Source organism: Amycolatopsis sp. NPDC059657 (assembly GCF_042734395.1).
In the GTDB taxonomy this organism is placed as follows: domain Bacteria; phylum Actinomycetota; class Actinomycetes; order Mycobacteriales; family Pseudonocardiaceae; genus Amycolatopsis.
On sequence record NZ_JBHWEB010000045.1, the window covers coordinates 21,989 to 74,374 of the forward strand.

At 67.1% G+C, this 52,386-nt stretch carries 42 protein-coding genes and 2 pseudogenes; 24 read left to right on the top strand and 20 right to left on the bottom strand.

Annotated elements, in window-relative coordinates:
- Nucleotides 1-90: 90 nt before the first annotated feature.
- Both ACFV15_RS24155 and ACFV15_RS24160 read right to left on the bottom strand, forming a co-directional pair.
- Entirely contained in the window at nt 91-2,712 is a 2,622-nt protein-coding gene (locus ACFV15_RS24155; protein WP_378352847.1) for an RICIN domain-containing protein, read from the bottom strand.
- 108 nt (nt 2,713-2,820) lie between these two features.
- Entirely contained in the window at nt 2,821-5,433 is a 2,613-nt protein-coding gene (locus tag ACFV15_RS24160; protein WP_378352848.1) for an RICIN domain-containing protein, read from the bottom strand.
- Between the two features lie 656 nt (nt 5,434-6,089).
- Here ACFV15_RS24160 and ACFV15_RS24165 point away from each other — a divergent pair.
- From ACFV15_RS24165 to ACFV15_RS24180, 4 genes are all read left to right on the top strand, one after another.
- On the top strand, nt 6,090-6,806 hold the full coding sequence (locus ACFV15_RS24165) for a hypothetical protein (protein ID WP_378352849.1): 717 nt from the start codon (nt 6,090-6,092) through the stop codon (nt 6,804-6,806).
- A gap of 129 nt (nt 6,807-6,935) precedes the next feature.
- Entirely contained in the window at nt 6,936-11,213 is a 4,278-nt protein-coding gene (locus tag ACFV15_RS24170; protein ID WP_378352850.1) for a DNA/RNA non-specific endonuclease, read from the top strand.
- A gap of 19 nt (nt 11,214-11,232) precedes the next feature.
- The gene (locus tag ACFV15_RS24175) at nt 11,233-11,793 is read left to right on the top strand and encodes an SMI1/KNR4 family protein (protein ID WP_378352851.1); all 561 of its coding nucleotides are present in this window, start codon (nt 11,233-11,235) and stop codon (nt 11,791-11,793) included.
- A 102-nt stretch (nt 11,794-11,895) separates the two neighbouring features.
- Nucleotides 11,896-12,024, top strand: coding sequence for a hypothetical protein (locus ACFV15_RS24180; protein WP_378352852.1), 129 nt, complete (start codon nt 11,896-11,898; stop codon nt 12,022-12,024).
- Between the two features lie 418 nt (nt 12,025-12,442).
- Here the strand turns inward: ACFV15_RS24180 and ACFV15_RS24185 are convergent, their stop codons facing one another.
- Nucleotides 12,443-13,006, bottom strand: a complete 564-nt coding sequence (locus ACFV15_RS24185; RefSeq protein ID WP_378352853.1) for a Swt1 family HEPN domain-containing protein — start codon at nt 13,004-13,006, stop codon at nt 12,443-12,445.
- A 17-nt stretch (nt 13,007-13,023) separates the two neighbouring features.
- Nucleotides 13,024-13,638, bottom strand: coding sequence for a DUF5343 domain-containing protein (locus ACFV15_RS24190; RefSeq protein ID WP_378352854.1), 615 nt, complete (start codon nt 13,636-13,638; stop codon nt 13,024-13,026).
- A 141-nt stretch (nt 13,639-13,779) separates the two neighbouring features.
- On the opposite strand from ACFV15_RS24190, the gene ACFV15_RS24195 reads away from it, so the two are divergent.
- The 6 genes and pseudogenes from ACFV15_RS24195 (at nt 13,780) to ACFV15_RS24220 (ending at nt 18,938) form a co-directional block, all read left to right on the top strand.
- Nucleotides 13,780-15,822 carry a hypothetical protein gene (locus tag ACFV15_RS24195; protein ID WP_378352855.1) on the top strand — a complete coding sequence of 681 codons (2,043 nt, stop codon included), beginning with the start codon at nt 13,780-13,782 and terminating at the stop codon, nt 15,820-15,822.
- Nucleotides 15,758-16,195: pseudogene (locus ACFV15_RS24200) on the top strand (hypothetical protein); the annotation flags it as partial. The gene ACFV15_RS24195 and the pseudogene ACFV15_RS24200, both read left to right, overlap by 65 nt.
- A gap of 26 nt (nt 16,196-16,221) precedes the next feature.
- A pseudogene (locus ACFV15_RS24205) lies at nt 16,222-16,377 on the top strand (hypothetical protein); the annotation flags it as partial.
- A gap of 104 nt (nt 16,378-16,481) precedes the next feature.
- Nucleotides 16,482-16,898 carry a hypothetical protein gene (locus ACFV15_RS24210; RefSeq protein ID WP_378352856.1) on the top strand — a complete coding sequence of 139 codons (417 nt, stop codon included), beginning with the start codon at nt 16,482-16,484 and terminating at the stop codon, nt 16,896-16,898.
- Nucleotides 16,899-16,918: 20 nt separating this feature from the next.
- Nucleotides 16,919-17,617 carry a hypothetical protein gene (locus ACFV15_RS24215; protein ID WP_378352857.1) on the top strand — a complete coding sequence of 233 codons (699 nt, stop codon included), beginning with the start codon at nt 16,919-16,921 and terminating at the stop codon, nt 17,615-17,617.
- A 193-nt stretch (nt 17,618-17,810) separates the two neighbouring features.
- A complete protein-coding gene (locus ACFV15_RS24220) occupies nt 17,811-18,938 on the top strand; it encodes a sensor histidine kinase (protein WP_378352858.1) in 1,128 nt (375 codons plus the stop codon).
- A 2-nt stretch (nt 18,939-18,940) separates the two neighbouring features.
- Here the strand turns inward: ACFV15_RS24220 and ACFV15_RS24225 are convergent, their stop codons facing one another.
- Together ACFV15_RS24225 and ACFV15_RS24230 are read right to left on the bottom strand one after the other, a co-directional pair.
- A complete protein-coding gene (locus tag ACFV15_RS24225; RefSeq protein WP_378352859.1) occupies nt 18,941-19,591 on the bottom strand; it encodes a response regulator in 651 nt (216 codons plus the stop codon).
- 73 nt (nt 19,592-19,664) lie between these two features.
- The gene (locus ACFV15_RS24230; RefSeq protein WP_378352860.1) at nt 19,665-20,369 is read right to left on the bottom strand and encodes a hypothetical protein; all 705 of its coding nucleotides are present in this window, start codon (nt 20,367-20,369) and stop codon (nt 19,665-19,667) included.
- A 106-nt stretch (nt 20,370-20,475) separates the two neighbouring features.
- Here ACFV15_RS24230 and ACFV15_RS24235 point away from each other — a divergent pair, with 106 nt between their 5' ends.
- Nucleotides 20,476-21,609, top strand: coding sequence for an IS701 family transposase (locus ACFV15_RS24235; protein ID WP_378352861.1), 1,134 nt, complete (start codon nt 20,476-20,478; stop codon nt 21,607-21,609).
- A 210-nt stretch (nt 21,610-21,819) separates the two neighbouring features.
- Here the strand turns inward: ACFV15_RS24235 and ACFV15_RS24240 are convergent, their stop codons facing one another.
- Nucleotides 21,820-23,094, bottom strand: a complete 1,275-nt coding sequence (locus tag ACFV15_RS24240) for a DUF418 domain-containing protein (RefSeq protein WP_378352862.1) — start codon at nt 23,092-23,094, stop codon at nt 21,820-21,822.
- Nucleotides 23,095-23,112: 18 nt separating this feature from the next.
- On the opposite strand from ACFV15_RS24240, the gene ACFV15_RS24245 reads away from it, so the two are divergent.
- The 4 genes from ACFV15_RS24245 to ACFV15_RS24260 all read left to right on the top strand — a co-directional run bounded on the left by ACFV15_RS24245 (nt 23,113) and on the right by ACFV15_RS24260 (nt 26,945).
- Nucleotides 23,113-23,781, top strand: a complete 669-nt coding sequence (locus tag ACFV15_RS24245) for a hypothetical protein (RefSeq protein ID WP_378352863.1) — start codon at nt 23,113-23,115, stop codon at nt 23,779-23,781.
- Between the two features lie 136 nt (nt 23,782-23,917).
- Entirely contained in the window at nt 23,918-24,457 is a 540-nt protein-coding gene (locus tag ACFV15_RS24250; RefSeq protein WP_378352864.1) for a DUF2076 domain-containing protein, read from the top strand.
- Between the two features lie 141 nt (nt 24,458-24,598).
- On the top strand, nt 24,599-25,753 hold the full coding sequence (locus ACFV15_RS24255) for an alpha/beta hydrolase (protein ID WP_378352865.1): 1,155 nt from the start codon (nt 24,599-24,601) through the stop codon (nt 25,751-25,753).
- 88 nt (nt 25,754-25,841) lie between these two features.
- The gene (locus tag ACFV15_RS24260; protein ID WP_378352866.1) at nt 25,842-26,945 is read left to right on the top strand and encodes a sensor histidine kinase; all 1,104 of its coding nucleotides are present in this window, start codon (nt 25,842-25,844) and stop codon (nt 26,943-26,945) included.
- On the opposite strand, the gene ACFV15_RS24265 is transcribed toward ACFV15_RS24260, so the two are convergent.
- Nucleotides 26,929-28,686 carry an ABC transporter ATP-binding protein gene (locus tag ACFV15_RS24265; protein WP_378352867.1) on the bottom strand — a complete coding sequence of 586 codons (1,758 nt, stop codon included), beginning with the start codon at nt 28,684-28,686 and terminating at the stop codon, nt 26,929-26,931. The genes ACFV15_RS24260 and ACFV15_RS24265 overlap by 17 nt on opposite strands.
- Nucleotides 28,687-29,231: 545 nt before the next feature.
- Here ACFV15_RS24265 and ACFV15_RS24270 point away from each other — a divergent pair.
- Nucleotides 29,232-29,690, top strand: a complete 459-nt coding sequence (locus tag ACFV15_RS24270) for a hypothetical protein (RefSeq protein WP_378352868.1) — start codon at nt 29,232-29,234, stop codon at nt 29,688-29,690.
- Nucleotides 29,691-30,345: 655 nt separating this feature from the next.
- Here the strand turns inward: ACFV15_RS24270 and ACFV15_RS24275 are convergent.
- Nucleotides 30,346-30,630, bottom strand: coding sequence for a hypothetical protein (locus tag ACFV15_RS24275; RefSeq protein ID WP_378352869.1), 285 nt, complete (start codon nt 30,628-30,630; stop codon nt 30,346-30,348).
- A 631-nt stretch (nt 30,631-31,261) separates the two neighbouring features.
- On the opposite strand from ACFV15_RS24275, the gene ACFV15_RS24280 reads away from it, so the two are divergent.
- From ACFV15_RS24280 to ACFV15_RS24300, 5 genes are all read left to right on the top strand, one after another.
- Nucleotides 31,262-32,314, top strand: coding sequence for a rhamnogalacturonan acetylesterase (locus ACFV15_RS24280; protein WP_378352870.1), 1,053 nt, complete (start codon nt 31,262-31,264; stop codon nt 32,312-32,314).
- Nucleotides 32,315-32,354: 40 nt separating this feature from the next.
- Nucleotides 32,355-33,683 (top strand): right-handed parallel beta-helix repeat-containing protein, encoded by a 1,329-nt coding sequence (locus tag ACFV15_RS24285; RefSeq protein ID WP_378352871.1) that lies wholly within the window; start codon nt 32,355-32,357, stop codon nt 33,681-33,683.
- A gap of 68 nt (nt 33,684-33,751) precedes the next feature.
- Nucleotides 33,752-35,245 (top strand): family 43 glycosylhydrolase, encoded by a 1,494-nt coding sequence (locus ACFV15_RS24290; protein WP_378352872.1) that lies wholly within the window; start codon nt 33,752-33,754, stop codon nt 35,243-35,245.
- 78 nt (nt 35,246-35,323) lie between these two features.
- Complete coding sequence (locus ACFV15_RS24295; RefSeq protein ID WP_378352873.1) at nt 35,324-37,552, top strand: glycoside hydrolase family 2 TIM barrel-domain containing protein; 2,229 nt, start codon at nt 35,324-35,326, stop codon at nt 37,550-37,552.
- A 164-nt stretch (nt 37,553-37,716) separates the two neighbouring features.
- Complete coding sequence (locus ACFV15_RS24300) at nt 37,717-38,934, top strand: hypothetical protein (protein ID WP_378352874.1); 1,218 nt, start codon at nt 37,717-37,719, stop codon at nt 38,932-38,934.
- On the opposite strand, the gene ACFV15_RS24305 is transcribed toward ACFV15_RS24300, so the two are convergent.
- The 4 genes from ACFV15_RS24305 to ACFV15_RS24320 all read right to left on the bottom strand — a co-directional run bounded on the left by ACFV15_RS24305 (nt 38,911) and on the right by ACFV15_RS24320 (nt 44,851).
- Entirely contained in the window at nt 38,911-39,252 is a 342-nt protein-coding gene (locus ACFV15_RS24305) for a hypothetical protein (RefSeq protein WP_378352875.1), read from the bottom strand. The two genes, ACFV15_RS24300 and ACFV15_RS24305, sit on opposite strands and share 24 nt — an antisense overlap.
- 25 nt (nt 39,253-39,277) lie before the next feature.
- A complete protein-coding gene (locus ACFV15_RS24310) occupies nt 39,278-42,241 on the bottom strand; it encodes a glycosyl hydrolase 115 family protein (RefSeq protein WP_378352876.1) in 2,964 nt (987 codons plus the stop codon).
- A gap of 843 nt (nt 42,242-43,084) precedes the next feature.
- On the bottom strand, nt 43,085-43,783 hold the full coding sequence (locus ACFV15_RS24315) for an SDR family NAD(P)-dependent oxidoreductase (RefSeq protein WP_378352877.1): 699 nt from the start codon (nt 43,781-43,783) through the stop codon (nt 43,085-43,087).
- Between the two features lie 12 nt (nt 43,784-43,795).
- Nucleotides 43,796-44,851 (bottom strand): aldo/keto reductase, encoded by a 1,056-nt coding sequence (locus ACFV15_RS24320; protein WP_378352878.1) that lies wholly within the window; start codon nt 44,849-44,851, stop codon nt 43,796-43,798.
- 161 nt (nt 44,852-45,012) lie between these two features.
- Here ACFV15_RS24320 and ACFV15_RS24325 point away from each other — a divergent pair, with 161 nt between their 5' ends.
- A complete protein-coding gene (locus ACFV15_RS24325; RefSeq protein ID WP_378352879.1) occupies nt 45,013-45,375 on the top strand; it encodes a nuclear transport factor 2 family protein in 363 nt (120 codons plus the stop codon).
- A gap of 32 nt (nt 45,376-45,407) precedes the next feature.
- Entirely contained in the window at nt 45,408-46,355 is a 948-nt protein-coding gene (locus ACFV15_RS24330) for a helix-turn-helix transcriptional regulator (RefSeq protein WP_378352880.1), read from the top strand.
- Between the two features lie 43 nt (nt 46,356-46,398).
- Here the strand turns inward: ACFV15_RS24330 and ACFV15_RS24335 are convergent, their stop codons facing one another.
- The gene (locus ACFV15_RS24335) at nt 46,399-47,229 is read right to left on the bottom strand and encodes a helix-turn-helix domain-containing protein (protein WP_378352881.1); all 831 of its coding nucleotides are present in this window, start codon (nt 47,227-47,229) and stop codon (nt 46,399-46,401) included.
- A 64-nt stretch (nt 47,230-47,293) separates the two neighbouring features.
- Nucleotides 47,294-47,632, bottom strand: coding sequence for a hypothetical protein (locus ACFV15_RS24340; protein ID WP_378352882.1), 339 nt, complete (start codon nt 47,630-47,632; stop codon nt 47,294-47,296).
- A gap of 177 nt (nt 47,633-47,809) precedes the next feature.
- Here ACFV15_RS24340 and ACFV15_RS24345 point away from each other — a divergent pair, with 177 nt between their 5' ends.
- Nucleotides 47,810-48,547 (top strand): NAD(P)H-binding protein, encoded by a 738-nt coding sequence (locus ACFV15_RS24345; RefSeq protein ID WP_378352883.1) that lies wholly within the window; start codon nt 47,810-47,812, stop codon nt 48,545-48,547.
- An 87-nt stretch (nt 48,548-48,634) separates the two neighbouring features.
- On the opposite strand, the gene ACFV15_RS24350 is transcribed toward ACFV15_RS24345, so the two are convergent.
- The 5 genes from ACFV15_RS24350 to narJ all read right to left on the bottom strand — a co-directional run bounded on the left by ACFV15_RS24350 (nt 48,635) and on the right by narJ (nt 52,298).
- A complete protein-coding gene (locus ACFV15_RS24350; RefSeq protein WP_378352884.1) occupies nt 48,635-49,864 on the bottom strand; it encodes an MFS transporter in 1,230 nt (409 codons plus the stop codon).
- A gap of 97 nt (nt 49,865-49,961) precedes the next feature.
- Nucleotides 49,962-50,324, bottom strand: coding sequence for a hypothetical protein (locus ACFV15_RS24355; protein ID WP_378352885.1), 363 nt, complete (start codon nt 50,322-50,324; stop codon nt 49,962-49,964).
- Between the two features lie 111 nt (nt 50,325-50,435).
- Nucleotides 50,436-50,864 carry a CBS domain-containing protein gene (locus ACFV15_RS24360; RefSeq protein ID WP_378352886.1) on the bottom strand — a complete coding sequence of 143 codons (429 nt, stop codon included), beginning with the start codon at nt 50,862-50,864 and terminating at the stop codon, nt 50,436-50,438.
- Nucleotides 50,857-51,603, bottom strand: a complete 747-nt coding sequence (gene narI / locus ACFV15_RS24365; RefSeq protein WP_378352887.1) for a respiratory nitrate reductase subunit gamma — start codon at nt 51,601-51,603, stop codon at nt 50,857-50,859. Before narI ends, ACFV15_RS24360 begins: the two co-directional genes overlap by 8 nt.
- The gene (gene narJ, locus ACFV15_RS24370; protein WP_378352888.1) at nt 51,600-52,298 is read right to left on the bottom strand and encodes a nitrate reductase molybdenum cofactor assembly chaperone; all 699 of its coding nucleotides are present in this window, start codon (nt 52,296-52,298) and stop codon (nt 51,600-51,602) included. The genes narI and narJ overlap by 4 nt, the downstream gene beginning before the upstream one ends.
- Between the last annotated feature and the right edge of the window lie 88 nt (nt 52,299-52,386).

Consider the following 52,386-nt stretch of genomic DNA (forward strand, 5'->3'; position numbering starts at 1 on the left):
TGTCGGGCGGGCCGAGCACGGCGTCCACGTCCTCTTTGGTGCGGTTGGGGGTGGCGTGGTCGCCTAGCCCCCCCCAACACTCACGAGGTTTTAGTGCGGGATCAGCGTCCAGCGCTGGTTGGTTTCAGCCTTGTCGGCGAAGAGCTGGACGAGGGTGGCGTTGGCGGTGCCGTGGGCCTTGGCGTCGAGCACCTTGGCCGAGTGGACGCCGCGGAGTGCGTAGGGGGCTCCTGATGGGTCGGTGGTGAACTCGAATTGCTGGTTTTGTCCGTAGTGGCAGTTGTGTTGCATGATGAAGGCCTGGTTTTCGACGCTGGCGTTGTCGACGTCGAGGCATCTTCCGGAGTTGCGGTTTTTGAGGCCGTAGATGTTGTTGCCGAGCGGGACGAGGTCCCAGATCTGCTTGACGCCGCCGACGCAATCCCAGAGTTCGATGGCGGCGCGGTCGTTGAGCGCGTCCTGGCCGACTCCGGCGACCTGGATGCACCGGCCGGATTCGACTCCTCTGATTTCGACCGCCTTCGGCGCGATCGCGGTCGCCCGGTAAGCGACGCCGCCACCGCCGTCGAGGCTCCAGTCGACCCGTCCACCCTGGAAATTGCTCCGCCTGCCCTTGGGCAGTGCCAGCTCGTCGCTGGTGGGGTAGCCGAGCCAGGACCGTTCCGCGCCCAGGTCGTTCCACTTCTGGCGGATGGAGCCGTAGACGAGCATCGAGCCGATATTGGGGTGCCAGTAGATGGCGCTGTAGTTGCGCGCGAAGGTGGAGTACACGCCGACTCCGTCCGGCAGCTTCGTCGGGTCGGAGGTCGGCCAGCTGAGCATGCCGTCCTCCGCGCCCGCTTCGACGAATTTCCGGTAGATATCCCCGTAAATGCCGTAGACGCCGCCGTTCTTGATGTCGTACACGGCGCCGCCGGAGAACTTTTGCATCTGCCCGGCGGGACTGGCGAGCGGGCCGAAGGACTCCTGGAAGGCGACCGGAAGGCCAATACCTCCGTTGTGGGCGCCCATCGCCTTGTACTTCTGGTAGATCCGTCCCGCGACCGGGTAGACGCGGACGTCGGAGCCTTCGTGCCTGAGGTAGATGGCGCCCCGTTCGTATTCCCGGTAGCCGTTCCCGGCGGAGTCGAGCACCGCTTCGGCGATGGGCTTGCCGATGGCGGCGCGGAGATCGGCGTTGGAGTTGTACAGCCGGTCGATGGGCATTGGCGGCCGGGGTGAGTCGGCGAACCAGTCCGACGGGGACGGGACGCTGTTGACCCTGAACTCGGTGAAGTCGCTCCGTGAACCCGGGACGAAGAGCCCGTAGTAGCTCGCGCGGTCGGTGAACGGGGCCAGCGTGTCATACGACGGGCACCAGGTCGCCAGCTTCCGGAACATGTCGGTGCCGTCGGTCGGCGCGACGTCGGCGTGCGCCCGGCTCATCGTGCTTTCGCTTTCCACGTAACGGAGATAGCGGCCGGGCCGGGTCACCGACTGGAACGAGAGACAGCTGGGGTCGGCGAGACCCGCCTCGACCCGCCAGGTCTGCTTGGGCTGCTCGGCGGCCGTCCACTTGGTGAGGGTGGCCGTTCCGTTGTCGTCGGTGAGATAGACGTCCTTGTCACGGGTTTCCGAGATTCCCCGGATGGTCTGGATGTCGTGCTGGTACTGGCCGACGCGCAGGAACTTCTCCCGGTCGATCGACGAGCCGGCGAGCGCGGTGTTGGCGGCGTTCACCAGGTCCGGGTGGAAGCGGCTGCCGAGCGCGGTGTCCCGGATCGCGTTGATCTGCTTGACGCGTTCCAGGTCGCGGCGGCGCAGCTCGTTGTCGATGTCGCGCTGGCGGGCGTCGGCCGCGCCGGTTTCGATGAACTTCGTGCGATCGGCGTCTTCGAGGCTCAGCACGGCTTCACGGGCGGCGAGGAACACCTCGCTGCCGGAGGGCGCGAGCTTGTAGACCGTGCGGACGAAGTCGTCGTCGTCGAGTTTGCGCATCTTGTCGTCGGCGATGATGCCGAGTGCTTGGTAGGCCGCGGCGGCCTTCTTCTCCTCGGCGATCGCGGCGGCCTTCTCGGCCTCGGTCTTGTCGTTGGCCTCGCGGATCTGCCGGGCGACGTCTTCCTTGTGAGAGGTGAAAATCTCAACGGTCAGGAAGGACCACTGCTTCTCGGGCGTGCCGCTCAACGCCTCACGGGCGGCCTTGCGGGTCTCGATGTCCTTGTGCTCGTCGGTGTTCAGGTCGAGGAAGACGATGAAGTCGTAAATGGACCGACCCAGCTCCGGGGTGTACCTGTCCTCGGTCACGCCGATGACCTTCGCGGCGTCGACCTTCGCCTTGCGTTCCTTCTCCTGCTGCTGGCGCCGCTCGTTGACGATCGCGATGTCCTCTTGGTGCGCCGCCGCCATGCCGGTCTTGATGTAGGTGGTGCACGGGGCGCAGGGCGGATCGTTCTTCACCAGCAGCGCGTCGATCGCCGCTTGCTTGACCTTCTGGTTCGCCGGATCGGCCGGCCGTGGCTTGTCCTGGTCGTCGGCGGCCCGGTACATCGCCGAAGTGAAGTCGCGATCGGACAGTTGCGTCAGCTCCGGCCCCGCCACGATCCCCAGCAACGCCGCGGCGTTGCCCTTTTCGATCTCCGTCGACGGCGGCGGGCCGTCGGCCCGCGCGGTGTCGAAACTCATCAGGCTCACTGCCGTGGCGAGCACGGCGGGAAGCACCGCACTGCGCATAACACGTCTCAGTCTCATTTTTCGGCTCTCTCAAGGAAAAACGGATAATGAGGACGCCGGCCGCTGAGGTTCCAGTGGCCGGCGTCTTCTCGTGCGGGAAGACCGGTGTTACTGGGGAATGATGGTCCAGCGCTGGTTGGCTTCACCCTTGTCCGCGAACTGCTGGAGCAGGGTGGCGTTGGCGGTGCCGTGGCCCTTGGCGTCGAGCACCTTGGCCGAGTGCACGGCACGCAGCGCGTAGTTCGCGCCGGTGTTGTCGGTCGTGAACTCCCACTGCTGGTTGAGACCGCCGTGGCAGGTGTGCTGGATGATCCCGCCCTGGTTGTCCAGTGTGTTGTTGTAGACGTCCAGGCACTTGCCCGAATTGCGGTTCTTCAGGTTGTACTTGTCGTTGCCGAGCGCGACGACGTCCCAGATCTGCTTCACACCTGCGACGCAGTCCCACAGTTCGATGGCCGCGCCGTCCCTGATGGCGTCTTGCCCGAGGCCCGCGACCTGGATGCAGCGGCCGGATTCGGCACCCTTGAGCTCGATCGCCTTCGGCGCGACCGGAACCGTCTTGTACGCGACGGTGATGCCGCCGTCGTTGCTGAAGTCGATCCGTCCACTTTGGAAGGTGTTGCGCCTGCCCTTCGGCAGGTCGAACTCGTCGCTGGTGGGGTAGCCGAGCCACGACTTCTCCGCGCCGAGTTCGTTGTACTTGCCGCGGATGGAGCCGTAGACGAGCTTCGCGCCGGTGACCTGGGTGTAGTAGATGGCGCCGGTGTTGCCGAAGAACGTGGTGTACCAGCCGATCCCGTCGGACAGGGCGACGGTGTCGGAGGTCGGGTAGCTCAGCAGGCCGTTCTCCGAACCCGTCGCGGCGTACTTCTGGTAGCTCTCGCCGTAGACGACGAACGTGCCGACGCCGGACACCGCGTACACCGCGCCGCCGGTGAACCGCTGGACGCGGCCCTTGCTGAACGCGCGCTCGTCCTCGACCGGGTAGCCGAGCACGCCGCTTTCGTAGCCGAGCGAAGCGAACTTGGCCAGCACCTCACCCGCGACGACGGACGTCGTGAGGTTGGTGGCACCCGGGCGGAAGGCCTGGTACAGACGGCCGTTCTGGTACTGGCGGTAGCCGGCCCCGTTGCCGCCGAGCACCGCGTCGGCGGTCGGCGCGCCGAGCCTGCCGCGGGCGTTCGCGTCGGTGTTGTAGCGCCGCTCGATGGGCGTCGGCGGCTTCGGCGCTTCCACCGACCACACGGCGCCACCGGACGGTGCGTTCACCGCGAGGTCGACCTTCGACTGGACGTGGCTGAAGGCGATGCCGGAACCGGACCGGCGCGCGCACCAGGTCACCGTGGGCCCGAAGGCGTTGGTGCCGTCGGCCGGGTCGACGCTGAGCCGGTTGTTGACGTAGCGCAGGTAGTGGTTCGGCCGGGTGGTCGAGGCGAACGAGTGACAGGTCGGGTCGGCGAGTCCCGGTTCGACCTTCCAGACCTGTTCCGGGTGCTGCCCGGCCGCCCACGGGTTCAGCAGTGCCTGCCCGTTGCCGTCGGCGAGGTAGAAGTCGTCGAGCGCGACCGTGCGCAGTGTCTGCGTGAGGTTCTCGTCCTTGCCGGTGAGCAGGAACCGGAGGCGGTCGGCCGTCGTGCCCGCGAGTGCCTTGTCGGCGGCGGCGACCAGCGCGGGGTGCGCGAGGCTGTTCGCCGCGCGGGTGCGCAGTTCGAAGATCTGGCGGGTGCGTGCCTCGTCCCGCTTCTTGAGCGTGTTCTCGATGTCGCGCTCGTGGGCTTCCTGCGCGCCGGTGTCGATGAAACGCTTCCACTGCACCGGATCGTGGCTGGCGAGCGCCTCTTCGGCGGCGCCGAAGACCTCGGTGTCCTGCGCGACGCGGTTGGAGATCTCGAACACGAAGGACTGGTCCGAGAGGCGGACCATGTTCTCGGGCGCGACGATGCCGAGCGCGTGCCAGGCCGCGTTCGCCTTGGCTTCACGGGCGAGCGCGGCGTCCTTATCGGCCTGGCTCTGGTCGGCCCTTTCCCTGATGAGGCGCTGGACGTCGGCGGTGTGCGCGATGCCGAGCCCGGAGCTCAGGAAGGTCCACTGCTCGTCGGGGGTGCCGGTGAGCGCGATCTGCGCCTTTTCCTTGACCAGCTGGTCCTTGTGCGCGTCCGCGTTCAGGTCGAGGTAGGCGATGAAGTCGAAGAGGGACATGGCCTTCTCCGCGTTCCCCACCGGGATGCGGAGCAGCTGACCCGCGAGCGCCTTGGCGTCCCGCTCCTTGTTCTGCTGGTCACGCCATTCGAGGTCGAGCCGGACGTCCTCCTCGTGCGCGATCTTCATCCCTGTCTTGATGAACGTGAGGCAGGCGGCGTCACCTTCCTCGAGTGCCTTGAGAGCGGCCGACTTCACGGTGCGGTTGCCCGGCTCGAGCGGGCGCGGCTTGTCCTGGTCGTCCGCGATGCGGTACATGGCCACGGTGAAATCGCGGTCGGTCAGTACCATCAGCTCGGGGCCGGGATTGACGCCGAGCAGCGCCGCGGCCGCGATCTTCTCGTCGTCGGTGGACTGGGCCGCCGCCGCGCGGGCGGCTGTGCCGGTGGTCGGGACACCGACCGGTTCCCAGTTTTTCGGTGCGGCGGCCGGGTTTCCCGGTGTGGTGGCCGCGATGGCGGGAGCGGGAGCGAACCCGGCGATCGTGGCGGCCGCGGCGCCGGCCACCACCGCGGAGCGCACGCGCCGGGGCCAGGCCCGGTTCGGTCTGCTTGCTGATACGGAGCTACTCAAAATGGATTCCTTATGATGGTGGAAAGTCCATGGGAGCACGCATAAAACCCCAGGCGCGTGCGAGCAAATCGTTGCCATGTAGGGAAAAAATGGTCAAGACCAGCCGTCGGACCGTAACAGGTTCGTGATCGCCCGAGCTGCCGGGTGTGACCTGGATCATATTCTGAAGTCCGCCGCCTGTTTTTTCTGGCAGAGTCGGCATTCTGTGTGAGAACACGGAATACCGACTAACTTGGGGGTTATCGGTGCACTGGGGATCGGCCATTACTGGCTGTGCGTTGACAGCTGCGCTCACCATTACCGGCTGTGGTCAAGTGGCGGCCGCGGAAACCTATGACACTACTGCGTTCGGCGTAGTTCGAGCGACCGGAATAGAGCAGTCGCCGTGGTATCCGAATGTTCGGCAGGCGGCGCTTTTTCACGCTCAGGCGCTGGTCAGGGCGTCCGCATGGCAGGCTTTGCGGTCGTCTGACGAGGCGGTGCTACGCGAGTTCGTGCTCCGTGGATTCGCGAAAGCCCGGCAGCGGGCCAATGAATTCAATGCGCGTAACCGGGATTTCGCTCAAAGGGTTTACGACACATATACGGCCGCCTATTCGCCACTGGTGCACGCCACCGCCGACAATGTGCTCAAAGGTAGTAGCGCTGACTGGGATTGGTTCGCCCGTACTGGTTTCGCGGAAGCCAAAGCGCGCGACAATGCGGCCAGGGAAGCCGACGAGCAGCACAAGCAGCAGATCGCGCAGGCCGACCGTGACTTCGTGCGGCTGCTGTCGACCAGCGATCCCGGCGAGCAGGTGCGGCAGGCCGCCGAGTACGCCCTGCGCAACGGCGGGCTGGACGCCGACATCCGGGAGTTCTACGCGAGCGGCTGGATGGCCGCCGCCGGACTGGACGTCGAACTCTTCCGCGTGCGTACCCAGGACGCGGGCATGTACCTCCACGCCACCATCTCCCAGCTGATCATCGACGCGCAGGAAGCCGAAAAGGCGGCACTCGCCGCGACCGGGGAAGCGGCGGTCCAGGCCCGTGCCGTCGCCGCAGGGGCGTGGGCGGACACGAAGCAGAAGGCCGACGCGGCAAGGAAAACCTGGGACGACGAGGGCAAGCTCTGCCTGGAGCAGGCCCGCTACTGGCAGACCGTGCTCGACCGGGCCAACGGGCAGGCCGATCCGGTGTGGCAGAGCATCGGCGCCGCGGCGGACAAGCAGCGCGGCACCTGGACGACCGAGTCCGCCTTCGCGGACGGCCAGGCCCGGCACTGGGGTGACGTCGGCGCCGACGCGCAGGCCGGTTACGACCGCATGACCACCGAACACTGAGCCTTTCCTCCCTCTTCCCTGTCCCTGTTCTTGTTTTCGTGAATCCGGGGTGTCCTAACCATGTCCAGATCACCGTGGCGCTCGAGGCGGAAGACGTCGATCGGATGGCGCAGAGCCGTGGTCCTCACGGTGACCGCCGCCTTCTTGGCAGGCACGATGAGCGACGGCGCCGCGGCCATGGCCGAAACGGCCGCCGCACGTGCCGCCGCTCAGCGGCCGTCGGCGAACAAGGAAAAGGCGCAGAACGCGGCCCCTGCGCAGGACGGGCTGGACCCCGAGGACCAGGCGCTGCTCGACCAGATGCAGCGTGACCTCCTCGCCGACATCGCCGCGTTCGACGAGGACGAGGAAGTCCGCGAGGCGGCCAGGGTCACCCTGAAGAAGGCGGAGGCCGGTGACAAGAAGGCCGTCGAGGACTTCTTCGACCACGGCCAGCAGGACGCGAAAAAGGCCGCGAAGGAACGGAAAGACCGCGTCGACGCGGAGAACCGCAAGCTGATCGAGGCGCTGGTGGGCACGGGCGGCCCGGCGTTCAACGCGGCTGTCACGCTGGCGCTGCAGAAGGACGCCCGCGAACGCGCGAACTTCCTGGCCTTCGGCCGCGACATCGCCGCGGAGCAGGATCGCCGCGACGGGGCCTACGAGAAGGAACTCAGGGACCGGCGGCGGGCGCACGTCGAAGCGGCGGCCGCACAGGGCACGCCGGAGGTATCCAAAGCGGCCAAGGCCGCGTTGGCCGCCGGCGACGCCGCGATCGAGGAGTACCTCAAGACCGGATACCTCGTCGCGGCGAAGAAGGACGCGGACGCCCGTGACGCGCAGCTGGCGGAGCTGGAGCGGCAGCGCAAGGAGAACGAGGCCGCGTCGGCCGAGGCACAGAAGATCGTCAGGGCGATGAAGGCCCGTCGCAACATCCTCACCGCGCACGGCGATGGGTTGAAGGCGTTGGAGCGCGCGGCGAACGACATGACCGGCGCGGCGGACGCGTCCCGCGAGGCGGCCAGGGTGCTCGCCGCGGATCAGGCGAGCGGTCAGTACCACCCCGAGCTGTACCAGCGTGCGAAGGACAGGGTGGCGCAACAGCTTCAGTACGCGATCGCCGACGCCAGGGAGGCCGAGACCGCCGCCGCCGGTGCGACCACGCAGGCCAACATCCTGGTCGAGAACGGGATGCCGCACGGCTCGCAGTGGGTGAAGGTCGTCCAGGGCATGGCCGCCGCCGCGCAGGCGGGCAAGCAGGCCACGGAATCCGCGGTGCACGCGGTGGACGCGATCGCCGCGGACGCCGCGGCGACCGACGCCGCCGACAAGGCCAAGAAGCACGAGGAAAACGCCAAGCAGTGGCTGGCCAACGCGAAGTCGCACGAAGCGAGTGCCCTGCAGATGGCCAAGGCGGCTCGGGACGAGGCCAACGCGGCGGCGGAGGCCGCGCGGCTGGCGAAGCAGGCGAGGATCGACGCCGAGGCGGCGCTGGCCAGTGCCAAGGCGCATGCCGCGAACGTCAAGCAGGCTCGTGCCGACGCGGAGAACCAGCGGACCATCGCGGCGCAGAAGCGTCAGGAGGCCGAGCAGTGGCGCGGGGTCGCGGAACAGAAGCGTAAGGAAGCCGAGGCGAAGCAGCGCGTGGCCGCCGAGGAGCGGGCCAAGGCGGTGCAGGAGGCGAACCTCGCGCGCCAGAAGCGGCAGGAAGCCGAAGCGCAGCAACGGATCGCGTCCGACAAGCGGGTGGCGGCGCAGCAGCAGGAGCAGATCGCGGCCGACGCGGCCAAGGACGCGCGGGCACAGGAACAGATCGCGGCCAACGCCGACAACAGCGCGAGTATCGAGGAGAACCGGGCCCACCAGGCGCGGGAAGAGGCCGAGCAGCTCAGGCAGTCGGCCGACACCGCCGAGAAGCGGGCGCAGGCGCTCGGCCAGCTGGCCGACCGTGCGGAAAGCTCCTCGGAGATCATCCAAGAGGACAAGGTGAAGGCGCGGAACGCGGCGAACCAGGCGCGCACCGACGCGAACACCGCTCGGGGCGCGGCGAACACCGCGCAGCAGCGTGCCAATGAAGCGGGCGCGGCCGCGGTGAACTCCCGCAAGGCCGCGACCGAGGCGCAGGGCGCCGCCGGCCGGTCTCGCGCACACGCGGACCGGGCGCAGTCGGCGGCGTCGGAAGCCCGTGCCGCGGCACGGGAGGCCGAGCACGCCGCGGGAATGTCCCGTGCGGCGGCGAACCAGGCGCAGGCCGCCGCGTCGCGGGCGAACCAGGCGGCCAACCGTGCCGAGCAAGAGGCCGCCGCGGTGCACGCCGAGGCGATGCGGGCGCGGGCGGACGCGGAGACCGCGACCGCCGCCGAGGCTCGCGCCGCGGAGAACGCGCGCAAGGCGATGGATCTGGCGCAGCGGGCGATGGTGGAGTCGGCGAAGGCACTCGAGGCCGCGGATCGTACCCGCGACGAGGCCAACGCCGCGGCCGAGGAAGCGGCGACGGCGGCCGTCCAGGCCGGGATCGCGACCCGTGCTTCGGCCGCGACCACGAAGGCCTCGGCCGGTATCGCCAACCCGGCGAACACCGCGATCACGCTCACCAACCCGTTCGCGGGCACCGACATCGACGCCGACTTCGTCCAGCTGGTCGCCAACCGCGCCAAGGACATCGGCGACACCCAGGTGAAGGCCGCCCAGCAGGCCGCGGCCGACGCCAACCAGAAGTCGATCGAAGCCGCCGAGGCGGCGAGGAACGCCGGCGACCTGGTGAAACCGGCCTACGAAGCGGCGGCCAACGCGGCCAAGTCGGCCGCCGACGCGGCAAAAGCGGCGGCGGACGCGCAGGTTTCAGCCGCCGAGGCGGCGGTCGAAGCGGCGGCGGCCCGCAGACTGGCGGCGGAGACCGAGGCAGTGGACGCCGAGGCGCAGGCCGACGCCAAGGCGGCACGTGCCGCGGCCGACCAGGCGGCGGCGGACGCCGCGCTCGCCGGCCGCGCGGCGGATGCGGCCGAGCGTGACGCGGCGGCGGCACGCCAGGCGGCGGACAGCGCCACCAAGGCGGCCAACGAGGCCAGCGCGGCGGCCACCCGGGCCCAGCAGGACGCCGACGCCGCGGCGAAGGCGGCCACCCAGGCGGAAAAGGACGCCGAGGAGGCACGGCAGGCGGCCGCCCGCGCGGACCAGTACGCCAAGGACGCCGATTCGGCGGCGAAGAACGCCGAGAAGTACGCGGACAACGTCGAGGCGAGAGCACGGAACGCGGAGGAGGACGCCAAGGCGATCCAGGCGCAGCTGGCCCAGCTGCAGGAGGAAATGCGCAGGGCCGCCGAAGAGGAAGCGCGTCGTCAGGCCGAACAGGCCATCAACGACGACAGCGAGGTCCCCGCGCTCACCCCGGAGGAAGAGGCCGACCTGCGCGCCGAGAAGGGCCAAGCCGGTGTCGACCAGTACAACCAGGCTCGGGCCGAGGCGAACAAGAGCCTGCTCGACATGATCGTCGCCGAGGGCGGGCAGATCATCCTCGACCTGATCGGGTACACCGACGCCAAGAAGTGCTTCATGGAGGGCGACTTCATCTCCTGCGTGATGACGGTCATCAACGCGTTGCCCATCCTGAAGCTCGCCAGGTTCCTCACCAAGATCCCGGACGCGATCAGCACGACCGTGCGGATCGTCAAGGGCATCCGGACCTTCAAGGATCTCAAGCTGGCCGCTCGCGGTGTCATCACCAAGCTTCGCGACCTGCTCAGGCAGCTCAAGGGCTGCAAGCAGCCGGGGATGCGCGCGGCGGCGACCTGCACGGTGGTGGACAGGCAGAAGATCCGGGAGAAGGAACTCGAAGCCCACACGGGCCAGCCGTCGGTCGCCGCGAGCCCGGGGCAGCGGCTCGCCAGCATCGCGGGGCAGCAGACGGTGAACGGATGTTTCAACACCATCGTCCCCACGGACGTGTCCTTCAACTACCCGATGCAGGACTTCACCTGGCTCGGCAATCCCGCCAAGCGCGCGACCGGCGGCATCGTGTGCGCGAAGAGCACCACCACGCGGTCCGGCGAACCTGCGGCTCCGGTGGGACACCCGGAATCACCGGCGAAACTGGGCACCGAGCCGGTGCAGAAGGGCCACCTGGTCGCGGCCAGGCTCTGGGGCTCCATGAGCGTGGAGAACATCGTGACCCAGTACCGGGCGGTCAACCTGTCGGACGTGAAAATCGTCGAGAACGCCGTCGGCGACATGCTGGACCGGCATCCGGCCAGGGACGTCTCGGTGATCTACGAGGTCCACGTGCAGTACCCCAGCGCCACGGCCGCGATGCCGGAGTGGATCTTCATCGAGGCGATCTCGTCGAACGGGGCGAACTGCTTCGCTACCATCCACAACGTGCCAGGGGGCAACGTGAAGAAGGAACGCTGCGACTCGTTCCGGACAGCCTGACAATGACCAGGAGTGAAGCATGACGCACGTGGACGAGGTGGCTCGTCTCGTCGGCTGGCGGCCCGGGGACTTCCGCCCCGAGGTGGACTGGGCCGCCGTCGAACGGGACCTGGGCATCCGGCTGCCTGGCGACTACAAGGAACTGCTGACCCGATTCCCGTCCGGCGCGTACCGGGCGAGCATCGAAGTGGAGAACCCGGCGCAGAGTGCCGATGAGCTCGTCGGCGCCAAACGTCACAACGAGGAGTTCCTGGAGATCTTCGCGGACCCGGACACCGGGTACCTCTCGGGCACGTCGTATGTGCTCTTCCCCGAGCCCGGCGGACTTTACCCTTGGGGGAGCACCGATTCGGGTGGCACGTTCTGGTGGATCACCGACTCGGCCGACCCGGACACCTGGCGGGTCGCCTACAACGACCGGGACAACTGGCACGAGCACCCGGGTCCGATGTCGAAGGTCATCCACGAGATCCTGGTGAGTACCGGCGAGGACAACATCCTGCGGTGGGACCTGTCCGCGAAGCCGGTGGAATTCACCGGCTTCATCGGCTCCCGGATGGTCTCCTACCCGGTGACATAGCCCGGGTGTGTCGGTGAAATAAACGCGGCCATCACGTGATCATGGGTGTTTGTGAAGACAACCCAAGATCGTGTGGTGGCCGCGGCTGCGAGCGTAGGCCCCATGTTGTGGCTGGCGGTGCTGGGTGAGGCGTTCGCCCGGATCGCGGGCCGGTTCCGCCGTGTGGAGGCCCGCCGCCGCGCGGTGAGATTCGTGCAAGGGCGGCCGCAGAAGCCGCGCTGGCGAACGTGAAGAGGTCAGCGGCGCTGCCTCGCGGAGGTCTACGCCAGGATCGATTCGCTCGGCGACGTCGGAGACGCTTTGGACAGCGGAAACCCTGACAGGCTAGCGGAACTCTACGGAGACCTGCATCTGGAGATGCTCTACGACAGCGTAAAAGAGGCCCTCAGTGTGAGAGTCTCTCTCCGTGCCCATCAAGTGTCCGACGGGCGACTTGCACACTAACCACACGCCTGAAGTTGCTCCGGTGACTGGTTAGCCCTTTGCGAGATCGAGCCACTGACATGGGCGTCAGCGCCGCATTCCCGGTTGGTAGAGCTGGCTCTTCGAGTCGCACCGACCACTGTCGGTGTGCCTGAACGCGCCGGTCACCGCTAGGCCGACGTCTGGTCCATCGGGCTGCTGACGCACACAGCTGCGTCCCGTGCGCCTATCCGACTTGCTTAACCCAATCTGAAAGGTACATTTTTAGTCGATCGAGTTCGCGCTCATCCAGCAGGTTGTTGTGCGCGACAATGTTTCTGGAAGCCTCAAGTTCACGAAACCGCGCTAGAACCCAATCGACGTCAGGGAATAAGTCATTGAAATCGCCCCAGTTGTTCTGGATTAACGAACTTAGGTCACCGAAGTCGGTGTAGTAGATTTCACTAGCTCCGCGCTGCATGTGCCATCGATTCTTTCCCTCCTTCTCTTGGCGACTGGCTACATTTCGTTTTAGGTTCTGGCTGGCACATCTATCCCACCAGTCCGGCCCATGCGCTTCCAGTAGTCGATCAAAAATAAGTTCTCGCGCTGAGTTTTCAAGCATGAAAAATGCAAGATACGATGGCAGTGCGCGCATACCAGACCGGCGTAGCGGTGCAGAGAAATCTTCCATCGGCATCACTCGCTGGAGTGCCTGGGGATCTGTTTCCGCACGAACAGCCGTGCCGTCTCTTTCGAGCTCGTTTAGTGCATGCTCGACAGCTAACCCTTTGAATAGCCAGGACCTCATTGCATCTAGGTTCACCACTACATCAACTCACTCTTCACGGCTTGGAAGATCGCCCGGTACACGCTGACGTCCGAGGTTGGCGGCAGATGCAAATGAACGTCGTGGTGCAGGCGTAGAAATGACGAAGTGTCCACGGTGGCAGCATTTTCGCTTTCCGCACCCCCAGAAGCCGTCTCCTCAGTGTTGTTGTTTGGAGGCCCAGGTGGACTCTGTTCAGTCCATGCGGCAGTGCTCGCCAATGATTTGAAGGTGGTCGCGATCTTTCGGGCAACCGCATCGCCAGCTCCTGACGCATTTCTTACGATTCCAAGCAGTTCGGTGCCGCTTCTTTCGTATGCTCGCTCATCACTTAGAAAGAGGGTGGCGTAAGCTTTTCTTATTCCGGTTGCCAGTGCGACTCCGGAGTTTGCACCTCTATATTGATTGTAGAGATCCGTCGGCGTACCTTCGCTCGTCAGAAACCCCATCTCTTTTAAGAGCTTTATGACGGCGCGGTCATTCGAAGAATTGAAGCCTAAATTTGCTTTTAGGAATTCGTGAGTAAACTTGGGCGGGGTCGCAGCCGAGCGAATCTTCGCAAGGATCGCCGGGAGATTCGTCACGCTCATCATGTATGGAAATTCGTTGGCCATTACGTTTCCTGTCCCGATGGCTGTCGTAGTTAGCGCCCGCATTGCCGGCGGTCCGTGCTGAAGGATCGTGGACTGGTCAGTCAACGTTACGATCCGGGAGCTGAGCGGCGGTGTCAACCTGCTCGCTAACGTCGCATCCAGGTGCTCGTCCGCTCTGTCAGAGGTCCTCGACCTGCAGGACGACGCCGTGGTGACACGTTACGGCGAAATCACTATCTGCTCCGCCTGGGCGCGTTCTTCGTCTCCGGCAAATCCTGCCAGCGCGACACCCGCGAGAGCACCACTGCTGATGTCAGCAGCCCAGGCAACAATCTGATCACGCAGGTAACTGACTGGTCGGTCGCTACGACCATCAAGAGCAAGAATTTACTCCAGGTGAAGGTGGCGATAGTCTTGACCGACCTGATGGTGGCGGCTTCCCGGGACTACTCCGCGTTCATGTCGTGTGAGGCTCGGCCTGCCTGGCTTGACGAGGCCTTGCATCAACTTGGGGAATGGTTCCGTGAGAAGTACTTCGACGTGGACCTGTCGACTGACGGGCTCTATGCCGCCGAGAACAGGACGCTCAAGCTTCAGCGCCACAGCGACGTGCACTCGCGAAGCCTGAGGGCTCAGCTGAGTGAGACCGGCACCAACTGGGGTACGTGGAATACCGAACTGCTCTTGCATGAGCGCCATGGCAGCGAGGGATGGGTGTCGATCTCGGTTCAGAACGAGCAGGGCCGCTTTGTTGACGTGCCCCGTATCGCCCGCTACCTGATGCGGACGCTGCCCTTGGGTGACGGACGGGTGCGGTTCGTTGACGGCGCTCAAGTGTTCCGGGCCGACGACGTTCCGCGATTGGTCGAGATGCTGACCGACGAGAAGCGTCACGGCCTGATCTTTGTGGCAGGGACGACGGGCGACTCGATTCCTTTCGACGCCTTTGCCTCGCACATGGGTGTGTGGACTAAGCAGGTATACGGGCTAGGTCAAGTGGTAGTGCTCGACCCGTGGGCCACGGAAGCCTTCAATGCAATCGCAGGACTCCGGTATCAGGCGCCTCCGTGGGCAGTACGGACGTTCTTCCCGGAGGTTAATTTCGGCAGTGAACTCGATTGGCGTCGGCACCGCATCCTCGGGTCGGCTCGCCTCGGCGCGATGGACGACTCACATATCGAACGTATGCTGGGCGCCATCGCACGAAGACATGCCAGCACTCGGGCCACGTCCGGCGAAGTTACGCGGGTCGTGCGGAAGTTCGAGAGACTGGCGAACTCGGCCCTGCTTATCGCGATCGATCCGAAAACCACGTTGGACGTGCTGCCCACGACAGTGCCCGTCGACCCTGGAGTCGCGGAAGGCGCAGACTTCCAGCACCAGGTGGAGTTGGTTAAGCAGATCCTCCAGATTAAAAGAATCAACGAGCCGACATTGCGGGCCATCGCACAGTCGATCACTCGTCCTCTCGTGGAGCCAGTCGCTTTGGCGGAGGCTCGGAGGAGGGTAGAGACGAAGCAGACTCAGTTGGAGCTGACCCAGGACGCCCTGCAAGCGGCCAAGAGCGCGCTCGACGACGACCAGCTCGAGCGAGCGGAGATTTACGAAGATCTGGAGAGGGCGAACGCGGAGATCAGGTGGCTGCGGCACAGCTTGCAAACGCAGGGGGATCGAGACGTTGCGTTTGGTGTGCTTCCGGAGGAGTGGCGGGAGGACTACCCACAGGGGTTTGGAGACCTCCTGGACCGGATCCCTGACCTTGTGTGCGGCAGGCTGCGATTCACGGGCGATCGATCAGTGGCTCTTAGTGTCGACGACCACGACACGCTGCAGCTTGCCGCACGCACCGCGTGGGACGCTTGCCTAGCGCTGGGCGACTATCTCCGGGCGCGAGATGAAGAAAAGTGCGACAAGGGAGTTGACTACTACCTCCGGCACACGCCAAGCGGCTATATCGGGATCACACCGGGAAAGCATGCCGCGACTGAGACCGGGACGACGATGAGAAGCCACGGAGAAGAGCGCGTCTTTCCCGTTCCAAATACAGTCGACCCCTCTGGGCGTCGCGTGATGAAAGCACACTTTAAGCTGGCGCAAATCGGAATGGTGTCACCCAGGATGTACTATCTCGATGACTACAATGCTTCTCGCTCGATCTATATTGGCTACATCGGCCCGCATTTGGCTAACACGCACACCAACTGAAGGATGCGACGGCCGAGGCGGGCCTATCCGACGCCGAAGTATCGTTATCTTTCCGTGTCGCAACCGGGGCGTGGCGGCACGACGCCGAAGGAACGGTGGCGAACACGTCGGCGCACTCGGCCAGGTCACGCGAATTGAAACCACGCACCTCAACCTGTCCGCGGCTGAGACCGGGCCGGATGGCGCGCGACTCGAATTCGGCTACGACGCCGCCCTCCGGTTGGTTTCGGTGACCAACGCGCAAGGCCTGCGTTGGCAGCATGACTATGACAGCACCGGGAACCTGGTGCGGGAGAGCGACTTCAACGACAGGGAGGTCACCTACATCTATGACGCCGCCGGCCGGTTGACCGAGCGGGTGAACGGCATGGGACAGCGCACGCGTTCGTCCGCGACGCGATGGGCGCCATCGTGGAACGGCGGTGCGGGGACGCGGTCACCACCATCGACTATGACGCCGCGGGAAGGCTGGTGCACGCTCGCAATGCAGACACCGAACTGCGGTATCGGCGGGACGCACTGGGGCAGGTGCTTGAGGAAACGGTCAACGGGCGAACCGTCTCCTCCACGTATGGCGCATTGGGCCGTCGCGTCCACCGCTGCATCCCACCGGGGCCCAGAGCCGCTGGGGCTATGCCGCCAACGGCAAGCCGTCCAGCTTGGAAACCGGCGGCCGTACGCTGTTCTTCGGCTATGACCGGGCTGGCCGTGAGGTGGAGCGGCTGCTCGACACCGGCACGATGCTGGCGCAGGCGTGGGACGAGAACCACCGGCTCGTCGCGCAAACGGTCAATGCGGTCAGCGGTGGCTCTGCCGCGCAATCCCGTCAGATCCAGCAGCGGCGGTATCACTACCGAGCCGACGATCACGTGTCCGCGATCGAGGACGAGTTCGGCGGCACTCGCCGTTTCGATCTCGATTCGGCCGGACGGGTGCTCGCGGTCGAGGGCGCCGGCTGGCAGGAGCGGTACGCCTACGACGCCGCGGGCAACCTCACGCAGGCCACTCAGAACGAGTACCCCCGATATCATGCGCAACGGCGGCTGGGACTGGGAACGGGTCGCCGCTGCACGTGATCGAGGTAGGCGGGCAACTCGTGAGCTACGACGACCGCAGGCTGGACGCGGCGAGAGAGGTCGGCCGCCCGGTCGCGATCACCCTGGTCGATCCGAACGCGGTGCATCCCGACTCGACGACCAGGAAACGTGGGCGGACAAATTCCGGGAGCGCATGCGGAGCCCACGGAACCGGCTCGACGGGGTACCCGTACCGGACAATGGACGCAGTGAACGGCGAAGCCGGAAGCGCCGGGATGTGGTGGCGGCAGGAGGCGACGGAGAAGGTGACGGACATGGCGGATTCGCCGATCGTGGCGTTGTGGTGCCAGGGAAAATTGCCGATCGAGGACGCGATCCACTATGCCGGCGGAGTATCCCGCGAGCTGGACGTGCACCCGCAGGCGCCGGGGGGATTCGAGCTCGGCGACGAGTTCGACCTGGCGGAGATGCTCGCCGAAGATCCCGACTGGGTGTCGGACGTCGACATCACGAATGAGACCGCGATCCACGGTGGCTTCCTCGTGCGCGGCGAGGGTTCGCACGGCTCGGAGGGCTTCTTCGGACGGCTCGACGCCGGACGTGAACTCGTCTGGATCGTTTTCCTGGCCGAGTCCAACCCCTTCGTGGAAACCACCGTCAACGGAGACCTGGCCACCTTCACGTCGAGTTCCGGAGTGTCGATCACCGTGCATATCGACTGGCTGACCGAAACTTCTAGTGCCGCTCACGGGGCGTAGCCCGTTGCCACGGACTAGCCAACCGGTCTGCATGGCCAGTCCACCATGGACAGAGGAGGGAACCGGGCCCACAACCGGATGGTGTGCCGGAGAGTCCAGCCGACCGGCGGGGCGAACCAAATACCTGCCGGGTGGACCGCGAGTGCGACGGGTGAAGTTTCGCCTCGTGACGCCGAATGCCCATAATGACCCGGTGGATGAACGATCAGGCACCGACGTGACGCCTCGGCAGCGCCTCCCTTTATGGGCGGTGGACGTGGCCTTGGTCGCCCTGGCGATACTGGACGCGTGGCTCGGCCTTGAGCAGGCCGCGGCGAGCTCTCAGATAGCGGCCGGTGTCGCGATACTCGCGCTCCTGATCCGGCGGCGGTATCCCTACGTCAGTTTCGTGCTGACTCTGCCGATGCTGGCGTTGTCGTTTTCGGTCGTCGCAGTTCTGATCGCGCTGTACAGCGTCGCGGTCACGACACGCGACCGGCGCATGATCACGTTGTGCGCGGCGGTCGTGATCCTCGGCTACGCCGTGCCATGGCACGGCCAGATCGACGTGGAATCGGGGCGGTCCGTCCTGGTCGACGCGCTTTACGCGCTGTTGATGGGGGCGGCGCCCGCTGTCCTCGGTCAGCTTGTGCAGGCGCGAAGGGATCTGACGTTGCGGCTCAAGGAAATCGCCGAGGCGCGCGATCACGAGCGGCTGCTGATCGAACAGACGATCCTGGCCAAGGAGCGGGCTCAGCTGGCCCGTGAGATGCACGACGTCGTCTCGCACCAGGTCAGTCTCATCGCGGTGCAGGCCGGGGTACTGCAGGTCACCCCGGCAGGTCCGGATACGAAGGACGTCGCGTCCTCCATTCGACGGCTCAGCGTCGACACCCTCGATGAGCTTCGCCATATGGTGGCGCTGCTGCGGGCGTCCGGCGGCGCGGAAACGGATCTCGCCCCACAGCCGACGCTCGCCGTGCTGCCGGCGCTGGTCGCCAACAGCGGCATCGAGACGACGGTCGAAGGCGAGCTGCCGTCCGATGTGGACGCCGCCACACAGCGGGCGGTCTACCGCACGGTTCAGGAAGCGCTGACCAACGTGCGTAAACACGCGCCGGGGGCCGCCGCGGCCGTGCACCTGTGGCACCACGAGAACGGCATGGGGGTCACGATCACCAACGGCCCGTCGACTCGGCCGACACTGTCCCTGCCGAGCGCGCAACACGGTTTGATCGGCCTACGGGAGCGAGCCGAGCTCCTGGACGGGACCCTGGCAGCCGGGCCGACACCCGGCGGGGGATACCGGGTGCGGCTCAGCCTTCCGGCGGTTCAAGGCTGAGTTCAGTCTCGATCCCGCAACAGCCCCGCACGTTGCGCGAGCAGCGCCGCCTGGACCCGGCTGTTCACTTTGAGCTTGGTCAGGATCGCGCTGACATGATCCTTGATCGTGCCCACGCTGAGATGCACCCTGGCGCCGATGTCCGCATTGGACAGCCCCTCGGCGATCAGCACCAGGACATCGCGCTCCCGGTCGGTCAGCTGCGCCACACCGTCGACGGCTTTCGAATCGGCGCCCGAATCGAGGAATCCGTCCACAACGGACCGGGTGACCTTCGGGGAAAGCACCACCCCGCCGCTCGCCAAGGTCCGCACCAGCTGTGCGAGGTGTTCCGGCTCGGTGTCCTTGAGCAGGAAACCAGCGGCGCCCGAGCGGAGCGCGGTCGCGATGTACTCGTCCGAGTCGAACGTGGTCAGCATGGCCACGACCGGCGGATTGGGCAGGGCGCGCAGCTGCCGCAGGATGGTCAAGCCGTCGACGTCCGGCATACGGATGTCGAGCAGTACGACGTCCGGCTTGTGCACCCCGATCTCGCGCACCGCCTGCGCACCGGTCGCGGTGGCCACCACGTCGATGTCGCCGGCGGCACGCAGGATCAGCTGGAATCCCGAACGGACCAGCGCCTCATCGTCCACCACCACTACCCGGATCACATTCCACTCCTACCCGCGCCGCCGGACACCGGGAAGAGAATAAGCGCCATCGTCACGATCCCGCGCATCGTGTTCAGAAGTCCCACACATCGTCGAAACCGACGTCGTCCGGGGCGAACATGTCCTGACCGCCCGCTTCGAAACCGTCTTGCCAGGTCTGCGCCGCGGCGACACCCGCCATTCCCACGAACAGCGAACCGAACAGTACGGCCGCTCCGGCGCCCCATGCGCCACCGATCAGCGCCGACTTCCACCAGGGGCGGTTGTACCAGCCCTCCGGCACCGGACGGCCTGCGACCTGGCCACCGGGGTAGTAGTGCGGCGTGTCGTGCCCGGGCCGCGGCGACGCCTCGTACGTCTCGCCCTCGACTTCGACCTTCCGATGCTCCGTCACCGCGCCCGCCCGCGCCCGCGCGGCGTCCGCCGGGAGCGCGGGCCCCGGATCCAAATCCATCGCGACGCGTGCCGCGCGGATGTAGTAAAGCCCTTCCAACGCGGTCTCCTTGGCCAATCCGGCCTGCTCGACCGTCCGAGCCAGGTCCAGCTGCGACCCCGCGGCGGTGTACCGCTCCGACGCATCCGCCAAGGCCTGCTTCGCCGCGGCGTTGGTGCCGGTCAGATGCATCACCTGACCGGCGAGCCGCTCGACCCAGCGGCGTGCCTCGGACAGCGCGTCGTCCAACTGCCGCTTTCTGGCCACAGCCTGGAAACGCATGAAGAGCAGGCCGGCCCCGAAAGCGAGGGCGGCCAGCACGACCAGGACAATCGCGATACTCACGAAGAACACTCCAAAGTAGTGACGGGATTTCGCTTGAGGGGGTCGTGAGTGGTATGGCCGGTTAGTACTGCAACGGCACTTGGGTGGTGTGTGGTAGATCATCGTTGTGGTGGTCGATGTGGTGTTGGATCAGTTGGATCGGGTGCATGAGCGGATCGCGGGCCGGTTTGCGCGGTCGGAGCCGCGTGGCCGGGCTCGGGAGTATGTGGCTGGGCTGGTCGCGGGGTTGGAGCGCAAGAACGGGTGGACGCTGGCCGAGCAGGCTGGTGAGGTGTCGCCGGATGGCATGCAGCGGCTGCTGCGGCGGGCGGACTGGGACATCGACGGTGTGCGGGACGACCTGCGGGACTACGTGGTCGAGCATCTCGGTGAGCCGGGTGGCGTGCTGATCGTGGACGAGACCGGGTTCTTGAAGAAAGGTGTTCGTTCGGCGGGGGTGCAGCGCCAATATTCCGGGACCGCGGGCCGGGTCGAGAACTGCCAGATCGGCACGTTCCTTGCTTACGCGTCCGAGCGGGGACATGTGCTGATCGACCGGGAGTTGTATCTGCCCGAGTCGTGGCTGGCCGATCCCGGCCGGTGCCGCCGCGCGGAAATCCCGGCCGATACTGAGTTTTCGACGAAGCCGCGGCAGGCGATGGTGATGCTCGAGCGGGCGTTCGCCGCGGGCGTGCCGTTCGCGTGGGTCACCGCCGACGAGGCCTACGGACAAGCTCAGTATCTGCGGGACTGGCTCGAAGCCCATGATGCCGCGCACGTGCTGGCCCTCAAGGTCAGCGACACCCTGATCACCACCGACGGCGGGAAGGCCCGGGCCGGCGAGCTGATCGCGGACCTGCCAGTCAAGGCGTGGCGGCGGTTGTCGGTCGGTGCCGGTGCGCACGGGCCCCGCGAGTTCGACTGGGCCAGGACCGAGATCCGCACCGGCTGGCGGGCAGGGCGGGGGCACTGGCTGCTCGCTCGCCGCTCGATTGCCGATCCGACCGAGATCGCCTACTACGTCTGCTACGGGCCACGCCGCTCGACGCTGCTGGACCTGACCTGGACCGCCGGGTCCCGCTGGCGGATCGAGGAATGCTTCCAGCAAGCCAAGAACGAGGCCGGGCTCGACCACTACCAAGTCCGGTCCTGGCGGGCATGGTATGCCCACATCACCTTGTCGATGCTCGCCCATGCCTGGCTCGCCGTCGCCAGATCCCTTGCCATAAAAGGGGAATCGGCGTCGACGAGCCAGGCATGATCGGATTCACGCTACCGGAGATCCGACGCCTGCTCACCAAGCTGGTCCTGCGTGTCGCCGACGCCGCAGACCACATCTGGGCCTGGTCATACTTCCGCCGCCGACGACAACACCAAGCCCGCCTCAGCCACTACAAACGCCGCGGCTACCCAATCACATAACTGCCGTTGCAGTATTAGAACCGGCCATACCACTCACGACCCAGGTGACTCACCGGACGAATTTCGCGGCCTTGGTGGCGAGGTGGAGCAGGTATTCCAGTGGTCCGCGGCGGAAGAAGCGGGACCAGAGCCAGGCGAAGACGGTGGCCCCGATGATGAACCAGAGCAGCACCATGGCGGAGTTGTTCCCGGCGCCCTGGCTCTTTCCGAGGGCCCCGATCTGCGCGCCCACCAGGAAGTGGCCGACGTAGAGGGTCAGCGACATGGTGCCAACGGCGATGACCGGCGCCATCAGCCGACGCAGCCAGGACAGCCGGGTCAGCAGCACCGTCGCCCCCACCACCACGATGATCGCGATGCCCACACTGCCGACCAGGTCGAAGGTGGAGGAGCTGTGCGGCCTGGCCAGCAGCAGGCCCCAGCCCGATCCGTCCATCCCTTTCGGTCCGCCTTCGGCCATGAATTTCCCGCCTTCGGCCATCGATTCGGCGGCCGCCGGCCCCGCCTTCTCGGCACCGCGGCCCCAAGGCTGCTCCGCGACTTCCCGAAGGCCGTCGAAGAACTTGGTCAGCAGCCAAGGCAATCCGTAGCCGAACGTGATGAGCGCGGCGCCGACCGCGGCCAGCCGCCGCCGCACCGCACCGGATCCGAGGTCCACCCGTCCCAGTGCCATCCCGGCGACGACGAACGTCATCCAGGTGATGGTCGGATACAGACCGGTGACAAGCAGGTCCAGTACGCCTACGTTGCTGAGCCGCTTGAGCGGGTCATAAGCGTTGAAGGTCTCCGCGACGGGTCCGCTCAGCAGCGCCGACAGGCCGACCTTCGCCAGCGGGGTGAAGACCGCGAGCACCGCCGCGATGATCGCGAGCGTCTTTGCCCGAAGCCGCAACAGAGGCAGCGCCAGTAGGAAGTACACCCCGTAATAGGCGAGGATGACCACGGTTCCGGCATCGGTCATCGCCAGCGCGGTACCCATCGCGAGCAGGATCACGGCGCGGATCACGATCCGGGCGCGTGCCTGCCGTCCCGCCACACCGGTCTTCGGTTCCATCCGGCCGGCGATCAGCATCAGCGAGAACCCCGCGAGGGTGGCGAAAAGTGCCGAAGCCCGGCCTTCCGCCAGCCCCAGCAGCCAGCCGCCGAACCCGCTCACCGAGGTCGGCGCCGGTCCGAGGTGCACCGCGTACATGCCGAACACAGCGAGCGCGCGGGCCAGGTCCACCCCGACCAGCCGCGCGGTCGACGGAACGGCCTCGGGCGGCACGGCAGGCTCGGATTGCAGGCGAGGTGGTGAACCTGATGAGGATTCGATCTGCGACATATCCACAACGTCGCAGTTTTGAAGTCCGCAGCCCATCCGGCAGCGGCCGGTTCCGGCCAGGCCGACCGGATGGTGTTTTCCGGTCACCTGACGGTCGGGAGTCGCCGCAAGTCCGATGAAGTCGGCTCAGGGATTCACATACCGTCGCCGGGAGACAATGTTCAGGACACCGGGAGAGAATTCATGCGACGCACAGCAGTCGCCGTGGCCGTGGCAACCTGCCTCGTCGTGACGGGATGTGGCGGCCAGCCGAGCAAGCCGTCCTCCGCGAGCTCGGCCAGCACATCGAAGAGCGCGACCCCGCAAGTAATGAAATTCGGCGAGGAGCGGGCAGGTAAGCGCGGCGTCATTTCCGTCGGCAAACCCGACGGCTACGATTTGCCCGCTGATCCGCAACGGTCGAAAGAACTGACACGTGGCGCGAAGTTCACCATCACCGTTCGTAACACGGCCAAAAAGGCGCTGGAGGCTTCGGCCTTCACCTTCGCCGCGACTACGAACGGTGCCGCGTCGGTGAGCATCACCGACGCGGCCAAGGGCATCGGGGACAAGCTCCCTGCCGATGTCCTTCCTGGCGCGGATCGCACCTTCGGGTTCGTCGTGGCGCTACCGGCCAACGCGGCTGAGGTGACGGTCAAGGTCACCTACCAGGGTGTCAATCCGCTCTATTGGACCGGCACCGCCTGACCCGCGCCATCGAGTGTCCGTACCGGGGGCCGACCGGCTGGTCGCGGGCAGCCACCTGGCGGGCGTTTCCGGCTGGGTAACCGATGCCGGATGGCCCCGGCCTCGCGCAGGATTGAAGCAGAGGAAGGGAGATCCCATGGAACACGAAGACCGGCAGCTCATTCTTGGCCTCGCCGACCGACTTCGCCAGGCCCAGCCGGTGTACAAGGACCCGGAGGCCGCCGACCTGATCGCCAGGCAGATCGCCAGTCAGCCGGATGCGATGTACCGCTTGGTGGGCGCCGTCCTGGTGCAGGAGGACGCCCTGCGTAACGCGAAGACACGCATCGCCGAACTGGAGCGTTCCGCGCCTTACCAGGACCCGTATGGGAATCACCGGGACCCATATGGGGCGCAGCGGGACCCGTACGGCCAGGCCCCGGCGCAGTCCGGCGGCGGATTCCTCTCGGGCATGTTCGGCCGTGGCCGCGACACCGGGGAAGCCCAGCAGGGCCGCCCGGGGGGAGGAGGGTTCCTCAAGACGGCGGCCGCGGCCGCGGCGGGTGTCGCCGGCGGCGGTCTGCTGCTTGGCGGGCTCACCGGAGCCTTCAGCGGAAACGAGGCCTCCGCGGGCGAGCAACAGCACCACGGCGGCCAGGACGGCGGGATGGACCACGGCGGCGACGATCAGTGGTGACCCGCGAAGAACCACCGATGGTTGCTGTCGTCCTCCCCGCGTAGCAGCAGTCGTCGGTACAACCGGCGGCGGTTCATTCCCCGAGGCCCCGTGAGCCGCCGCCGGGCCCCCTTATGACGGCTACCGGCCGAAGGAGTTGCCATGGGTATTCCCATCCCAGTGGTCCCTCGTGAGATCGTCGAACACGCACAGGCGACCGGGGCACTCGAATCCCCTTGGATCTGGGGGACTTTCGTGTCGCTGGCCGTCGTGGCCGCGATGCTCGCATTCCGGTTCCGTGGACGGGCCCGAGCACGCCGAAGCGCCATCGCGGTCATGCTGTGTTGTGTCCTGCTTGGCGCGGTCACCGCCACCAATAGTTACGTCGGCTATATCCGGACGCCACGAGACCTCGCGCTTTTGTTCCAGCGTGGCGGTGGACCGCTGCGTGCGCTTGGCGAGATGATCGACGACGGATCCGCCGACTCGCGACCCCGCCCGGCCGGCCTCGCCACCCCCGGCGGCGCCCACTCGCCGATCATCGAACGTCTCGCCGTCCCCGATCCCGCCAACGCCGTGCCGGAGGGGCGGACGTTCGTGTTGCTTCCACCCGGCTACCACGACCGCGCCAACGACAACCGGCGCTATCCCGTCACTTACCTCGTGCACGGCTTTCCCGCCGCTCCGGAAGACTGGCTCGGCGCCGGTGACGCGCCGGGGACCCTGCGCATGGCCTACCAGCACCGGGCGATCGCTCCGATGATCGTCGTGTCCGTCGATCTGACCGCGGGGCAGCCCGGACGTGACCTCGACGGTCTCGACATGCCTGGTGGTCCTCGTCTGGAAACCTACCTGGCGCACACGGTCGTCACCACGATCGACCGGCAGTACCGGACCATCCCCGATCGCACCCACCGGGCACTGGGCGGCATGTCAGGCGGCGCCTTCGCCGCCTTGAACATCGGCCTGCACCACACCGACAAGTTCGCGGCGCTGCTGCTCACCATGCCGTACGACACCACCACCAACGGCACGTTGCTCGGCGCCGGCCCGGCACTCGTCGCCGCCAACACACCGCGGACCTACCTGCCCACCATGCCGTTCCCGGACCCGGTCGCCACCATCCTCACCGCCGGAACCGGCGCCCCAGCGGATATCACCACCGCGAACCGCATCGCCGACGCTCTCCACGCCCGCGGGCAGGGCGCTGTCGTCCACTTGCAGCGCGGCTACAACCACACCTGGCATACCGCTCGCGCCGCCCTTCCTTACCTGCTCGCCTTCGCGGACCAGGTGTTCAAGAACGGGCCCAGGTAAGGCACGGCCAGTTCCCGTTACGAGCATCCGGGGATCGTCCGCAAAGGACATGGGCGAGGTGCACCCGTCGATCCACAAAGGAGCGTGCATGACGGAGAGACTTCGCACGACCTTTCTCGACGCCGCGTTGATCGTGGCCGCCGTGGTCGAGGGAGCGCTGACAGCGATCAACGAGGAGTCGTCGACCGCTCTCGCCCTGTACGTGCTCGCCGTACTCGGGGTCCTGGTGCGCGAGCGTTGGCCGCTGACGTCCTTCGTGGTGACTTTGCCCGCTGTGGTGTTCTCCGGCGCGATCGTCGCGGCGATAGTCACGCTGTACACCGTGGCCGGCCGCCACCGGAACTGGTGGCTGCTCGCGGGTTGCTGGCTGGTCACCACGGGCAGCGTCGCCTTTCCGTTGTTGGACGCCGCTCCGCAGTTTTGGCGAGCCGAGATGCTGCTCGGTGTCATCTACGTGACCATGACGGCGGGAGCGCCGATCCTTCTCGGCCGGTTCCTGCACAGCAGGCGCGAGCTGGCACTGCGGCTGGACGAAGTCAAAGAGGCCAGGGAGCACGAACGGCGGCTGGACGCCCAGGCGGTCCTGGCCAAGGAACGCAACCAGCTGGCCCGCGAGATGCATGACGTCGTCTCGCATCAGGTGAGCCTCATCGCGGTGCAGGCGGGCGCGATGAAGGTCAGCACCACGGACCCCGCGTCGAAGGCGGCGGCGGAAAAGGTAAGGCAGCTGTCGGTGAACACGCTCGACGAGCTGCGGCACATGGTGAACCTGCTGCGCGCCTCCGGTACACCGGCGACCGAACTCACACCTCAGCCCACGCTGACCGACCTCCGCAGGCTCATCGACAACAGTGCGATCGACGCCCGGCTCGTCGGGGACGCCCCCGAGTACCTCGAGCCGCCGGTGCAGCGGGCCATCTACCGCACCATCCAGGAAGCGCTGACCAACGTGCGCAAGCACGCGCCCGGCGCCGCCGTCACCATCGACATCGGCCGGGACGACACCGACCTGACCGTCACCGTCACCAACACCCGGCCCACCAGGCCGACACTCGCCCTGCCCAGCGCCCGCCACGGGCTCGTCGGATTGCAGGAACGGGCCGCGCTGTTGGGCGGAAGGCTGCACACCGGATCGATGCCCGACGGTGGCTTCCGGCTCAGGCTGCGGCTCCCGCTCACGGCTCATGGATGACGCCGGTAAGCAGCTGTGTCGCGGCGAAGTCGGCGTACAGCAGATCGTTCGCGAGTAGCTCGTCGTGCGTGCCGGTCGCCCGCACGATTCCGTTGTCCAGCACCACGATCCGGTCCGCCTGCGTGACCGTCGACAGCCGATGCGCCACCACGATGACGGTCATCGTCTTTGCCACCCTCGTGACCACGTCGCGGATCGCCATCTCGTTCGCGGCGTCGAGTTGTGACGTGATCTCGTCGAGCAGCAGGAGACGAGGACGCCGGATCAGGGCACGGGCGAGCGCGACCCGTTGCCGTTCACCGCCGGACAGGAAGTTGCCGCGGTGTCCGACAGCGGTGTCCAACCCGTCCGGCAGGCGGTCGACGAGCGTATCCAGCCGCGTCTGCGCCACCGTGTCGCGGATCTCGTCCTCGGAGGCGTCCGGTCGGCCGTAGACGAGGTTGTCCCGCAACGTCCCGGAGAGCAGTGGGGCATCCTGTTCGACGTATCCGATGTCCGCACGCAGGCTCGCCAGATCCCAGTTCTTCAAGTCGCGGCCGTCCAGCAGGATCCGACCGGAGTCCGGTTCGTGGAATCTCTCGACCAACCCGAAGAGGGTGGATTTGCCCGCACCGGAGGGACCGACGAACGCCGTCATGCCGACCGCCGGGATGTCGACGCTCACGCCACACAGGACCTCCGGCCGGTCCGGACCGTACCGGACCCGCACGTCCTCGAAGACGAGGCCTTCTCCTCGCTGCCCGACCACAGCCGGCTCGGCGCCATCGGAAGCGGTCCGCTCGGCCGGCAACGTCTCGATCTCGGACAGGCGACGAATCGCGGCCAGCCCGATCTGCAGCCTGCTGCCCGCGTGCAGCAGCTGCCCGATCGGTTCGTGCAAATAGAACAGGAACAGCAGGAAAGCCACCAAAGAGGACAGTGACATGGCGCCGGTCGCGACCCGTGCACCACCGATGCCGAGCACGGCGAGGAAGGACGCCTGGACCGCGAGGGTGTTCGCACCGTGCACCAGCGACTCCCACCGCGCCGAACGGACACCGGCACGCCATGCGTCCTCGGCGCCGCGTTCGATCGCGGCGATCTCCCTGGTTTCGGCGCCGGCGGCCTTGACGGTGCGGAAGGCGCCGAGCACACGCTCCAGCCGCGCACCGGTCTCGCCGACCGCGCTCTGAGCGGCGTGGGAGGCCTTCTCGATCATCGGCATTCCAGCGGCGGCGAGCAGGCCGACGAGCAGGAGCACCGCCAGGGTGATGCCCAGCAGGGCAAGGTCCATGAAGCCCATCATCACGACCATCACGATGGTCGTCGCCGTGCCGGTGACCAGTGCGACGAACGCGTGGGTGCACACCTCGCGCAGCAACGTCGTGTCGCTCGTGAACCGGGACAGCAGGTCGCCGGGCTCAGCGCGTTGCACGGCGGGCACGCGCAACGAGATCAGCCGTCGGGCCAGCCGTTTCCTGGCGACCAGCACGACCGACTCGCCGGCCCGTTCGAGCAGGTAGTCGCCGACCACCGAGATCGCGGCACCGGCCAGCGCGAGGCCGACCAGCAGCGCCAGCAGACCGGTGATCCCGGCACGCGAGTCCAGGCGGTCCACCAGCGCCTTCGCCGCCAGGGGCTGGGCCGCGGCGGCGAGGCCGCCGAGCAGGACGAGTGCTCCTCCGAAGAGGACAGTGCGTCGCTGGGGCTTGACGTATCCCACGAGCATTCGCCAGGCTGAGCGGTCGATCGGGGTGCGCACGGTGAAACAACTCCGTTTTCTCTGGTCACTTTGCGGAAGAGCGCGATCCGGGCACGCTGGGGTGCGGCGTACGTCGGCTCTTCGATCTTCCGCCGCGCGGCGGAAGATCGCGACACCCGTGAACCGGTCGGACCAGCCGGCCACCTGGCGGGACCGTGCCCGCTGACCGGCGGGGGTGGACACCCGGTAACCACTGCGTACGAGGTTGGGCGATCCACAATGGTCATAGTCGACCGATAAGCCTCGCGCCGGCATCGAATCAAGACGCCGCCTATCGCGGCAGGGCGATGATTGTTCTCACGACGTCGATTGGATCGACGTGATGATGGTCGCCCCCGCCGGAGGCGCGAGCAGCGCGGTTCCGGCCGATCCGAAGGCAACACGCCCGAAGGTGGCCGAAGGTTGCCTCGGCAGGAAATCCCATGTCCGATTTCGCGTGTGCTTGAAAATCCTTGCGGCGAGCCGTGCCGGAGTTGCACGATCCGAATCGATCATCAGAGTTTCAGCGAAAGCGGGACGGAATGAGCAGCAGGACGGTTCGGCGCGTGTTTTCGGTACTTCTGGTGCTGATCACGGGAATCTTGGCCATGGTGCAACCCGCCATGGCCGAGCGCGGCGGCGGCAACTACTACTACCAGGGCACCGCTTCGTCGATCATCACCACATGGGGCGACTCGTGCGACGAAGTGGAGAATGTCGCCGACTGGTCCATGCGGACCCAGGTATGGGGCAACTTCTCCGGCAGCAACGTCTACATCGACCGCATCGACGTCATCAACGAGACGAACATCGATTTGCATTTCGGCCAGTATTCGATCTCCGACGACGGTGGCTCCTGGCAGGTGCCGATCAGCGGGATCAGCCCGAACAACCGGGCCACGGTCTACCCGCGCCGGTGGATCACCGGCAGCCACATGCTGCACTGGTTCACCGCCAGCCCGTGGGGCCAGAGCGGCGCTTGCTACAACGGCGCGCCGATCCGCCTGTCGGTCATCCGCTACTGACTTCCGACCCATGAAAGGCTCGTGAGCGTTGCGGGCGGTTCTATTGGGCGGAGGGGCAAAGGTGTCATGTCGTGGTGGGCGACCTTGGCCTGCTTCAGCCCTGGCCGCGAAAGAGTGACTGTGGAGGGTTTGCGGTGACGGTTGCGGGCGAGTGGTAACTCTGCTCCGTTGGATGCAGCGGAGTTACCACTCGCGGACCTCCTCGTGAAGCGAGGGGGCCCCCGAGTGCGTACTACGCACCCAACGGCCCCCTCACTTCAAGCCCGCCCGAGGCTTACGGGCACCCCGCCGGACTTGGTGAAGGAGTCCCTCACCAGCCAGCCACATTCGGCTTTCCGCGCAATAACCGCCCGCAACGCTCGCGACCCCGGCGTTGCCCAAGCCGAGAGCGACCAGATCGTCACAGCGCTGGTCGCCAAGTCTTCGCCGCACCCGCACTGAGCGATGCACCGGTTCGCGTTCGCGCGGTGCGGTCACCAGTGCTCCTTGTCGTGTCCGCGAACCGGACAGGTGATGTCTCGACACATTCGATCGCCGGCAACCTTCGCTTATGACCGTTTCTGATCGAAAATGCCGTAATTGGTTGACTCCACCACGTCGCAGACTGAAAGTGACAGACATCACCGCAACGGAGGAAGCAATGAGGCTTCGGGGATCATCGCAGACGGTTGGCAAACAAGGGAAAACAGGCGTGTTCGAACGCGTCGAACCTGCTGAACCGTGGTGTCGCCCGGAGCGTGGAAAAGGCTTGGAGGAAGATCGCTGGTGACGTTTGATCGGCTGGCAATGTGTCTGCAATAGCCGACTCGATCTCGGCCGACGGCGTCGCTTCGAGAGAGCCTTCGTCGAAGCGATTCGATTCCTTGTCGGCATTACTCCCGGAATAGGAATAGTCCTGCGCCGGTTCATGCGGGCAACCAAGGCGCCCATCGGCGGTCACGCCTGGGATGTCCGCAATGTGCTCGCTGTGCTGAGGTGGAGCCGAAGCCGTGGGCCGGCTTCGAAATCACCTCTTCGTCTGGCGGGGCGGCTTCATGACCTGCGGCTACTCGCGATCTGCCCCTCCTGACCGGAGGGTGCCGTCACGGTCGTGGCGGTGCACTCCGCCGCATTCCCGTGCCGGAAGAACACGTGGCGCGGGAATGCGGCCTCCAGCCTCCACGCGGCGCGTCGGCGGTCGTCGTGGCGGAATGCCGTCCGCGGTTCAGGTTGAGTGATTGATCGCGCGCTCGGTGCGCTCTCCGCATTTGACGACCGAAGTGTCGGCAAGCTGTGCACGTTCACAGAAGACTGCGTCGGTGGTCTTGAAAACGTCCCAGAGATACGGTTCTATCTAGGCTAAGCCTGGTGGCGGTGCCCTGTGAACGTTCACAGACGTACGGTTCCCACGGCTCGTCACGTCGTCGATCGAAGGAGATCGAGTGACCGAATACAGGATCGGCAGCGGTTTGAAGAGCGGGCCGTTCGCTGTCGGAGCGTCCTGTGAAGCGCCTGCGTTTGGCAAGCCGCCTGCTCGCTGGTCGTCGAGCGGGTCCCGCTATGCACGTACGGCAAACCCGACAGGAGAATCCATGTCTCTCAAACGCAACGCTATCGTTTTGGCCGGTATGGCGGTCGTCGCCGTGGTGCCCGTTCCCTCGGCGGTGGCGGCGCCGTCGGCGTTGCCACCGCAGTGTTCGGGTACGGCGCCGATCAAGTGTCATTTCGCCGTCTCGCCGGGCAACTACGACGTCACCGTGGGGCTCGGCAGTTCCGCGAAGGCGGCGAACACCTCGATGTCGGTCGAGGCGCGCAGGCAGGTTCTGAACGCGGTCTCGACGAGCGCGGGCCAGGTCGTCCCCACCACCGTCACGGTCAATGTGCGCAATCCCGAGGGGCAGCCCACCGGGCAGGGCGGCACCGGCACGCCGGGCCTGGACATCACGTTCGGTGGCAGCGCGCCTGCGATCACCTCGTTGACGGTGACCGCTGCCGCGTCACCGCTGGTGGCGTACGTGGCGGGGGACTCGACGGTGTGTGACCAGATGCTCGCGCCTTGGACGGGGTGGGGGCAGGAACTGCCGTCGAGTATCCGCAACGGTGCGGTGGTCGCGAACTACTCGGACTCCGGGGAAAGCTCGGGGAGCTTCTTGTCCAACAGTGCGTTGTTTCCCCGGATGAAGCCGTTGATCAAGAGCAAGGACCTGGTGTTCATCCAGTTCGGGCACAACGACAAGCAGACGACGGCGACGGCGTTCCGGGACAACCTGACCAAGATGATCAACGGGGTGCGGGACCGTGGCGGTGTGCCGGTGCTGGTGACGCCGCCGGTGCGGCGGCAGTTCAGCGGGAGCAAGCTGACTCCGACCGCGTTGCACGTCAACGGCAAGGGTGTGGACCTGCCCGCGGTGATGCGGGCGCTGGGCAGCAGTGCGAACGTGCCGGTGATCGACCTGACGGCCAAGAGCAAGGCACTGGTGGAATCCCTCGGCCCGTCCGCGTCGCAACGGCTCTACCTCACCCAGGCCACCGACGGCGTCAAGGACAACACCCACTTCTCCGTGTATGGCGCGACCCAGATGGCGAACCTGGTCGTGCAGGGCATCCGCGAGAAGAACCTCTCCCTCGTCGCCTACCTCCGCTGAACCCTGACCGGCTCGTGAACGGAAGTACTGGAGTGAACGGATGAAACCCGTTGTCTTGGTCCGTGCCGTCGTGGCTTCAGCGGCTGTGGCGGCCACGGTCGCCGGCATTCCGGTGGCTGCCGCCGGTCCCGCGGCGGCCACCACCTACTACGTCGCGCCGTCGGGCAGTGACAGTGCCGCCGGGACGCAGGCCGCCCCGTGGGCGTCGATCGCCCACGCCCAGGCCGTCGCCAAGCCTGGCGACACGGTTTATTTCCGGGGTGGCACCTACACCTACTCCCGCGCGAACAAGAACTGTGCGAGCCAGACCGACCGGGTGGACGCGATCACCCTGAACAAGAGCGGGAGTTCCGGCAGCCCGATCCGGTACTGGGCGTATCCGGGGGAGAAGCCGGTGTTCGACTTCGCCCGCATGAAGGACGACTGCCGGATCAAGGGCTTCGACGTCACCGGCAGCTGGATCCACCTCAAGGGCCTGGAAGTCAAGGGCGTGCCCCAGAACAACAACCGCAACCACGAATCCTGGGGCATCTGGATCTCGGGCAGCAAGAACATCTTCGAGTTGATCGACACCCACCACCACATGGGGGCCGGTCTGTTCATCCAGAACGGCGGCGGCAACCTCGTCCTCAACTCCGACTCGCACGACAACTACGACCCCCGCACCTCCAACGGTGCGGGGGAAAGCGGTGACGGGTTCGGCGCGCACATCTCCGCCGGCAACCCCGGCAACGTGTTCCGCGGCTGCCGCGCGTGGTGGAACTCCGACGACGGGTTCGACCTGATCAGCGCCTACTCGTCGGTGACCATCGAGAACTCCTGGGCGTGGCGCAACGGGTACGTGCCGGGCACCACCACGAGCGCGGGCAACGGAAACGGCTTCAAGGCAGGCGGCTACGGCGGCAACTACGATTCCGGAGCCGTCAAGCACACGGTCCGAAACTCGGTGGCGTTCCTCAACCGGACGGCAGGCTTCTACGCCAACCACCACCCTCTCGCCAACGACTACTTCAACAACACCAGCTACGGCAACCGCGTCGACTTCAACATGCTCGGCGTCACCACCAGCGGCGCGGCCGTCGGCCGGGGCAACCTGCGCAACAACATCGCCTACACGGGCACCCTCACGTCCAACATGAACGGCACGAACGCCGCGAACAACTCCTGGAACCTCGGCGGCACCCTGTCGGACGCGCAGTTCCAGAGCGTGTCGACAGCCGGCTGGGAATCACCTCGCCAGGCCGACGGCAGCCTGCCGGTGCGGCCCAATCTCCGGCTCGCCGCGAACAGCAGCCTGATCGACAAGGGCACCGATGTCGGACTGCCTTACAACGGGAAGGCGCCGGACCTCGGTGCCTTCGAATCCTGAACCGGGAACTCCGATCGCACAGTGGCCGTCCAAACGAAGGATATGAAATGATAAAAGCTTCCAAACGAATGATCGTAGCGGCGCTGTTTCCGCTTGTGCTGGCGCTGGCCACGGTCGGAGGGTCCGCCAGCGCCACCGCGGCGACTCCGGCGCCGCAGGCGGCTGCGGGGGCCACGATCCAGAACGACGTGTTCCGGAAGGACACCGCTGGGAACCCGATCTATTCCCAGGGCGGGGGTGTGCTGAAGGTCGGTGATACGTACTACTGGTACGGGGCCAAGTACAACGGCGCGGTCACCTATTACAACAATCCCGCCGCCGGGAAGAACGGCAACACTTCCTTGAGCGCGATCACGATCTATTCGTCCACCGATCTGGCGCACTGGAAGTTCGAAGGCAACGCGATGACCGCCTCGGACCTCGGGGGAGCGGGCTGGGTCGGCCGGATCGGTGTCGCGCGCAACCCCAACACGGGCAAGTACGTGCTGATTTCCCAGCTCAACAGCGAGCTGGTGTTCGGGACGAGCAGCACGCCGAACGGCCACTTCACCAAGGCGGCCACGCAGTCGAACATCGCCAACGTCTCCACCGGCATGTCCGGCGACCAGTCGGTCTTCGTCGACGACGACGGAAAGGCGTACCTGGCCTTCAGCAACAAGAGCGGCCGGTCCCATCTGTACGTCGCGGCGCTGCGGCCGTCGGACTACCTGCACGTCGAACCTGCCGCGAACATCTACAACAGCTCCGCGGGTGGCCGTGAAGGCAACGTCATGTTCAAGTACAAGGGGACGTACTACGTCTGTTCGTCCGATCTGCACGGTTGGAACGCGTCTCACACGTACTGCAACACCTCGACCAAGGTTTCGAGCGGGTATGGCCCGGAGTTCGTGATGCAGGGCACGGACGCCGACTTCTCGCACGTGACGCAGACCGGCCTGACGTTCACGGTGACCGGCTCCCAGGGTTCGTTCGTGATGTTCGGTGGTGACCGTTGGAGTGACTTCGCCGGTAACGGCATCGGTTACAACCAGTGGGTGCCGGTCACCTTCGACGGGACGAAGCCGGTGTTCCATTCGTTGAGCCAGTGGAACGTGGATGCGGCCGCGGGGACGTGGTCGGTCGGTGCGGGCAACAACCACGTGCTGAACCCGAGTGCGGAGGCCGACCGGGTGGCACAGAACAACCTCGCCGGGTGGACCATCACCGGTGGGAACGTGAACAGCAACAAGCAGGGCGGGCACACGGGGCGCTGGTCGATCGCGCAGAGTTCTTCGTCCGCGTACAACGCCTCGCGGTACCAGAACATCTCGCTGCCGAATGGGACGTACACGCTGTCGGCGTGGGTCAAGAGCAGCGGCGGCCAGAAGAAGGCGACCATCTTCGCGAAGAACTTCGGAGGAAGTGAGCTGAGCTCGTCGATCAACCGGTCGATCGGCAGCTGGACGAAGGTGACGATCTCCGGGATCACGGTGACCAACGGGTCGATCCAGGTGGGCGTGTCCTCCGAAGCGAACGCGGGCAACTGGGTGAACGTCGACGACTTCAGCCTGGTGCAGGGCTAGCCGCCGGGTTCGCGGCACGCCGCGGCCATCGGGTGAGTCCCCGACGCCGTCACGAATTCACGCAGAAGGGACTTGCCCATGCGTAGTACGTCCATCTTCGGCCGGTGGCTGGCCGCGGCCGCCGGAAACCTGCTGATGATCGCGCCGATCTCGGTGGTGCCCGGCACCACCGGTACTGCCGCTGCCGCCGTGGGCACGAGCACGGCCGCCGCCAACCGGTACCGGACGGTCACCGACTTCGATCCCGGCTGGCTGTTCAACTACGGCGACGCGAGCGGCGCCGGCGGTGCGTCCTACAACGACGGCGGCTGGCGCAAGCTCAGCGTGCCGCACGACTGGAGCATCGAGGGGCGCACTCCGCCGTCGAACCCGTTCTCTCAGTCCGCGCCGAGCACGGGCCGCGGCGGGTACCTTCCCTCGGGCATCGGCTGGTACCGCAAGCACTTCTCGCTGGGCGCGCTGCCCGCCGGGCGCAAGGTGTTCCTCGAGTTCGACGGCGTGATGGCCAACGCGAGCGTGTACGTCAACGGCACGCTCATCGGCACCCACCCGTACGGGTACACCGGTTTCCGTTACGACATCACGGCGGCGGCGAAGTTCGGCGGTGCCGACAACGTGGTCGCCGTCAAGACCGACACGACGTCGCAGCCTGCGTCCCGCTACTACACGGGCGCCGGAATCCACCGCGACGTCCGGCTCATCGCGACCGACCCGGTGCACGTCGGCCAGTGGGCCACTCGGGTCACGACGCCGGGCAACAACACCGTGCGCGCGGAGACCACGGTGGTCAACGAAGGCGGCTCGGCGGCGAGCGTCAGCGTCCAGGGCATGCTCAGCGACCCGGGCGGGGCCGCGCTGCCCGCGGTCACGACGGCGGCCAAGACCATCGCGGCCGGGGCGTCGGCCACCTTCGCCTACGACGTGCCGGTGCACAGCCCGAAGCTGTGGGACCTGGCGAACCCGAACCTGTACTCGCTGGCCACCACCGTCCTCGCCGCCGGCACCGCGGTGGACGACGACGTCACGTCCGTGGGCATCCGCACGCTGACGTTCGACGCCTCGACCGGCATGAGCCTCAACGGCAAGAACGTGAAGTTCCAGGGTGTCGCGTTGCACCAGGACTTCCACGGGCTCGGGATGGCCGCGCCGCAGCGGGCCGTGCAGCGGCGGCTCGCTCAGCTGAAGGCGCTCGGGGTGAACGCCATCCGTACCGCGCACGATCCCCCGAGCCCGGCCTTCCTCGAGCTCACCGACCGGATGGGGTTCCTGGTCCTCGACGAGTTCTTCGACGTCTGGACCAGGCACAAGTACGCCGACGTGGGTGACTACGCGACGTACTTCGGCCGGACGGCGGCCGCGCCGACCGGCACGCCGGCGGTGCCCGGCGCGAACGGCTCGGTGCCGTGGTACCAGGTGGACGCCACCAGCGTGATCATGCGCGACCGCAACCACCCGAGCGTGGCGATGTGGAGCACTGGCAACGAGATCCGCGACCCGATCGCGACCCGGACACCCCTGCTGACCCGGATGGTCGCCATCGCGCACAGCCTGGACCCGGGCCGTCCGGTGACACAGGCCCTGTTCCGGCCGGGTGACAGCGGCGACGTCACCGGGGCCACCCGGACCATCGTGGACGTCTTCGGCGGCAACTACCGGCCGGACGAGGTCATCCGGGCGATGAAGATGTCGCCTGCGCGGCCCGGGCTGTTCACCGAGATGGGCACCGACACGTCGGCGTGGACGAAGGTGAAGAACAACCCGGGCGTCACCGGCCTGTTCGTCTGGACCGGTGCGGCGTACCTGGGGGAGGCCGACGGGCTGTGGCCACGCGGTGAGACGGACTTCGGCCTGCTGGACGGGGTGGGCACGGCCCGGCCGATCGCGTACTCCTGGCAACGTGCCTGGGGAGCGCCGCCGACGTCACCCCCGCCGACCGGCACCACGGCGAGCCAGGTGGTGCTCAACCCGGATCACAGCACCGTGTCGACGGACATCGACGACGTCTCGTACGTGAAGGCGACTGTGGCCGACTCGTCCGGGCGGGTGGTGACCGGCTCCTCCGCCGCGATCACCTTCGGCATCAGCGGACCTGGGGTGCTCGTCGCGGTCGACAGTGGCAGCCCGGTGCAGGAGACCTTCCGCGGCAGCGTGCGCAAGGCGTACCAGGGAGTTGCGTACGCGCTGGTAAGGGCTACCGGGGCGGGCACTATCACGGTGACCGCGAGTGCCGGCGGGCTGCGTCTCGGCTCGACCACCCTGACCGGCACCGCGGCACCGTTCGTGCCCTGCTCCGGAAGTTGCGACTGAGAGCCTGCCTGGGTCAGTTCGCGTGCTCGACCCACCATCGGCGGCCTGCTGGATGTGCGCCCGCAACACTCACGAGGGTGAATGAATCGTCGCTGAACCAGGTTCCGGAAGGGTCTTTGCCTGGTGCGGCCGCTGTGGCCGGACCGGACTGAGACGGGGTGCGGATGAAAGGCCCGAACGTAGATCTGGGTAAGGCCGTGCTGTACGGCGTTTCCGGTGGTTTCCTGACGGCTTTGTTCGGCACGCTTGGCGCGGGGATGGCGCAAGCGGCGCCGCCTCCGGCCTTGGTGAAGCCTTCGGATAAAACGGTGCACAACGCGGTGGCGAATGCTGTGAAAACGCCGGCTCCGGTTTCCAGGCCGACGTCTTCGCCGACGCCTTCTCCGGCGAAGGACAAGGGCTCAGCGAGGGATAAAGGCTCAGCGAAGGACAACGGCGACGACAAGGGCAAGGGCAGCCACAAGGATCCGAGGGTGGATGGCAGGGTGTCTTCGGATGACGGGCCGCGGAACGCGAACAACGGTGTGAAGCAACCAGAAAAACCGAAGGTTTTCGGCCCTCCTGCTACGCCCGCGGCCACTAAAGTGCCGGTCCTTGACAAGAAGTCCGCCGATCGGTTCAACCGCGTGGTCCGGCAGACGTTGCCCGGCGCTTTACCCCCACTTCCGAAAAACGCGGGAGGCGGTGGCGTCGCGGTGTCCGACCAGGCGGGCGACGCGCGGCGCACCAAGGTCGGTGGCGTGGCGGTGTCCGACCACACCAAGGCCGGTGGCGGCGCGGTGTCCGACCAGCTGGGTTCGGGGCGGCGGGCCGCCGAGAAGGTCGCCAGGAATGAGAAACAAGTGAAACTCGAGGCCAAGCTGCGGGCCGAGAAGGCCAAGAAGGCGGCGAAACGTGACGCCGAGCGGTTGGCATCCGAAAAGCAGAAGAAGGCCAATGAGCGACCGATCAAGTCGGTCGGGGTCTGCGGCAATTTGTCTGCGACGGGCGGCATCCTCAGCACTGGATTAGGTGGTTGCGTGGTGGCCGACAGCAAGGGTGTCGGCTTGACCGGTAGCACCCGTGGTGGTCCCGAGGTGGGCGCCGGCGGGCACGCTGGTGTCGGCGTCCAGGTCTCCTCGGCGGACATCGATGCGTTGGAGGGCCTTTCCGCCAACGTGGGGGGATCGGCCGTGGCAGGCGTCGGGCTGGAGGGTTCGGGCGGGGTGAGCCTCGATGGCAAAAACAACGTGACGTACTACGGCGGTGCCGCCGCCGGCGCGGAGGGGTCGGGAGGCGGCAACTTGGAGTACACGAAGGTCATCCGGCTGTTCGATTGGCCAGGGTGGCTCACCCCGGGAGAGGAGAAGGACCTCCATTCAGAGCGGAGGTTCGGCCGCTGAGTGACGCGGCTCGATCATGCGATGCGCGAGCTGGCCATCAGAGGTTCCGGTACGGCCTGCTGAAGAATCCGGCCAAAAGGACGCCGACGCGGCGGTGAACAGCGCCGCGGTTGCGCTCCGATGACCGAGCCGACACCGAGGCCGGTCATCATGACCCCGAACCCGGGCTCCGCGGCCCAGCGGATCCTGGGCGAAGATCGGCAGTGCGACCTCGATCAAACCGACAGCGGCGAGGTTGAACACGAGCGTGGTCAGCAGGGTCGCCAGGAGGGTCAGGCTGGACACCAGGAAGGTGATCGCGTCGACGAGCAGCCCCACACCGCTCTTGAGCGCCCCGTCGCCTTCACCGCCCGGGATTCGGGTTGAAGACGGGGTGGAAGCTTTCCGGCGGGGCGAGGTAGGTGGCCGGGAGCCCGCCGGTGTCGATGACGATCTGGTCTACGGCGTTCGCCGGGTCGACCATCCACAGCTTGAGGACGTGGTCGCCCGGCCGGTCCACGGTGATGCTCGTGGTCAGTCTCTCGATGCCTTCGACCACGTTGCGCGACCACGCGGCGGTGGCGGAGGTGGCCGCTGTCCCATTGAGCAGGATCGGGATGCCGGAATCGAGGCCGATGGCGAGCCTGCGGGTGCCGCGTGCGTCCAATGAGGGCAGCCGGTACACGGTGACCGGGAAGGTGCCTGCCGTGGTGAAGCGGACGTTGTACTGGAGCTCGGGCGCCACCGTGCGGCTGTCGCCGTCGAGGCGTGCCGCGGTGAACGGCGCGCCGATGACGGCGGCGCCGGACCGGCCGAGGCCGGGAACCGTCTGCCAGGTGGCATCGGACCTCGGCACCAGCCGGTCGTAGTGCTCGGCCTCGATCGACACGTAGCCATGTGCCTCGACGAACCCGATCGCCGTGGCCCGCCCCCGCTCGCCGTCGTTGGCGACCTGCAGTGGCACGGTCACCATGGTGCTCGCGCCGGTGATGCGCACCTGCGGGCTGCTGACGCCCGGCGGGGCCGCGGCCCAGTCGACGCTGACCCAGATCCGCGTCTGGTCCGGGGTGGTCCCTGTCCTGGTGCTGACCCGCACCCAGGGGTGACTGGGGGACGCTTGCCAGGACAGCGGGGCGAACCCGGTGTTGAAGATGTCGATGAAGCGCGTGGTGCGGGTGTACGAGGAGAACGTCAGGGGCCGGGTGACGCCGGTTTCGTTGCCCTCGGCGGCCACGCCGAGACCCACGGCGCCGGTCCGGGTACGTCTTGTCACGGCGGGCACCCGCGGGGCCTTGGGGACGTTGGCCGGGTACGGGTTGATGATCTCTTTCCACTTGCCCCCGGCGATCGCGGTGTTGTAGCGGCGGGTCAGCGCCTCCTCGTCGGCCTGGGCCCGCTCGGCGAGGTCGGCGAAGACGTTCACCCCGGCCCCGCGGCCCTGCTTGACGGCGAGTGCGTTGCGGTCGGCGCAGACGAACTTCAGATTCATCAGGTACGCACCGGTCAGCGGATACTGCAGCAGCTCGAAGAAGGCGTCCTGGTAGGACGACGGCAGCTGCCGTCCCACCGCCTCGGCGCGGCCGATCAGGCTCCGGTACGCCGTCATCCGCCGCTCCGCCTCGTCGCCGTGGTGGACGAGGGAGAAGACCCCGCTCTGGATGAACTCGGGGCGCAGCGCCGCGGCCAGCTCGTAGTAGCCCTGCCGGATCTCGGCGATCTCTCGGGCGTGCGCGGCGCCGAACTGGCGACCGGCCCACTCGGCCAGCCGGGGTTGCACGTCCTCCGCGCGCCACCTGTCGATGTCCCAAGCGAGCGCCATCGCCAACGACAGCCCGGTCTCCTGCGACTTCAGGTCGCCCACGTTGATGATCCAGGTGTGGCGGACCCCGTTGTCGTACGCCCGGCGCAGCTCCTGCCAGATCTTGGCCGGCGCCGTGGTGTCCAGCCACAGGTAGCTCTTCGGCGATCCCCAGTACGAAATGTGGTAGTACAGGCCGTTTCCGCCGGAGCGCTGCCGCTCGGCCGCGGTGGGCAGCTGCCGCATGTTCCCGTGGTTGTCGTCCGGCCAGATCAGCGTCACGTCGTCGGGCACCCGCACCCCGGCGTTGTAGAGGTCGAGCACCTCCTTGTACGGGATGAAGATCTGCGGCACGGCACCGGCCGCCGGCCTGACCTCTTCGGCCAGGATCCGGCGCTGCTGGGTGATGATGTCGTTCATCACCGCGACCCGCTCGGCCGTGGTCTTGGCATTCTTGGTGACCAGGCCCGAATCGTGGATGCCGCGCATACCGACCGTCCAGACGCTTTCGTACCGGGCGTTGGCTTTCGCCCGCGCGCGCCAGTAGTCCAGGATCGTCGTCGGGTTGACCGTGTAGTCGTACTCCGGGAGGCTGCCGTCCGCGTTGCGGTGTGCCTCCGCCCACGGCTGCCACTCGTACACGTTGTTGCGCAGCAACGCCTCCGGGTGGCTGGAGCCGACGACGATGCCGTACTCGTCGGCCAGGCGCGGGTTGTCCGGGTACTTGTTGAAGTGGTCCGACTCGGGGTGCATGGCCGGCCACAGGTAGTTCGCCTTGAGCCGCAGCATCAGTTCGAAGATCCGGGTGTAGGTGACCGGCCCGATGTGCTTGCCGGGCTCTTCCGTCCGGTACGCCCACTGCGAGAGGTTGTCTTCGTCGTTGAGGAAGATGCCGCGGTACCGGATCGCCGGTTCACGCCGCTTCTTCGTGACCAGAGGCAGGGTCACGGTGTCGCGGCGCGGCACCGGCACGTCGGCCCACCAGTACCACGGCGAGACACCGATGCGCTCGGAAAGATCGTAAACGCCGTAGATGGTGCCGCGCCGGTCGCTGCCGGCGATGACCAGCGCGCGGTCGACCCCGGCGACCGGCGCCTCGACGACCTGGGTCACCGACGCCTCCCAGCGTCCGGCAACCTCGGAGACGTCCAGTCGGCCGGACGCGACGAGCTGGTCGATGACTGGGCTGTGGCCGATCGTGCCGATCAGCACCGCCGTGCGGGACAGCCCGGCGGTGCGGTTCGTCAGAATGGGCAGCACGCCACTGACCCGCTCGATGTCCGCCTGCAGGTCGCCCGCCACGCGGCGGACGGCCGCGTCGTCGCCCGCGTCGACGAACACGTCGGCGGCGACGCCGCCCGCGACCAGGGAAAAACCGTCGCCTGCGGCGAAAGCCGGCTCGGCGGCGAACAAGGCCGCAGCGGCCGGGGTCAGCGGCAGCGCGCCGACGGCGGCAAGCCCCCGCAGGAACGACCGGCGGGATGGCACGAACGCGTCGTCATCCGGATGCCCCGGCGGCTTGGCGATCACGGGTATGTCCCCTTCCACATGGCGGCTCGGCGGCGCATGGTTCCCTGGAATAGAACCTCATGGCGGAGAACGTGGCAAGGCTTTCGCGTCCGGTATCTGTGAACGCTCACAGCGCCGCTTTCGAATTCGTCGAAATGTTCTCGATCTTCCGCCTGAAAGCGCTGTCAAAGTCGGAGCTCGCGTTCGAGCGAGAAGATTGAATTCGATCATTTCGATCATTCGGACGAATTCGGCGAGTACTGTCGAACCCAAATCGAATCGACCGGTTCGCCACGAGATCCGGCACTGGCGGCGGTAGCCGTCGCCGTGCCGCTTGTCGCCACCGCTCGCACGCTCAAACCCCAGGACCTGGTGTCGTTCGTCGAGTCGACGCTCATCGAGGGGGCACGAACCTCGCCGCCAGTGACATCCTCGACGTCGAACTCGTCGATGACGACGAGCCCGGTGATGAGCTCGACATTGGCTCGGGACGAGCGAGGCCCGGCTTCGATGGGCCGAGTTCGAAGCCCGCTAGGAGTCGCCGCGGTCGTGGCTGCCGGTCGTGCGGACCAGGGAATGCTGTTACGCCGGGGACCGGGGTGAAGCCGAATTCCCGCAGTACGCGCCCGTTCTGCGCGTCGTTCCACGCAGGTGCGATGAACTCGAGCGTGTCCATGGGCAGCTGGTCCGGGTCGGCCCACACCAGCTCGGTGCATTTATGCGGCTCCCGGATCTCCGGTGTGCGGGTGATTCGGCCGGGCTGATCCGCACGTTGGTCACCAGATGCCGGCTGGGCTGCGCACCTTCCGCGATGAGGTCGCCGATCGAGGATCAGCTCGGTGATTTCCGCGCGGTCTTCGGCGGTCACCATGGGACGACGCCGTCGCGATCGCGGTAGGTGCCAGTGGGCCCGTCCGGGGCGGCCGTGGCGAGTTCGATGATCGCGTCGGTGCCTTCGGTCACGGTCTGGGTGCCCAGGTAGTCGTTGATCTCGGTGGCGGTCGGGCCAGGGTCGGCGATGTTGACCCGGAACCGCGGGAGAGCCTCGGCGTACTTCAGCGTGAGCATGTTGATCGCGGCCTTGCTGGGCTGGTAGAAGGGCAGCGGATTCGCATGCTCCAGTGTCGACGGGTCCACCGACCGGGTGAACGACCCCATGCTGCTGGACACGTTGACGATGCGCGGCGCGTCCGACTTCTCCAGCAGGGGCAGGAAAGCGCGGGTGGTGCGCAGCGTACCCAGGTAGTTGGTCTGGATCACGCGCTCGGCGTCCCCGGCCGTGAGATCGTGGATGTCGGTGATGCGCGGACCGGCGATGCCGGCGTTGTTGACCAGGACGTCGATCCGGCCTTCGTGCGCGAGGACGTCGGCGGCCGCGGTCTCGACCGAGGCTTGGTCGCTGACGTCGATGGCGACGAACCGGGCCCCCAGCTCGGCCGCGGCTTTCGCGCCGCGTTCGGGGTCGCGGGCGCCGAGCAGAACCTGGTGGCCGAGGCCGACGAACCGCCGGACGGCCTCATAGCCGATGCCGCGATTGGCGCCGGTGATGAAGGTGATGGTCATGGGAAAGCCCTCTCAGCGAACGAAAGCCTGCGCGGACAGGCCGTTGATGGTGGTGTCGCCCTGCTGGAACCCGACCATGGCTTCGCTCACGGCGTGCGGGTAGTTCAAGGACGGCGCGGTGAGGCGATCGAGCTCGCCGACGTGCTCGGCGGTGAGGGTGACCTCGATCGAGGCGAGGTTGCTTTCGAGTTGGGCCACGGTGCGGGCGCCGATCAGGGTCGAGGTGACCTCGGACCGCTGGCGGACCCACGCGAGCGCGGTCGCGGCGACGGTGGCGCCGAGCTCGGCGGCGATCTTCTCCAGCGCGTCGAGCAGTACGAAGGTCGACTCGGTGAGGTGCGTGCCCGCGTATGCGGTCCGGCCGGAGTCTTCGGCCGTGGTCTTGGTCCGGGAGTACTTGCCGGACAGGGCGCCGCTGGCCAGCGGACTCCATGGCGTGATCCCGAGGCCGAAGTGCCGGGCGGCACCGAACATCTCACCCTCGACGGTGCGTGCGAGCAGCGAGTACTCGACCTGCAGCGCCGCCACCGGCGCCCAGCCGCGGAACCGGGCGATCGTGGCGGCTTCGGCGACCCACCACGCCGGGGCGTTGGACAGGCCGATGGCGTGCACCTTGCCCGCGCGGACGAGGTCGTCCAGTGTGGACAGTGTTTCCTCGATCGGGGTGTGCCGGTCCCACTGGTGCATCCAGTAGAGGTCGACGTGGTCGGTGTTGAGCCTGCGCAGGGAGGCGTCGAGCTGTGCGCGGATCGCTTTCCGGCCCGCGCCACCGGAGTTGGGGTCACTCGCGTCCATGCTGCCGGTGAACTTGGTGGCCAGCACCATCCGGTCCCGGCGCCCCGGCCTGGCGGCGAAGTACTGGCCGAGAGTCGCTTCCGAGGTGCCTGCGTTGTACATGTTGGCGGTGTCGACGAAGTTCCCGCCCGCGTCGAGGTAGCGGTCGAGGATCTCGAACGACGTCTCCGGGCCCGAGCCCCAGCTGCCGTCATCGAAGTTCATGGCCCCCAGCGCGAGCGGGCTGACGCGCAACCCCGAACGGCCGAGGGTGCGGTAGTCGGTCAGTGGCATCTGCTTCTCCGTGTCCGATGTGGTGTGTACACAACCGACGATGCCCGTCCGCGCGCCGATCGAGAAGGCCGCGTGATCCTGGGTGTGCGGCACCCAGGAAGCCCGTGCCTTCCCCAGCGGGCCGGCCGGCTCGAGGATCGAGAGCGGACGAAGGGAGCACCATGCCGAACAGTGACGTGGTCGAAGAGTGGATCGAGAAATACGTGCACGCCTGGACCACGAGCGCGCGCAAAGACATCGAAGCGCTCTTCACCGGCGGAGCCGAATACCACGAACGACCGTACGAGACCGACTGGATCGGGCGGAACGAGATCGTCGAAGGCTGGCAAAGCCGTGACGAGTGGCAGAAGAACGGCTGGACCTTCGAGTGGGAGATCCTGATGATCACCGGCGACACCGCCGCGGTGCGCGGGCGTGGCACCTACGCCGAGTTCGGCGCGTTCGACAACCTCTGGACGCTGACCTTCGCGCCGAACGGCCGTGTGGACACCTTCCGGATGTGGAACAACGCCGCCGGCGCGTGAGCGTCCACTGTGGTCCTTTACCGTCGAACCGCGTGACCGGCACTTCCTCACGCTTGCTTCGCTTGCTGTCGCTGCTCTCGTCGCGGCCGAGCTGGACCGCCGACGAGCTCGCCCAGCGGATGGAGGTCACCGACCGCACCGTGCGACGGGACATCGTGCGCCTGCGGGAACTCGGGTACGACGTCGAATCCGATCCCGGCCGGTGGGGCGGCTACCGGATGCGGCCCGGGCATCGGCAGATCCCGCTCGTGCTCGACGACGAGGAATCACTGGCCGTCGTCGTCGCACTGCGGGAGGCGGCACAGACCGGCGTGCTCGGGGACGATCAGGCTGTGCTGTCGGCGTTGCTCAAGCTGAGGCAGCTGCTACCCGCTCGGGTGGCCTCCCAGCTCGGGGCGATGGACGACGTGTTCGAACACACCGCCCGAGCCGGCGGCCTGCCACTGTCGCCTGGTCTGCTCGCCTGCCTGGCCACGGCCTGTCGCCGCGGCGAGCGTCTGCGACTGTCCTACCGGGACGCGCACGGAACCGGCAGCACGCGCATGGTGGATCCGTACCGGCTGGTGTTCACCGGGAACCGCTGGTATTTCGTCGCGCGTGATGTCGACCGCGGGGTATGGCGGACGTTCCGGGCCGATCGCGTCGTCCGCGCCGAACCGACCGGTCAGGTCATGCGCGTCGACGACCCACCCGACGCTGCCCGGTTCGTGGCCGAAACCCTCACCGGCGGCTACCCGCTCTACGCGGTCGTGCGTGTCCATGTTCCGTTCGAGCAGGCGATGCGCGCGGTACCTCCGCCCCAAGGCGTGCACCGGCCCGACGGTCCGGACGCCACGATCGTGGAGCTCGGCGGCGCGGACGCCGAAACCCTCGCCCGGCGCCTGGTCGGGCTGGCGGTGCCGCTGACCGTCCTCGGCCCCGCCGAAGTTCGCGAGGCAGTCCGGCGGCGTGCGCTCGCTCTGGCCGAGAGCAACAGCTGAAGCTCAACTTCCGGCGGCCATCGGCGTGCCGGGCAAGGCGAGGTCAGCGCCCGGCATGCAGGGAAGCGAGGAAAGCCAGTGCCTCGGCGCTGCGGCTGCCCGGCTCGGCGGTGCCGACGAGCAACTGCTGGCCGGGCGCGTCGTGCACGTCGAAGGTCTGGTAGGTCAGTTCGACCCGGCCCGCCTCCGGGTGCACGAACACCTTGAACGCACGCGTGAGTGCGCCGACGAGCTGGTCGGACCACAACTTCCGGAACTCGTCGGAGATCTCCAGCATCTCCTGGACCAGACCGCTGATCTCCGGGTCGTCGCGGAACCGCCCGGCGTTGAGCCGTAGCGCGTAGACGGTGTCGCGGACCACCGTCGGCCACTGGACGAACACCGTCTTGGCCGCGGGGTGGGTGAACTGGACCCGGACCATGTTCCGCATGCCCTCGAACGGTGCCAGCAGCGCCGAGGCGAGGGTGTTCGTGGCCAGGATGTCGAAGCTCGGGTTCAGTACGTAGGCCGCCGAGGCCGGGAACGCGTCGAGCAGCTGCAGCAGCGACGGATGCACGGTGTCCCGTGCGACGGCGCCGCCGAGGCGTGGGTTGAGCCCGGCCAGGCGGTAGAGATGCTCCTTGCCGTCCGCGGTCAGCCGCAGCGCCTGGCCGATCGCGGCGAGGACCTGGGCCGAGGGATTGCGCTCGCGGCCCTGTTCCAGCCGGGCGTAGTAGTCGGCGCTGACCCCGGCCAGCACGGCGACCTCCTCTCGGCGCAACCCGGCCACCCGACGGTTGGCCCCCGCGCCGGCCAGCCCCGCGTCGGCGGGGTCGAGGCGGGCGCGGCTGGCGCGGAGGAAATCGCCGAGCGGTGTGGCGGAGGCAGCGGGCATGTCGCCGAGGCTACCGCCGCCCCGCCGACATGGCCCCGTGGCGCGGCTTCCGGGCGCGGCACCGCTAGGACGACGCGCCTCGCACCGCTCGTCCGAGGTCGCCACCGATTTTGTCCATAGTGGACTCGTAGGCCGCCGGCACGTCCACGCCGAGCCGGTCGCCGAGGACGAACACCCACCACAGGCATTCGGCGAGCTTGTGCCGTAGCTCGTCGTCGACGTCACCGTCGATGCCCCACGTGCGCTCCGCCGCGAGCACCAGGCGCCCGACGTAGGCGGCGTCGTTGGTGAACCCGAGCGCGAGTTCGGGCAGGGTCCACGTGCGGCCCAGGAGTCGGTTTTCGAGCTGCTCGTACAGCGCGCGCACCTGCAGCGCAAGGGCGTCGGCTTCTTCAAGGCTCATAGCGGTCTCCTGTGCTCGATGTCGTGACAGGCGCGACCGTAACCGCGAACCCGGACAGGTCGGGTCCGGGAAACGCTGTCCGCTGGATCACACGATCGAGCGGCCTACCCGGACCCGACCTGTCCGGGTAGATCCCTAGCGTCGTCACCGAACCCCCGCCAGTGAAAGGAAACCCCTGTGAACGGACGCCTTCTCGTCTATGGCGCCACCGGCTACACCGGCCGGCTCGTCGCCAGCCGAGCCGTCTCGGTCGGCCTGGACGTCGTCGTGGCAGGCCGTGATCCCAACCGTGTCCACGAACTCGCGAACGAACTCGGCGTCGAAGCCCGGGCCTTCGACGCGGGCGAAGCGCGTGAGGCACTCGAGGACATCGATTGTCTCCTGAACGTCGCAGGCCCGTTCCGTCACACCGCCCGCCGCATCACCGAGCCCGAGAAGCTCACGATCGCCCTGCGCGTGACCGGCGGCTTCTCGGCCGGTTCGCTCGCCAGCTCGGCCGGGTTCGAGGAGCTGGGCACCCTCGTCCGGCGCTCCGGCGAACTCACCCGCCTCGAGAGGGCCATGCCTCGGACATTCGACTTCGGCGCAGGCCCGGAGAAGTGCCTGCCCACGCCGATGGGTGCCCTGATCACCGCGCCCAGATCCACCGGCCTCGGCGATATCGAGGTTTACCTCGGCACCGATGACGGCTTCCCCGCCTTCACCACCGACGGACCCACCGCCGAGGAACGCGCCCGCGGTCAGTACCACGCACTGGCCGAAGTGACCGGCAGCGACGGCCAGATCGCCCGATCCCTGATCACCACGCACTCCGGCTACACGTTCACCCAGCACAGCTCGGTCGAAATCGCCCGCCGGGTACTTGCCGGACGGTTCATCACCGGATACCAGACCCCAGCGTCGGCCTTCGTGTAGGTGATCGGTGCCGACGACGACCAAGGCGAACTGTTCCGGATCTTCAGCTGCCACACCGTGTTCACCGACACGGACAGAGGCGCAACGTCAAGCTCGGCTGGTGATTGTGGTGCGGACATGGAGGGTGCGTCGTGCCACGGCAGTGAACAGAAGCGCTGCTGCGGCGACTACGGCCAGCGCGCCGAGCCCGAGCGCGTAGGAGCCGAAGGCGCCGTAGAGGGTGCCCATGACCAACGGCGGGATGAAGCCGCCAAGGCCTCCCGCCGCGCCGACCACTCCGGTTACCGATCCGACTTTGCTGGTGGGGGTGAGGAGCGCGACGAGTGCGAACACCGCGCCACTGCCCGCACCGAGCGCGGCTGCCATGGACAGGAACGCGATCGTGCCCAGTGGTATCAGCTCGGGGGCGAAGGCTTGTGTCGCTGCCGCGGCGGTGACGACGGCGAAGACCCCTCTCAGCACGCGCACGGGGTTGAAACGGTCGGACAGCCAGCCGCCTACCGGGCGCATGATCACAGCGAACAGCACGAAGCCTGCCATGCGGTTGGCGGCGTCGGCCTGAGCGAGCCCGTACGCTGTCTTGAGATAGGCGGGCAGGTACACGGAGAACGCGACGTAGCCGCCGAACGCGATGGCGTAGAGCGCGGAGGCCTGCCAGGTCACCGGCAGGCGGAGGGTGTCGCGCAGGCGGCGTGTGAGTGGTTCGGTCGGCACTGTCCGGCCCGGTGCGTCGCGCAGCAGCCGCGCCGCGACGACCGCGTAAAAGGCCAAGGCGCAGGCTGTGACGATGAACGGGGTCGCCACTGTGCCCGCTTTCGCCAGTGGCACAGTGGTGAGCGCGCTGACAGCGGTACCACCCATGCCTGCGCCGAATATGCCGATGGCCAGCCCCCGCCGTTCGGGTGGGAACCAGGCGTTGACGAACGGCACGCCGACGGCGAACGCGGTACCGCCGAGGCCGAGGAAGAATCCGCCGATCAACAGCGCGGCCAGCGAGCTGTGCCCGGCGAGACCGAGGAACAGAACAGGGACGATGGTCAGCGCGGAGACCGCCGGGAACATCACCCGCCCGCCGTAGCGGTCGGTCAGCGCGCCGACGGGGATCCGTCCGAGAGACCCGACGACCACCGGCACCGCGACCAGCAACGCCTGCTGGAACGCGCTGAGCCCGAGTGAGTCCTTGAACGACGGACCTAGCGGACTCAGCAGCGCCCATGCCCAGAAGTTGAGCGCGAAACCGATGGTGGCCAGGCTCAACATCAGCATTCGTCGCCCGGCGGTCACCGGATGGCTAGGCGCGTCTTGTGTGGCAGTCATTGCGTCTCATTCCTCGGATGGGTGCGCGGGCCGTTCCAGCTTCATTCACCGTGGCCCGAGGGGACAGAGACCAAGGCCTCGGCAGGCGGGACCAAGGTCACCGCCTGGACAGTGCACTGTGGACTACAGGGTGAGGAAAGCCCGCTGCGGCAACGGAAAGCAGTCCTGCCAGCTCGATCATGCCGATCCGCGCCGGTCGCCATGCCGGGAGATGTGCCCAGCGCACGCGAGCGATGAGCAGGACGAACGGCGCGACCGGCCACCACGGGATGCCGGTCGCGGAGCAGACGATGGCTACCAGGACGGGAGTGGCCAACGCGCAGGCACGCGAGGTGCGGGCGTAGGCGGGGTTGTGACGTTCACGGATCAGCGACTTCACGTGCAGTGTGGAGCCGATGAGCACCGTCGCGGTGATGAGCGCCGCAGCCAGCACCGGCGGGCGGCCAATGGCATCAGCCAAGGTGACCAGTTCGTGGCTGCCGCACCGAGGAGTAGAGGCAGCCGAGGAAGCCCCAAGCGCCGTGTTGTGGTGGCACCAGGGGAGAACGGCGGACTGTACGTGCCGTGGCGGTCATCGCGTGCGCTCCACTGACCGTGCGGCGACATCGGCGTCGCAGCAGAAACCGGTACGGCGGCGCTTGAGACACAGCAGGCCGAGCAGTGCTCCGTCGTCGGCGAGCACGGCGAGGCGCCGCTGCCCGCGCGCCAGCATCAGATGGCGAACGTGTTCGGCGGGCAGGTCCGCGGCGACGATGCGACCACTCAGCCGCGCGTGGGCCAGCGCGTGGTCTGTGCCGTCGATGTCCTCGGTGATGTCCTCGCGCACCAGGGTGCCAAGTAAACGCCCGGCCTCGGTGAACAGGAGCATGTGGACGTGGTCGTCCGCGAAGCAGTCCCTGGCCTGACGCACCGTGGTCTGAGCGGGCAGGGTCTTGGGTAGCCGCAACACCACGTCACCGACCGTTTTGCCGATCAGATCCGGCGACGCGAACTCACGCAACGCCATCTCCCCGCGCTGCGATCCTGTCTCGCACCGCGTCCGGAGCTGGGGTTGATGCGGCTGGTGCCCCACGCCTGGCGCGGTAGACGACATAGGGGCGCCACAGGTAGGCCACGGGCGCCGACCACACGTGTACCAGGCGCGTGAACGGCCACAGCGCCAGGAACACGAAGCCGCCGAGAGCGTGCAGCTGGTAGACGAGCGGGGCCTCGGTCATCAGGTGTGTTTGTGGTGCGAACCAGAAAACACCACGGAACCAGACCGCGATCGTCTCGCGGTAGTCGTAGCCGTCGCCGAGCAGGTTCGTGCCGATCGTCGCCGCCATCCCCAGCACCACCATCGCGGCCAGCGCCGCGTAGAGCACCTTGTCCATTGTCGTGGTCACCCGGCGGACTCGTCTATTGACGAACCGGCGTGCGATCAGCAGAGCCAACCCGGTCACGAGCACGATGCCGGCGAGGGCGCCGCCCCACACCGCGGTGGCGTGATAAAGACCTTCGGGGATGCCGACCCACCGCGTCAGGGCCGCGGGTACGACCAAGCCCACGGCGTGACCGGCGATCACGCCGAACGCGCCGAGATGGAACAGCGGTGACGCCAGGCGCAGGATGCGGCTTTCCAGTAGCTGGCTGGTGTGGGTGGTCCAGCCGAATTGGTCGTGGCGCCACCGCCACCAGTGGCCGAGCACGAACACCGCGAGACAGGTGTACGGGATGACGATCCAGATGAGCGTGGTCACGGGGCACCCTTCCCTGGCGAGGTGGTCAGCGCGCACGACGCGGCGGTGAGGTCCGGGCCGAACCCGATCGCGTCGACTTCGGAGCCGTAGGGCGCGAGCCCGACCGATTCCACCGGCGGGCCGTCTTGGGCGAGCGCGCGGACTGCTTCGCGGTCGGCTGCGGTCAGCGGCGGGAGCGCGGAGACGACTGCTTCGAGCAGGTGCCGGTACGGCGATCCTGCTTCCTCCAAAGCGGAACGCAGCAACTCCAGTCCCCGGCGGTGCTGGCGCAGGGGCGCCTCGCCGTCGCCGGGACCCTCGGTGGCGGCGAATTCCAGCACCACAGGCAGCAGGTCAGGCAACTCGCCCGCCCGCGGCAACAGCCCGTGCGCGCGGTAGCGCTGTTTCAGCATGAGCAGGGCGATACCCCGCTTGCGGGTGTCGCCGTGCAGGTAGTAGGTCAGGTAGAGCCCGCTGCGGCGACGCAGGTCGAATGTGCCCACATAGTGCTTTTCGACATCGAGCGCGCCGGTGGCGAGGAACCAATCGAGGAACGTCGTGAGCCGCGCGCGCACCTCGGGGTGCGTGATCTCGTCAACGGCGCGCCGCAGCTGGTGCCCAGCATCGAACAGCCGACCGTCAGGGTAGGTGAGAAGCAGGGAGGCGAGGTCGAAAAGCCGGGACCGATCGGATCCGGTCACTGCGAGGTCGGTCACTAGTGCACCCTCTTCCGTGCGGGCCCTTGGAAGGGGCTTGTGGTAGGAACTAGGCGGAAGCCGGGGTGACGGCCTATGTCGGTCGCCT

Bases quoted from the DNA above. Each gene is read 5' to 3' on its own strand.
- ACFV15_RS24285 (WP_378352871.1), top strand. From the start codon at position 32,355: ATGAAACCCGTTGTCTTGGTCCGTGCCGTCGTGGCTTCAGCGGCTGTG.
- ACFV15_RS24325 (WP_378352879.1), top strand. From the start codon at position 45,013: ATGCCGAACAGTGACGTGGTCGAAGAGTGGATCGAGAAATACGTGCAC.
- ACFV15_RS24340 (WP_378352882.1), bottom strand. From the start codon at position 47,632: ATGAGCCTTGAAGAAGCCGACGCCCTTGCGCTGCAGGTGCGCGCGCTG.
- ACFV15_RS24320 (WP_378352878.1), bottom strand. From the start codon at position 44,851: ATGCCACTGACCGACTACCGCACCCTCGGCCGTTCGGGGTTGCGCGTC.
- ACFV15_RS24180 (WP_378352852.1), top strand. From the start codon at position 11,896: ATGTTGTGGCTGGCGGTGCTGGGTGAGGCGTTCGCCCGGATCGCGGGC.
- ACFV15_RS24315 (WP_378352877.1), bottom strand. From the start codon at position 43,783: ATGACCATCACCTTCATCACCGGCGCCAATCGCGGCATCGGCTATGAG.
- ACFV15_RS24280 (WP_378352870.1), top strand. From the start codon at position 31,262: ATGTCTCTCAAACGCAACGCTATCGTTTTGGCCGGTATGGCGGTCGTC.
- ACFV15_RS24250 (WP_378352864.1), top strand. From the start codon at position 23,918: ATGGAACACGAAGACCGGCAGCTCATTCTTGGCCTCGCCGACCGACTT.
- ACFV15_RS24255 (WP_378352865.1), top strand. From the start codon at position 24,599: ATGGGTATTCCCATCCCAGTGGTCCCTCGTGAGATCGTCGAACACGCA.
- ACFV15_RS24260 (WP_378352866.1), top strand. From the start codon at position 25,842: ATGACGGAGAGACTTCGCACGACCTTTCTCGACGCCGCGTTGATCGTG.
- ACFV15_RS24290 (WP_378352872.1), top strand. From the start codon at position 33,752: ATGATCGTAGCGGCGCTGTTTCCGCTTGTGCTGGCGCTGGCCACGGTC.
- ACFV15_RS24240 (WP_378352862.1), bottom strand. From the start codon at position 23,094: ATGTCGCAGATCGAATCCTCATCAGGTTCACCACCTCGCCTGCAATCC.
- ACFV15_RS24155 (WP_378352847.1), bottom strand. From the start codon at position 2,712: ATGCGCAGTGCGGTGCTTCCCGCCGTGCTCGCCACGGCAGTGAGCCTG.
- ACFV15_RS24175 (WP_378352851.1), top strand. From the start codon at position 11,233: ATGACGCACGTGGACGAGGTGGCTCGTCTCGTCGGCTGGCGGCCCGGG.
- ACFV15_RS24300 (WP_378352874.1), top strand. From the start codon at position 37,717: ATGAAAGGCCCGAACGTAGATCTGGGTAAGGCCGTGCTGTACGGCGTT.
- ACFV15_RS24350 (WP_378352884.1), bottom strand. From the start codon at position 49,864: ATGACTGCCACACAAGACGCGCCTAGCCATCCGGTGACCGCCGGGCGA.
- ACFV15_RS24335 (WP_378352881.1), bottom strand. From the start codon at position 47,229: ATGCCCGCTGCCTCCGCCACACCGCTCGGCGATTTCCTCCGCGCCAGC.
- ACFV15_RS24185 (WP_378352853.1), bottom strand. From the start codon at position 13,006: ATGAGGTCCTGGCTATTCAAAGGGTTAGCTGTCGAGCATGCACTAAAC.
- ACFV15_RS24295 (WP_378352873.1), top strand. From the start codon at position 35,324: ATGCGTAGTACGTCCATCTTCGGCCGGTGGCTGGCCGCGGCCGCCGGA.
- ACFV15_RS24190 (WP_378352854.1), bottom strand. From the start codon at position 13,638: ATGGCCAACGAATTTCCATACATGATGAGCGTGACGAATCTCCCGGCG.